Below are 53,152 nucleotides of genomic sequence, written 5' to 3'. Positions count from 1 at the left end.
CGAACCGCCGTAGGAGGCTTTGCAGGCCTCTGCCTGACCACTCGGCCACGTCACCAGGAAGTATTCCGATATTATGTAATGGAGAGACTCCCTGCTGAGTTCCTCTCCTGTGGCCAAGAAACGGCCCGGACAGCACGCCCGGCAGGATTCGAACCTGCGACCTGCGGATTAGCATACCACCACAGCTTTCGCTGCGCATCTCCCCTTGTGGCCTGGACTGTACCTTCGTCCCAGGACGACATCCGTCGGGACGCGGTGCGTGCAGTCTCTACGGAGCCTCAAGCCTGTTCTCTCGAGTTTCCACGGAGTTGCCATCTGACAGGGTCCTCCGTTACAGCACCGTGCATTCCGCACATCTCCGTGCGGAAGCTCCTATCGAAGTCCGCTGCTCTATCCAACTGAGCTACGGGCGCAGGTCGAGTTCCGATGGGCCAGTGCGCGGTGAGCGCCGACCACAGAAGTCAGAACACATTGGTCGGGGCGGCCGGATTTGAACCGGCGACCTCCTGCTCCCAAAGCAGGTGCGCTAACCGGACTGCGCCACGCCCCGCTCAGACTCGCGAGGCTCAGGTCAGCTCTTTCGCCTCTTCGAGCTCTTCCTCGACGTCGTCGAGAGGGACAATTTTCTGGCGAAAGCCGTAGTTGCCGTCTCCTCGTTCTTCGGCGACAATGAGCTTCGCCATCTTTCGTGAGGCCGTGTCTTGGGATCCGTTCGCCATGGCTTATTTCTTCTCTCGGTGAAGGGTATGCTTCTGAAGGACGGGATTGTACTTCATCAGTTCGAGGCGGTCGGAGGTGTTCTTCCGGTTCTTCGTCGTGTAGTAGCGTGACGTGCCCGGTTCCTCCGTGCACTCAAGGGTAATTTGGACGCGATCCCCACTGGCCATCGTTCTGCAGGTTTCTGTTCAAGAAAGTGACGAACCGAATCGGGAAGGAGAGAGACTTCCAGGCTCACACGTCGTAACCTTGCTTTCGGGCCTCCTTCAGAACCGCCTGAATGCCCTTCTTGTTGATTGTCTTGAGGGTCTTGGTGGAGACCTTCAGTTTGACGTGACGGTCCTGAGACGGGATGTAGAACCGCTTCTCGTGCAGGTTCCGCTTGAAGCGACGGTTCGTCTTCTGGTTGGAGTCCGACACGTTATTGCCAGTTACGGGGCCTTCGCCCGTGAGATCGTCTTTCCGAGCCATGCTGTACCTCCAGGGTCAGTGTGCTTCAAGAATGAGCAGTGAGCCGACAGGGAAAGAGCGTGACATTAACCAAATCGGCAATTCCTTTTAAGATGATGCTGGAACGCGTTGTTCGTGAAGACAGCGCAATTTCGCTTCTTTTCTTCTACGACAAACTCAAGTTCGTCGTCTACACCCCCGGAGCCGCTCAGGAGTGGCCATCTCCCGTTGGGGTTCCACCGGGTTGGCGTGGCGTGATTCCTGGCGTGAGGAATTCAAACAGCGTGTCTCCCCGAAGTCCCCGACGCAGAGTTTCGAGCGGAAGCACCTCCTCGGGATGGATGTTTCCAAGGTTGACGTTGGCCCCCTGCTGTTTGATCAGCCACGCCTGTTGCGTCTTGTTCGGCGCTTCGAAGATGATGTCCTGGGGATCCACGCGGGCCAGTATTTCCTCCACAAGTCCTGTGCGCACCTCTCCATTCGGACGGAAAAGCCCTGCGGTTCCGGTCTCCCGCGCCTCGGCGATCACCTTCCAGCTTCCCGCCTCCAGTTCCGACTGCATGGCCTCAACCCACCGGTACGGAGGCATGACATTGCTAGTGTCCTTCGATCCCACCTCGCTTAGAACCGTGAAGTCCTTGGCGAAGAGCTCGATGAATCCAAGCTTGTCCTCGTGAGCCATCGAGATAGAGCCGGCAGAAATCTCTACGTGATGCACATTCAGGTCGTCGAGCAGTTGCCGGTAGTCGTCGATCTGATCACGCAAGAAATACGCCTCGAAGAGCGTACCGCCGAAGAAGAAGGGGATGTTAGCGTCGCGGTAGAGATCTAACTTCTGTTCCAGATTAGGGGTGACGACCGCTGTCCCCCATCCAAGCTTGACGAGGTCGACGATCTCAGCCGCCACGTCGAGGATGTTCTCGATCTCCCGCGGCGGCAGGCCCTTGTCCAACATGTGCGTGAGGCCCCGCTCCCGGGGCTTCTCGGGCCGGTCCGGGAGGGCAATGAGGTTGAACGCATCGTTGATCACGGGAGGGAACTGTTTGGTGGAGGGGGCAGAACAGAACGCACGTTTGGGGGAGGAGTGGAGGCGAGCAGACGGGGACCGCCCCGCCTCATGCGTCCAGGTGAACCGCGCGAGCCGGCTCGATGTTGGCCGCCCGGGCAGCTGGATAGAGCGACGCCAGCACGCAGAGCCCAAACGCAACCCCCGCGACGAGGATTACATCTAGGGGACGAACCACCACCGGGTAGGCGTCAATGAGGAAGGACTCGGCCTGGGTCATCGGCACGATTTTGTAGTACTTCTGGAGGAATGCGAGACCAAGGCCGAGAACCAGACCCAATCCGGTTCCCAGAGCACCAATGAGGGCGCCTTCGAGGAGGAAGATGCGGCGCACATCCGTCTGAGACACTCCCATTGCCTGGAGTGCACCGATGTCGGGCCGCTTTTCGATGACGACCATCGTGAGGGAGCCCACGATGTTGAAGGCCGCGACGACGACGATGAGGCCGAGGATGGCCGAAGCGCCCCATTTCTCCAGCCGCATCACGTCGTAGAGCGACTGTTTGAGATCGTACCACGTCTGCACGGTGAAGCGATCAGAGTCCAGCTTCCGCTGGAGGGCCGCCTTCACGGCATCAGCGCGCTTCAGATTGTCGAGGCGAATGTCGATCCCGGTCACCTGCGATCCAGTCTGGAACAGTTGCTGAGCTTCTGTGAGGGACACAAAGACCTGTTTTTCATTCGAGGCTCCCTGCGCCTGGAAAAACCCGCGCGCCTCGAAGCGTTGCACTGGGGGACTGCCGAACACCTGGGTGAGCGTGCGTTCGATGGCTGGGGCCGACAGGAGCCCCACAGTGTTCACCGAGCGCGCTTTTTGACCTGGCACGAGCCCCACCCGCCGGCCCAGCCTGCGGTCTAGCACGATGCCCGGGGTCCCGCTCGCATCCTGGGCGAGGCCGAAGGTCCCTGTCGTCATCTTGGGGGCTGCCTCGACCATCGAAGGGTCGACGCCCCGGACTCGAACGACGCGATTCGCCGTGGTCGTGCCCTGGTGCAACAGGAGCGCTTTGCCTTCCACGTACGGCGCCGCCGCCGTCACGTGCTTGGTTTCGCGAGCAAGTCGGAGAAGCGAGTCGGCATTTGCTACACCTCGCCCCTCGGCACTCACGATCCGGACATGGGGATCGAACGACACGAGTAGGTCCCGCACGAAGTCGTAGAATCCGTTCATCACCGAGAGAACGACGATGAGGGCTGCGACCCCAAGCACTACTCCGGTCGTCGAGATGCCGGTGATGATGGAGATCAGCGAGACCTCCCGACGGCTCGCGAGGTAGCGCCGGGCGATCCGAAACCGGTAGTCCACGGCAGGCGTGGTCTGTGCGACAGAGGGTACAGGGCAGAGGAGGCCCGGCGCTCCGGCTCGCCGGGCCGGCTACTTGTTTCCATCGTCGAGCATGGGGGTCGGCGCCGAGAACGCCCCTTCCGGAAGCGAATCGGGAAGCGCTACCTGGTTTGTCAGGATGGCCTGGTTCCTACCGATGGCCTCCTTGCGCGTGGCGAGGCGGACCGTTCCGCCAGGGGCCTCCAGCGTCGTGTAGTTTGTCCAGTCGAACGACGGGGCTGGGGCCTTGTCGGGCATTCCCTGCAGGTGGAAGGCCCAACGGTCCAGTCGTCCCGTTTCCGTCGATATGTAGAGCCAGTAGCGGTCGTCCGGCGTCAGCCCGACGTCGCCGAAGGTCAGCCGGACCACGTCATGCTCGGTGGTCGAGGAGTCGGGCAGATAGGTGCGACGGACGCCTGGATCAAACGTCTTCAGCGGGGCGAGGAGCCAGTACGTGTCGTTGACGAACCGGCCATATGCTCGTTTGCGAGCCTCTTTTCCGGCCGATCCGGTAAGCTTCTCCCCGTTAAGATAAACGGTGCCGGTCGGCCGCTCGTTTTCGACCTCACGGACATTGACGAGGGCCACATACGACGAGTCGGGACTGCTCGACCACTCGACGCGGTAGTCACCGGTAGTCCGATCCCAGAGGTGACGAGCGACGATCTGCGTTCCGTTCGGGGTTTCGACGCCAAAGTTGAACCGGAGGTAGGGGGCCGTGGCCCACGCATCGGCCCCGTGGGCCCGAAGGAGGCGGTGCGCCACGGAGTCGGCGCGGGTATTGAGTTCAATCGTGTCGGTGGGCGCCGCGGTTCCCCCAGCCTGGGAGCCGGGCTCGGACGCGCACCCAGTTGTTAACACGCTTCCGGCAAGAAGCACAGCGAGCAGGGCAAGGCGGGAGCGAGACATGAGCCGTGACGTCTTTTCGGGCGAGGACTGACTTGCCCCCCAACATACGAGGCGCGGCGCAGAGGTGCAGATGGCCCGCCGCTTGTTTCACTGCCGCTACACGTTGAACCGAAACTCCATCACGTCGCCGTCCTCCACCACGTAGTCTTTGCCTTCGGTTCGGATGAGCCCCGCTTCCCGAGCCGCAGCCTCAGAGCCCGCCTCATCGAGGTCAGAGAAATGAATGGTCTCAGCCTTGATAAATCCCTCTTCGAAGTCGCTGTGGACCTGACCGGCAGCCTGGGGCGCTCGTGTGCCCCGCTCCACCGTCCAGGCGTACGCGCCCTTCTCGTCCGCCGTAAAAAAGGTAATGAGGTCGAGCACGTCGTAGGCGGCGTGGACGAGGCGCTCAAGCCCAGAGCGGCGCAGGCCAGCATCCTCCAGAAATAGCCGCCGCTCGTCCGGCTCAAGGTCGGCCATTTGAGCCTCAAGCTCCGCCGAAATGACGACAACTTGCGTCCCCTCCTCCCGGGCGATGGCGCGGAGCTGGTCGGCGTACTCGTTGCCGTCCGGAAGTGCTGTTTCGTCCACGTTAGCGACGTAGAGAACGGGCTTCTCGGTCAGTAGAAACAGCTCATCGACGAGCGAGCGGTTTGGCTCGCTGACCTCAAAGGAGCGCGCCCAATGGCCTTCGCTCAGGTGGTCGTGGAGGCGTTCGTAGAGGGAGAGCTCCTCAGCGGCCTCCTGGTCCCCCTTCTTCGCGGCAGCCCCGACCTTGTCGATCCGCTTTTCGACCGTCTCCAGATCTTTCAGAAGGAGCTCAGTATTGATAACCTCGACGTCGCGCGTCGGGTTGACCGATCCGGCCACGTGGGCCACCCCCTCATCTTCGAAGCACCGCACGACGTGGATGATTGCGTCCACCTCACGGATGTTCGCCAGGAACTGATTGCCCAGCCCCTCCCCTTCGGCGGCGCCCTCAACTAGACCGGCGATGTCTACGAACTCGATGGTCGTGGGAACCGTCTCGGGAGAGCCTGCAAGCTCCTTTACCTGGGGGAGCCGCTCATCCGGGACCGGGACGACGCCCACGTTGGGGTCGACCGTGCAGAACGGGTAGTTGTCGGCCTCGGCGCCGGCATTGCTGAGGGCATTGAAGATCGTGGACTTTCCGACGTTGGGGAGACCAACGAGACCGCACTGCACCGACATGGGGAGAACTGGGGGCTGGGAATGGAGAAACGCGACCGGGATGTACCGCGGGTTCGACGGGGCTGCTCGCCTGCTGTGGGCGGACCGGAGGCCGTCGGGATTTTACCCGTCGGCGTAGGGCACGTCGACGAATCGTCGCTCCGGGAGGTGCACCGCTGTGAGCCGCCCCATTCCGGGCTGCATGTGGTACACGCACCCCGTATCAATGAGGATGAGCTTTTCTCGGTTGATCGGCTCCGGGCGGGGGGTATGGCCACACACCACTGTCTTCTCCCATGCCACCTCCGACGCGTTCAGGTGCCCGCGCTCCCACAGGAGCACGTCTTCGCCGTGTCGTTCCAGGTTTGCCTCGACGGTGAGATTCGGCTTCAGCCCTGCGTGGACAAACAGGAAGTCGTCTGTCTCATGGTACAGCTTCGTGTCCCGGACGAACTCAACGTGGGCCTCCGGAATGGTGATCTCGGTCTTCCCGTTCCCCTGGTAGCTCTGAATCGTTGAGACCCCGCCGTTCATGCGCCAGAGGCTGAAGGCCCCCGAGTCGAGGTACTCGACCATCATCGATTCGTGGTTTCCCCGAAGGAACGTGCACTCGACCTCCTCCCGAAGGTCCAGGAGGCGGTCGATCACGCCCTTCGAGTCGGGCCCTCGGTCGATGTAGTCTCCGACGAACAGGAGGTGATCGTCCGACGAGGGAGCAATCTGCTCAAGGAGCACATCGAGCGACTCGGGACACCCGTGAATGTCACCAACTGCGATGAGACCCATGGTGCTTGACCTGCTCGGTGGACGCCGAACGAACGGTGCGAGGAGCTCGGATTGTTGGGGATCTACCTAATGTTGAGGACCCAAGCCGAAAATAACAACTCAGGAGGAGTCGGCGCGCTCACGGATGGTGTCCATCCCGATTAGCCCGCGTCCCGACTTGTTGAGCCGCCCCTGCTCGTGGAGGTCAAGGAGGATAGCATCGAGAACTCCGTTGACGAAAGTGTCGCTCCGAGGGGTACTGTATTTCTTTGCGATCTCGATGGCTTCATCGACCGAGACCTTCGGGGGAATCTTCTCGAACTCCAGAAACTCCGTCGTTGCCATTCGGAGGAGGGAGCGGTCGACGATCGTAATCCGGTGGACCTCCCAGTTCTCTGCGTGGCGTTCGATGAGCTCGTCGGCCTCCGGCATCGTGTCGAGGGTGGACCGGAAGAGGCGCTCTGCGAAGTCGAGCGTGGAGGAGTCGTCTTCGAGTGGGGGAGCGATGAGCGTGCGCACGGCGTGATCGGGAGCCTCATCGTCTGCCTGCTCGTGCGCATACAGCGCTTTCATGACGTGCTCGCGGGCCTCGCGCCGAGTGCTCATAGTAGCCAATTTTGGGTCTGTAACATCTCACTGTTCCCGCTTTTTGGCGGAGACGGCTCTTATTTCCGGCGAAGGGGGCAGGTTCGGACGCGGATCCGGATTTTCTCAATCTTGGATCTTGGAGGATAGGGCTGGGACTCGTCGGCGGACGTTAGACTTCGGGGCTGGAACGTGTCTTTAGGCCCCTGTGTCCTCGGTGCCGGAAGGTTTATGCCCATGCGCCCCGGCTCTTCGATCCACTGGTCTGCGTACCCAGCACTTCTCCTCGCTGGGGGATTTGCGTCGGGAATCATGGGGAGATTTCTGCTTGGACCGGGGACTCTGTTCTTGTGGATCGGCGAAGTGGGGGTTGGCCTCTTGCTGTTCGGGGGTGTTCAGTGGTGGGATCGGACGCGGCTCGTGACGCTCGCGCCCCTCGGGCGAATCGTCGCAGTCGTTCTCGTCGCAATGGGGGCAGGAGGGGTGCGCTATGCTATGTACCAGGCCCCCTCTCCTCGTGCCGTGGATGCAGTCGCCGAGACGAAGGAGACGCCGATTGTCCTCCGAGGTCTCGTGGAACGTGCTCCTGAGCAGTCCGGGGCGTCAGTCCGGTTTACCCTGGAGGCTGACTCTATCCTCGGATCCGAGGATACTCTCGCCGCGGAGGGCAAGGTGCGCGTTACCCTCCGGCCGCCCCCGTGGACCGACAATCCCGTCCCCTTTCCCCAAATTCTGCAGGGGGATGTTGTTCGGGTTCAGGGCGTACTCCGCCAGCCGCCGGGCCTCCGGAATCCGGGAGGGTTCGACTATCGTGCATACCTCGCCCGACGGGGAATCTGCTGCACGATGTACGTGGGTGAGCCGAGCCAGGTTGTTGTTCAGGGCAATCGGCGTGGGATACTGGGAACGAGTCTCGTGTCTGTCCGGCGTCACGTGCGCAGTCAGATTGACCGATACGTGGCGAGTGCCGGCGGCCGGGCGGTGCTCCGCGCTCTTCTTCTGGGCGACCGAGGTCAAATTACGGAGGACCAGCAAGTTCGCTTTTCCAAAACGGGCCTGATGCACCTGCTGGCTGTGTCTGGCCTCCACGTGTTCCTGATCGGGATGGTGCTCTACGCCCTGCTCCGTCCTCTCCTGATGCGCCTTCGTCTCCGGTGGCGGGTACTTGAGGGAAGTCGGGCGGTGCTTACGATTGGTGTCCTGGGGTTCTACATGCTCCTCACGGGGGCTCGTCCATCAGTTGTTCGGGCAGTGATCATGGCCGTCCTCTTCATTGGAGGGATTGTGTTCCAGCGGTCGGCGCACTCGCTGAATACGCTCGGCGTAGCGGCCCTCGTTCTGCTGGTAGTGCGCCCACCTGCGCTCTTCGACGTTGGGTTTCAGTTATCGATGGCGGCCGTCGCGGGCATTGTAACCCTCAATCCCCGGTTTTTGGAGGCGCTCCCGGAGTGGAGTCGGAGCTCCAGAGTGTTGAGTTGGCTTACATCGACGGGGACGGTGTCGGCCGCGGCCATCCTTGGTACGGCTCCCGTGCTACTTTACCACTTCGGCTGGGTGTCCGTCGCAGGCCTGCTCCTTAACGTGGTTGGCATTCCCTGCACGGGACTTGCGCTAGCCGCGGCAATTCCCATGGCAGCGGTGGGTGGGGGGTGGACGCTTGCAGGGGCGGCCTTTGGAAGCGCCGCGAACGCGTTCGTGCAGGGGCTTCTCGCGACCTCCCGCTACGGAGCAGCTTGGTTTTCGTGGGCTGGGGTCCGGATGGCGGTCCCTGATCCGTGGATCCTTGGAGCTCTCATTGCGGGACTCGTGGCTCTTGCGCAGTGGCCGCGGCCGCGCAATCGGTGGCGCTGCGTAGGCGTGGGACTTTTGCTTGCAACAGTGTCGGTTTGGGGGAACGTTGTGGACCGAGGCTCGGACCCCACTCTCGACATCCTGTTCTTCGATGTTGGCCAGGGGGATGCTGTCCTGATTACTACCCCTGGCGGTCGACATGTGCTCATCGACACCGGTCCTTGGTCTCCACAGGGAGGAGCGGGGGAATTTGTGATAGCTCCGTACCTGCGGCAGTGGGGAATTCAGCACCTGGAGACCGTCGTTGTCACCCATCCCGATGAGGACCATCTCGGCGGACTTCCTGCTCTTCTGAGGGAGGTGTCCGTCGGGCGGGTGGTCCATAACGGACAGGGGGCCGACACTGAGCTCTACGACAGAACGCAACGGTTGCTCGACCAGCAGAATGTAACTCAACAGACAGTCCGGCGGGGAGACACGCTTGCCGTGGAGCCGAGCGTCCGAATTCAGGTACTGGGCCCTCCCCCGCAGTGGGCCGAGCGGGGAATCGAGAGCAAGAATGGAGCCTCGGTAGTTCTCCATTTGTCGTATGGAACCGCCGACTTTCTATTCCCTGGAGACGTGGAGGCCAGGTCCGAGCAGGAACTTATCCACGCCTACGGAGAGCAGATTGCGAGTCGTGTCGTCAAGATTCCGCACCACGGATCGTCAACCAGCAGCACGCGGCCGTTCGTACGTGCCGCTGTCGATGAGTCGGAAGGGGGACGCGCCGTTGTGAGCGTAGGGCGAGACAACCAGTATGGGATGCCCAGCGAGCAGGTCTTGTCGAGATGGAGGGCGCAAGGGATGGAAGTGACCAGCACTGCTCGGGCTGGTGCCGTATGGATGCGAACTGGTGGAAGACGGGTATGGCAAGTCCATTGGAAGTGAGAGCAACACAGAGTCTACCATTCCTCATCGAGGAGTGCCCGACGAGGGTTTGAAAACGCCAGCACCAAGAATACGCTCCTGCTCCTCCGGTATACCTCGTTATACTGATTTTTTGGTGGTGCCGCTTCGGTATATCGATTTGGAAAGGGGATACTCCCCCGGTCGATGAAGTTTTCCACAGGACCAGTATGAATAAGGCACCCCGTGTTTTAAAAAATTTGTGGTTGTTATTGTTAGTCGTGTGGAAATGTTGACGACAGAGTTTCCCACACCGGACCGGCTCGGATGTGGAAAAAAGCCCGTTTCATTCACGAGGTTATCCACAAGTCTCGCCTGAATCCAAGTCCGTACACGGCGCTATGGGCCGATATAAGGCCAATTGTCCACGTTTCCACAGTAATCCACAGCATTACACCGGGGTTCTGGGGAAATTTATGAACAGTCGTCCACAGTGTGGAAAAAGCGGGGACGGCTGTGGATATCCGTCGTGGTTATGCACCGCCGCTTCCGGCCACACCCCGACGTTCAGATTATCAAGATGTTATGCCCCACTTATCCACGAGTTATCCACAATGTTGTGGATAAAGGGACCCTGCGGATTTCATGAGTGGACGAGTAGGAGAAGTGATACACATTCGACCCGATGACGCTCTCCTTTCGGACAGATAGACGAAGGAGGAGCGCCTGTGAGGCGGAGGCGTCCTGTATCCTCAGGGTGGCAGGCGAACGGGGACGTACCGCGTAGGAGCCGGAGCGGTGTGGAAGGCAGAGGCCGGACGACGGATATGCTCGATGAAGAGCGCCTCTCCAGGGAGGACTACTCTTTTTGGCCTGTAATTGGGAGGAGATGGTCTATGGCTGGGAGAAGACGGTAGACGCAAAACGCGGCGATGGCAGCCGGCCACAGCGCCAGCATCCAGGCTCCCTCCAGCAGTCGAATCACTGTGAGATACATCCCGAAAATCGCGATGAGCGCGTAGATAACCTGGAAAATCGTGGAGTCTGACATGCTGCGCGTCGGAGGTGAGGAATCGAAGGCCGAATGAGGAGGAATGCTGTTGAGAACGTCGAGCTTCCACGGTGAAGAAAACAGCTCAGCCGTGCGCCGAGGGCCGGTGGAACTCCGACGCGGGAACTGCGGCTATCTGCCGGGATCGAGGAGCTCCATGAGAAGAGGAGTGAGACGATCAGCCGCAATCTGAGTCAGCTTTTGCTCGGCCCCGTCGGGAAGCTCGATGGGGGTCTGCTCCACGAGTTCGAGGCCGTAGCCTCCCAGCCCGATACGCTTGCGGGGATTGTTCGTGAGCAGCCGCAATCGACGGATTCCGAGGTCCCGAAGAATCTGACAGCCGATGCCGTAGTCCCGGTGGTCCATGTCGAGGGACACGTCGACCGGTTCGCCGCCTTGAGCCTGCTGGCGCTCTAGGTCGTTCAGCTTCGACAGCAGTCCCTGCCCGTGGTTGCTCTGCATCATGTAGAGAACGGCGCCCTGCCCCTCGTGCTCTACTCGAAGAAGGGCCTCGGCCAGTTGCTCGCTGTACGTCTCGCGCCGTGCGGCCAACACGTCCCCGAGCACATTCTGCGAGTGCACACGAACCAGGACCGGCTCCTCCTCGGACCACGTTCCTTTGAGCAGGGCGAGATGCACGTCGCCAGTGAGAGTTTCCTGGTAGGCGACGACCCGAAACGTCCCGAATGCCGTATCGAGCTGCACCTCGGCCTCCCGGTCCACGAGCCGCTCGTTCTGCATTCGATAGGCGATCAGGTCCTGGATCGTAACGAGCGGCATGTCCAGGGCTTCAGCCCGCTGTGCGAGTTGCGGAACGCGGGCCATGGTTCCATCCTCGTCCATGATTTCAACAAGCGCCCCGACGGGCTCAAAACCCGCGAGGCGGGCCAGATCCACAGCGGCCTCGGTGTGACCGGCGCGGCGCAGGACGCCACCGGTGCGGGCACGGAGGGGAAAAATGTGGCCGGGGCGTGCAAAGTCGTGGGGAGAGGCCTCCGGGTCGGCCAGCGCACGGATGGTCTTCGCCCGATCGGCCGCGGAAATCCCAGTGCTCGTGCCCTGCCTGTAGTCGACCGAAACGGTAAAGGGCGTGTCGTAGAAGGCCGAGTTGGACTCAACCATTGGGTCGAGGTCGAGAGCGTCGGCCCGCTCGGGGGGGAGGGCCGTGCAGAGCAATCCTCGGCCCTGCTTCGTCATGAAGTTGACGAGATCAGGAGTGATCGCCCCAGCCGCCCCGATAAAGTCCCCCTCGTTTTCCCGGTCTTCGTCGTCTACAACGATGACGAGTTCACCCGCCTGGAGGGCATCGAGGGCGTCCTCGATCGGATCAAAAACCTCCTCGGAGAGAGGGGAGTCGTCGCTCATGACATGAGGAAGGACCGCTCACGCCGTCCGGCTTGAAAAGAGGGGCGAACGTGCAAAGTTCGTCGAGGGACGCTTCACGACTCCTCCTCGTTGGCGAGGCTGGAAATCGCGTCCTTGTTGAAGCGAAGTCTCGTTCCCTTGCTGTCGACCTGCGCCAGGACGCTGTCCTCGTCGATCTTCTGAATCGTGCCGTGAACGCCGCCGACGGTGATGATCTTGTCTCCCTGCTCCAGATTCTCGACCATCTCCTGGTGTTCCTCCTCGCGCTTCTGCTGGGGACGGTAGATGAAGAAGTAGAAGACCCCGATGATCAGTACGAGCGGGAGTAGGAGTCCGAAAACCCCTCCTCCTCCGCTTCCGGACTGCCCAACGAGGAGGATTGGTTCGAGGAGTGCGAGAAGTGGATTGACCATGGCAGGCAGAAGTCCAGAAAATCAGCAGTTTCGGGGAAGCACCGGGGGCGGTCCCGGTCGGAAAAAATGAAACACACGCGCTAAACGCGGCAGAGAACAGCCGGTTCGGGGAAGGAGGAAGCGGCTGTGGGGAGCGGAATCGGTCTGAACGTTGGCCAGACCCGCGTGGGTTAGCTGGCAGAGAGCCACTAAGCAGTATGGTAGAAAAGTCCTTCGGGACAGGGCCAAGAGCCCAGGCACGTTGAGTTCGATGGATCGATATCCCGTCCCGCCCGAGGCGGACACAGGCCGCACCCCTCTCCTCAGACGTTCCAAAAGAAAAAGGGCAAGCGACCCGCAGCGCGCCGCTGCGACCTCCTACCGCTGCTGCCTTCCGGCCCTGACGGGGTTCAGAGGGAGCTGGCCGTGCGGGACTTGCCCTTTTTTAGTGCGGGGAGTCCCCGCAAAATGACTGTATACGTATGACGACGCAGCGCCTCAACGGTTTCGTCGGCTGGCCCTGCAGCCCTGAAGATGACGTCAAGCACAGACGGAACAGATTTTGAGGCTTGACTCCAATGCGCGAGCTCTCGTCCGCAGCTGATGGGGGCCGCTTGTGCCCCATGACATGGCTCCTGCCCTCTGAAGTTTGGGGGAAAAGCAACCTGGACTTGAAGCCGACCTGCTTCGGACGCACCATTCTCTGCTTGCCCTGCACGGAGAGCGACGATCAGGAGCGTCGGGCCGTTCCCAAAACGGGCGGATGAGAACAAGGGACGATCTCCCAATAGCAAACTACTTCTGCTCACGATTCGTGCTTCACCGATGCACTCCCCCAAGACCTTTACCCGACTGCTCCAGTTCGTGGAAGTGGGGACCGCGGCTGTTCTCTTGGTTGCAGGAGGACTGGGGGGATCTTCCGCTGCGCCGACGCCCAGGATAGGACCTGTTCAACCAGGAGACAGGGCCCGGCCGGCGAAGCGCATGGAAGTAAGAACCGACAGCTTCCGCGTGCAACTGTTTGCGTCGACGAAGCGGGCCGGGGCCGAGTCTTTTCGCTCGGAGGTCCGCCGGTGGTGGTCGAGGGTGAAAGGTCAAGCCCCAATCGGCGTGTTCGGGACGGATCCCGTGCTCGCTATCAGGTATGATGGGACCTACCACCAGGTCCTGATGGGGGGCTTTGCGGTGCGCAGTGAAGCGCAACAGGGGCGGGCGTTCCTCCGTCGGCGGTACCCGGACGCGTTCATTGTCCGAACGGGAGGAGCGGGAGACACCCGGACCGCGGGAGGCATCGACGCTCAGCAGGCTGACTCGGCGAGGGCTCGATCTCAAGATCCATCCTCCCCGCGCGGGTCTTCCGATACAACCTCCCAGCAATCGGATCTCCCCGACAGCATGGGGATCGATCCGGAAGCAGCCTGGACCCGAATTCGGAAGGCAGCCGGACTCGTAGAGACGCTGAGCCGCGACTCGGTCTACAGCGCGGAAGATCTCCCGGAGATTTTTGACGTGAATTGCTCTCCGGTCCGTCCCGGACAGGCCCGATCCGAGGCGCTTGCCCGGGAAGCCTCCCACCTCAATCGAAATTTGGGAATTGACCTCGAAGCTCGGTACGGCCGAGAGACGAGGCCAACCACGGGCCCATTCGCGAGCAGCCTCTCGGGGACGTACGTAGGGGTAGACTGGGATCTTTTGAGCCGAGGGCTCTGGGGAAACCGACAGCGCAGCAATCTCCTTCGGGCCCGGGCGAAGGCCGAGCGGCTGTCAGGGACACTGGCCTACATCCAACGCACGGAAACATGCCGGGCTCGGCGGATTCAGGAGCGTCTTCGGGGAATGCTCCCCCGACTGCTGAAGACCGAAGTCAGACTGAGCACGCATCGGAAACGGCTTCTTCGGCGCGCATACCTGGAAGGCGACGCGCTACTGGATGACTTTGTGGAAGCGAAAGAAGAGACGGAGGAGGCGCGACAGCGGCTAAGATCCCTCCGGGAAGACCTCAAAGGAAAGCCCCGGCCCGATCCGCTGAAGGCCTTTCCCCCACTTCCGGGCCTTGAGTTCGACTCCCTGTCTCTTGCGTCTACGGGGGACTCTCTCCGCCGTCGGCTGGGAGAGGCGGAACGGAGGATGGTTTCGTTGCGCGACGACGCTGCGCTCGACACCCGGCTGAGCGTGTTTGGCCGATATACCACGACCCGCACCTTCAATGATCGGGACTTCGAGTTCGGCCTGCGTGTTAGCCAGCCGCTCTTCGGGGCCCTCTTTGGGAACGACGAGGTCGCAGAGGCTGAGCGCGCCGAGGTGCAACGCCGAGAAGAGGCGCTGGCCCTGACAGAACAGCGGGGACGCCTGAAGACGGTCCGTCGACGGTTCGAAGAGGATCGGGGGCGGGCCATCCGGGCCCACCACCGAGTCGTGCGTCGGCGGGAGCGCGTTCGCCGCCGGTTAAGCGCACGTGCTGTCCGGGGGAGCCAGCGTCTCGGTCCGGCCCTCAAGGAGATTGGAGACCTGCTCAGCGCCACCACCGAGAAGGTGCTGGCGTACGCAGAGGTGTATGAGGAGGTAGCCCGTGCCTTCAGCGCGGCCCGTGAGCCATTCGATCCGGCCTTCTTAACCCCCCGCCCGGTGATGTCCTACGAGCAGCGGGCGCGGGCGGGGCAGCGCAGCGTGTACGTGCGGTCACGACAGTTCCGACGCCAAAGCAATGACTTCCTGATCGAACTGGCACAGGCCCGAAAGATCGGACGGCTGATCGTGAGTGCTGAACCGGACACGCCGATGAAAAAGCTCCGGGCGTTGCAGGAGCAGACACGAGAGAACGACCTCAAGGTCGAACTGCTCCTTGCCCCCGATCACTGGGTTCGCTCCGGAGGAATTCAGCGGGCCGAGGCGCGACTCGACACCCTGGATCTGCGGGGCAGTGCCCTTCATCTCGACGTAGAGCCTCACGTGCTCGACACCTCCGGCCAGCGCCGGGATGAGTTGGTGCAGAGGTGCCTGGAGCTCCTCCGCACGGCCCGGCGCACCATCGACGGCGGCAGGCTCGTCGTTTCCGTCCCTCTCTCCTTGCCAGCTCGTGCGTACCGGGAAATGGCAAAGATTGTAGATCGAGCGTACCTGCGGGCGTACGGCGAAAGCCAGACGCACGAACGAGCGAAAGAGATTCTCAAGGCTGCTCGCCACTTCGACCCCAGGCAGCGAGTGATCGCTCTGCGCCCTGAGGACTTCGCGGGTGCCTGGGAACTGAACCAGGCCATCTCGGCCCTCCAGAAAACGACACGAACGGATCGGTTCGCGTTGCAGGACCTAGAGAGCTTCCTTCAGCTTGTTAACTACAACCCATGAGACTTCGGAGCCAAGCGTCTGGCGAGAGCGTCGTGAGTGACGCCCCCGAGGGCGAATCCCCACGGTCCCGCTGGGCCTACGTCACGAAATGGCTCTACGGGCTCTTTTTAGTGGGCATCGTAGGGCTAACCGCGTGGTATGGATTCTACACCTACTTCCACTACGACGGCTCCGGCCAGATTCGGGTACAGCGCACCCTCGTGGGCCCGGAACGAGCGGGCCGAATCCAGAAGATATGGCCGAGCGAGGGCGACGCTGTGCTTCGGGGCGATTCGCTGGTGATGATAGACCCAGAAGAGGCGTGTGAAGCCGAAGAAGGCATCACAGATGTAGAGCAGGATCGTCGAGAGAGTCGCCAGCGGGCCGAGGTGCTCGCCCTGCGCATTCAGGGTCTTCAGCGACAGCTGGCCCGGAAACGCCGCGAACTGAACCGATTGCGCGAACGAGAGGTGCTGGAGCTCGACAATACGGAACCGCGCCAAAACCGATTGGAGGAAGACACGTCCGAACTTAAGAGCACGATCACCCAGTTGCGGCTCCAGAAGCAACAGGCGAGGGCGACCACAGAACGCCTCGCAGATGTTCCGCGCGTCCCCCAGGATCCCGGGTGTGCTCCGTTTGTCGTATCAGCGCCGTACGACGGGCGGGTGCACCGCGTCCATGAAGACGAATTCGCCGTCGTCGATGCCGGAACACCGGTCCTGAGTCTCACCCGGTCCACCTCTTCGGTAGTCGTGCTCGGCTACTTGAACCAGGACCTCACCGGTCACGTCCAGCGGGGGGATACGGTGAGTGTATACCTCCCTGGAGGAACGACCACCCGGGGCGTAGTCCAGGAAACGTACTCCACGGCTCAGGACTTTGCCCGGGTGAAGTACGATATCTACGAGCCGTACCCCACGCAGTTGCTGACCGAGGTTGCTCCTGCGAACCAGAAGGTGAGGCAGCAGTGGCGGAAGCTAGACCGGACCGAAGTGGAAATCGAAGGCCGAATCAGCAGATAGGGACCCGCCACAGCCCAACCCCCCGAGATCCTGTACTCAGGAGCATCCTCGTTTTGCCAGTGGCTGATTTGTCTGGACGCTGCGGCACAGAGAGGTGGGCGCAACGGGACTACTCTACACCTCGGTCGAGTAGGGACATCGCAGTCGAAACGGGCGGTGGCCCACAGATCATTTTCCATCAGCCACAGCTCCTTACAGTGAACCGGTACTGCTCGGCCCGGTAGGGGCACCTGCTGTCTAGACCCTTCGACTTGGTAGGAGTTCGGGGGCATGGCAGGGCGCCTCCCGCCAACTCCACAAGCGATCTGTCCGGGGCAGAAAGTGAACATGACTGAGGGAGACTACGAAGTTTCTAGCGCTGAGCGGAGGTCCCGCGTGGTCTCGACTATAGTGCATTGGGGCGGGTCTGTGGCCTTCTGCCCGGAGGAGGGAAGGGGCCTTGCTGTACAACTGCGGGAAGAAAACCGGACCTGCGCCAAATTCCTTCATTGCTCTGCGCCTTTTCTACAAGAGAGAACAGGAACCGCATGATAGGTTTCATAGTCTGCTATACCCTCTTCTGACTTCCAAACGAGGCTCGGGTGGCGAAAAACCGGGAGAGGGTTGTCGCCGCTAGGTGGATGAACGCTGCGGACTCAGCCGGGGAGGAACGGCCCTACTGACATCAGAAGCCGTGGTGGTTTGATTCTTGCGAAGCTGTGTGATGCGTCCTGCGGGCGAAACAGGCTGCTGTAAGCCACGCCTGAAGGCCCGTTTGGGGTGCCTTCCTCCTCGGATGGAATTCGAAATGTAGCACGCCGGGAAAGAACAGAACCGTTCTGGGTGTCTCAGACCGACCCAACACAATGCGATCCTGAGATCATGGACAGCGGGTCCTCACATGACTCCGACGGAGCCCTGAACCGATTGAGGGACCTGGTTCAGTCGGACCCCTCGGACTTCTTAATTGAGACCGGTACTGCTGAATTTCCAAAAGCACCAGTACGACGAGACCATCAGCAGCCTCCGAACCAGGATCGGGGGGAAATAGGCCCGGATCAGAGCCGGCAGGAAAGCGAGCAGAGTAGAGGGGAACCGACGCGCACGGCTGACCGGACCCAGCAGCAGGGGGAGCCGGACTCGCAGGAGCCGAGTCAAACAGACGCGTCGGCCTCTCGCTCAGAGGAGAATGTATCCCGAGACGCAGAGACAGGACCGCGGTCTCCTGCCCAGAAGACAGCAACGGTTGAGAGCGCGATTTCTGCGTTTCGGGGAGCGCAGAACCGTGCACCGGACTCAGGGACAGGGCCTCGAGCAGACGCGGGCGAAGGTGGATCTCCCCCATCGGAGCGGAACGCCGAGGCCGGACGGTCCGAACGGGAGGAAGAGTCCTCTGAGGCAAAATCCCCCTTCGAAATTGAGGACTCCATCGAGGACTTCGCCTTTGCCTTCCGGAAGGCACTCAGGCAAAATGGGAATCGAGGGTTAAGTCCCGTCAGGGATGAGCCGTCCGGATCGGCACGAAGCAACGGGGCTTCAGACGGATCGCACCAGAAGAACCGGAAGACAGAGACATCCCCAACACCGGCAAAGTCGACCGTTCGAGCGGACAACGGCGCCCCCTCACTTAGGAATGACCGGGAGAATGGAATCCTCTTGGATCCATCGGAATCCAAGGTGGAGAGGCTCAACCGGACTGGCGATGGGGCCCCTACGTCCAGTGGACAAGAGACGGACGGCAGGCGTGTGGAAGGAGCGTCCGGGGACGTTTCTTCCGCACCGTCGGGACAGCCGGCCCAGCCCGACGTTCCTTTCCTCCGAGTCACCGACCAGTCCGAGCGTGGATCAGACTCCGTTTCCGTTGAGCACCTCGGTCGATCTCGCGCGCTGGAGGCAGAGGCATTTCTTTTGGAGGGGAAAGGGGACAAGCCCTACGAACTACTCACGCGAATCCGTCATCACTCCACCCCGAGCATCTACCTGAAGCCCGTGTTCTGGGTGCACACTGCCGAGGAGGAGTCGAAAGTAGCGGCGCATGTCGATGGGGAGTGCGTTCGGGGTGAGCGCTCCACAATGGATGCGCTCGAGGAGCGGGCGGCCTCGATCAACCGTCGGATCGGCAATGTTGCAGGAACGGAGGCGAAGAAGAACGGAGGAGTGGAGCTCCGGGTCCTGCGATTCATGGTGACCCGAGGTCACGAGTTCACCCCCCGTCGCACCGTTGAGAACAGCGATGGATTCGTGTATCCGAAACTGACCCCCCTACTCGGGCAGGGGGCGAAGAGTGAAGGGGGCGAACTCGTGCGGATTCTTTCCGTCCTGGAGGACCGGCGCCTGCTCTCTGGCGAGTTTGCAATGGCGCAGCACGCGTGCCAGAACTGTGGCAGTGGATTTCTAAATTTCGAGGAGGTGTGCTCCCACTGCGGATCGGCCAATCTTGACGCCGACGACCTCGTGCATCACTTTCGGTGCGGCTTCACTGGCGCCCTAGATGAGTTTGAAAGGGAGAAGGGACGCCTTGTCTGCCCCAAGTGTGACCGCTACCTCAAACAGATTGGGGTCGACTACGACAAGCCCAGTGTTGTGCACACGTGTCGGCGGTGCCACGAGGAGTTTCAGAATCCGGAGGTTCAAACGACCTGCCATCAGTGCGGACGCACCAGTCCTCCGGAGCAGCAGATTAGGCGGCGGATCAAGACGTATGACGTGACCGCCCTGGGTGAGGAAACCGCCATCTACGGCCTGAGCGATTCTCTGCTGTCGACCCTGGAGCGGGAAAGCCGCGTGCTCGACTACGCGACGTTCCAGCTGATTGTCGAGTCGGAGGCGGCGCGGATCGAGCGGTATCAGCGCTCCACCAGTTCCCTGCTACTGGTGCGGCTGACGAAGCTGAAGCAACTCCGGATGGAGCTGGGAGAGCGGAGCCAGGAGGTCGTTGAAGAAATCGCGACCGCCTTCGACAACACGCTTCGCTCCTCGGATTATCTTTCGGCCCGGAACGAATCGCTCTATCTATTCCTGCTGACGGAGACGGGCCAGGATGGCGCCCAGCGGGCCGGCGAGCGTCTCGAAGAGAACATCGAGGGGGTCCTCAGCCAGAACCTTGCCCATCCCCCGGAGCTGAACATTGCGGTGCAGCCGCTTCGGCCGGGCATCGATCTGGACCGTCTCACCGAGCAGTTCCTTGCACTCCAGTCGCAGGACCGATCCTCGTGAGCGCTACCGATCACCGGTCCCCGCCGACGCAAAGGAGGGCGGGACCCCTCTCGGAGATCGTAGGGAAACGGTGCCAGTTGAGATAGGGGCGCACGCACTGATGCCCATGCTGGCCTGGAGGCTGCATCCGCGCACGGCCAGGTCCCTGAAGTCGTATTCTGCGCCATCCGATGTCAGCCCCGATCATGGTAGAGACGGTCGATACCTTTCTTCAATTCCTGGCAGGATTGAGCGCCTGGGAGTTTCTCGCCTACTTCTGGCCGTTCCTTCTGATCGACTTCAATCGGTACATTGTCGTAGATGGGATCGGAATCGTCCAGTACCTCTACGGGCACGTCACGCAGAACGACGATCGGGAGGACGCTCGACGGCAACTCTACCGGGAATATCCGCTGGTCACCGTTATCATTCCGGGGAAGGACGAAGGCTCCACTCTGGAATCGCTCGTTGAGACGCTCCACCAGCAGACCTACGCGAACTTGGAGATCATCGTGGTCGACGACGGGTCGGAGGACCGAACCCCCGAGATTGGCCGCCGCCTCGAGGATGAAGGCCGGATCGACCGGTTCCTGCGGCAGCGCGTACGGGGAGGAAAAGCCAGCGCCGCAAACACCGGACTGCGGTTAGCCAACGGGCAGTTTGTCGTCCATATCGATGCTGACTCCTACCTCCGGGACGACGCCATCGAGAAGTCTCTTCTCCCGTTCTACGCCGAAGAAAATGTAGGAGCCGTAGGGGGGGACATTCGCGTGGCGAATGCGTCCCGAAATCTCACGACCCTGGTGCAGGCGCTCGAATACCTGAAGACCATCACCGTCGGGCGGACGGCGAGCACCGAGTACGGCATGCTCCGAATCGTAGCCGGTGCGTTTGGCACCTTCCGCACCGACACCCTCCGACGCCTCGGCGGCTGGGACGTGGGGCCAGGACTGGACGGGGACCTAACCCTCAAGGTGCGAAAGCTCGGACTGAAGGTTGTGCACGCTCCAGACGCAGTCTGCTACACGAACGTGCCGACCAGTCTGTCGGCACTGGCGAGGCAGCGCTACCGGTGGAGTCGCTCCCTCGTCCGCTTCCGGTTGCGGAAGCACAGCAACCTGCTCCGCCTGTTGGGGCCGTTCAGCTGGTCCGACATGGCCACGGTGGCCGACAATGTGCTGTTTATGATTATTTTGGACTTGAAATGGCTCGTCTACATCATACAGCTGATCGTCCTGGACGTCGGCCTGATTCCGTTCATACTGACCGTTAACTTGATTCTGTACACGGGGAGTAACGTCATAAAGTACGGCCTGATTAAGGCTGTGCTGGCCGTCACCGGAACGAAAGAGCCTTCTCGGGGAGTGGGGCTCGCAATTCCTCTCATGTCCTGGTATTTTGGATTCTACCTGCGCACTGTTCGTTCACTGGGGTATATCATGGAGGCCCTCTTCCGGGTCAGCTACTGGGACCCCTGGAACCCGTGGAAGGTAGGCAAGGAGGCCCTCAAGGAGGGCGTTTAGGGAAACGAACACACTCGAAGCTCTCTCGCCACGAGCGCCGACGATTGCATGGACCACTCTCCACAGATCTCAGCAGAGGATTCCCCTGTGGCCGAACATGAAGCGGCCCAGCAACTGCTACGTCGTCTTGAGGCACGAGAGGCAAACATCGGGGTAGTCGGGCTCGGGTACGTCGGGCTTCCTCTCGCCGTCGAATACGCCCGGGCTGGCTTCGACACGATCGGAATCGACAGGGAGACGGACCGCGTCGACCGCCTCAACACCGGGGAAAACTACATCGATGACGTGGACGATGAGGACCTGCGCCGTCTCACCGCCGACGGACGGCTCCGGGGGCAGACGACGTTCGACCAGGCGTCGGAAATCGATGTCTTCTTCGTCTGCGTGCCGACGCCGGTCAACGACACAAACGATCCGGATCTCTCTCACGTGGAGTCGGCCATCCGCTCGATCGCCGATCACCTGCGCCCGGGCCAACTCATCGTTCTGAGGAGCACAACCTACCCCGGCACGACGGAGGAAGAGGTGCTGCCCCTCTTGCAGGAGGCCACCGACGAGCAGGGGCTCACCCTGGGACAGGACTGCTTTCTCGCCTACAGCCCGGAGCGCGCCGATCCCGGCAACGAGACGCACACGGCGGGAACCATCCCGGTTGTCGTGGGAGGGATCACGGATCAGGACGCAGCGGTGGCGGAGCAGGCGCTTCGGGTGTTCAATGCGGACGTGCACGTCGTCTCCACCCCGAAGGCGGCGGAGATGGAAAAGCTCTTGGAGAATATCTTCCGGTCCGTGAACATCGCGCTCGTGAACGAGCTGGCCCGCCTGTGCGACCGGATTGGGGACGTCTCCATGTGGGAGGTCATCGACGCGGCCGCGACGAAGCCATTTGGCTTCATGCCCTTCTATCCGGGGCCAGGGCTTGGAGGGCACTGCATCCCGATCGACCCGCACTACCTGTCGTGGGTCGCCCAGAAATACGACTTCGAGACGAGCTTCATCACGCTGGCCGCCCGCGTAAATGAGAGCATGCCGCGCTACGCTGTGGAGGCGGTTGTAGAGGCTGTTGCCCAGCAGCCGGTACGGCTCGCAGACGCAGAGGTGCTCATCCTCGGGGTCGCCTATAAAGAGAACGTAAGCGACACGCGCAACGCTCCTGCCGGCAAGATCATCGAGCTGCTCCAGGAGAAGAACGTCGGTACCGTGTGCTACCACGACCCCCACGTTCCGTCCTACGAGGTCGACCTGCAGGACGGAGAGACGATTGACGTGCCCTCCGTCGACCTTACTCCAGAGGCCCTACAGGACTGCGACGTCGCTGTAGTCGTGACGGACCATGACGCGTTCGACCACGAGCGCATCGCGCGCCATGCGCCGCGCATCATCGACACGCGAAATGCCCTCGGCAAGGTTGAAGACGCAGACCTGCGGCGAAAGATCACTCTTCTGGGAAACAGGGAGCGCCAAACGGATCGTGTCGATGGATCCTCGCGGTCAGGAGCCCCGCGGGCCAGCCGTCGAAATGGAGCCTCTGGCGCCGGAGGCGCTTGAGCGGAACTGTGCTCGCCCCGGGCGCTGGGCGGGACGAAGGGATGCCCACGCGGCACGACTCGAAGCAGCTTCCGTCTGGTAGTGTGTTCTTCTTCGTCCCTGGGTCTTGCGTCTCGGCCCCGTTGCGTCTTGGCCACGTAGAGCACTGGGTCTGCGGCGATCGGCTAGCGTCTCCGGTGGCTGCACCCCTGACCGACCCTCCGATGATGGTGGAGCGTAGAAGGTCCGGCTCGTCAGTGACTGAAACTGGTCAGGGTACGACCGGCCTTTCATACCTCCTCCCCGTCGGTCAGAGGCCGCCGCCAATTGCCGGAATAAGATCCGAGACGGTATTTACCGCCGTTCCCCAAACGGAATGCCCTGTCGTGGCCGCGAGGAAGACGTCAAGCCCGAAGAAAACGAATAGTCCTGCTCCGGCGTAGTGAGCCTTCCGAAGGTCGACCCTATGCGCAAATCGATGGAAGAACAGCGCGTTCGCGAGGCTAACCGGGAGAATGGCGAGCATTTCTCCGACCCAGATCGCCGAGGTCGCCCCGTACTGAACGGCGAGGCTGATGGTAACCAGTTGCGTCTTGTCCCCCACCTCCCCAAAGGCCATCATCGAAAATATGCCCAGGAAGGTTGCGGTCGCGTCGGGAAGCTCGATGCCGAGCACCTCGGCGTTCCCCTCCCCCAGGAACCGTCCGGAGTCTTCGCCGGTCTCGGACGGATTCTCCCCGTCCTGGGGTGCCGAGCGGTACAACATGACCGCAAAAAGTAGGAAGAGCCCCGCGGTGAGGAGGTCCAGGTACACTCCAGGCAAGGCCTCCCGCAGAGCGCTTCCAAAGAGGATCTCCACGGCAGTCCAACCGGCGAACGCGCTTCCGGCAGCGGCAACGATGAGATAGGGATTGTAGCGGGCCGAGAGGCCGGCAATGATAAATTGCACCTTCTCCCCTGGAAGCACCGCGAGCTGAGCGCCCAGTGCGATCAGCATCACTTCGATCCAACTGGTCACGCAGTGCGCCTCCCCGGACCGAACGGACTAGTACGACTCATCCTTAAGTTTTATACACCTAACTCAAAGATTAGAGTATACTAATTTACCGGAGTCGGGGCCCATGGTTCCCATCCGTTTGGTCTCGGACCTTCGCCAAGGCAAGACTCGCACTGCAGAGGCGGGCACTGAAGAAGTGCTGAGATGGGGAACGGGCCTGGAGCCGCAGATCCACGTCCACCTCGGAGGTGACCCGTGGAAGGAGAACCTCTCGGGGCGTACTTCGACTGAGGGGAGGACTGTTCCTCCCCTTCGCCCTACATCGCAGCCCCACGTCCGGAAGTCCTTCAACCAGCACGGGGCATTCCTGACCGAATTTCTGCGGGCCCCGCGCACCGGATTCCGCCTCTTTTGTTTTGCTCCTCGCACTCCTACACTTGCTTGAGGGCCGCCACGACTGCAGCAGAGCGATGCCTTGACCGAACGGGCCCGCTCCGCCTCCCTTTCCCGCAGCCAATCCCCCGTGATGACTGGTCCCCTCCGCGTCTGGTTCTGCCGTTGTCGTTCGGGGTGCGGCAGATGGGAAGGTGTTCGCCTCCCTCGAGATCGCTCTCCCCGGGGTGGGCGTCCTCGTCCCACCAGCCCACATCGGCCCGGCAGGTCGATTCCGCCGCCCAGAACACGCTGGGGTCCCGCCGCACCGGGTACGACGATTGAGATCCCGCCAACGGGATCCGGTCCGGTCGGCACCGCGTTCTTCGGCCCGTTCTCAGAGGCGAACAGGGATATTCCAGGCCCCACTCAGCCGACAAGGGCTGTTCTCCACGGCGGTCCTCTTCCGGCCGTCGCCCCGACGACGGTGGAGGATGGACCTAATCTGCAGGGCGGTGTGTATCTCCTCTACGCCGAGGGCGAGTCATTCTCCGCTGTGCAGAGGCTCGTCCGAGACCGATGGCCCGTGAGCCCCGCTTTCTCCCCATCACCATATCCACTGCCCAATGCACGACTGTCCGATGCGGTGTCGTTTTTCGTTTTTCGTCCTTGCAAGTCTGGTGGGCTTTCTTGTGGGGGCAGTCTTCCCCGGGTCCACAGCGGCTCAGCAGCCGGCCGACAGCATCCGGGCTAAGGCCCTTCGGGATTTCCACGGTTCCGACATGGAGGGAAAGGATGGTCCGCTCGCAAAGGCGGGCTTAGATCTGCTTACGCTCTACCACCAGTACAAAGCCTTTCAGAAGCGCGGGGGGGACACGTTTGAGCCAAACTCACCAGGCCTGCGTGTCAGCAATGGGCGCGTCACCATCGACGCCATAGCGGCGGCGAGTACCGAGCAACTGCGTGTGGCCTTGGAGCGGCTCGGGCTTAAGGACGCGGCGACCGCCGGGCAACTCGTTTCGGGGCGGTTTCCGATCGCTCAGATCCCGGCGTTGGCGAATGTCGAGTCGTTGCGGGGCGTGATGCCGTCGCGGATGAAAACGCAGGACGAACAGCTTCGCCCGACCCCGCAGACGATACCTCCGGATTCGGTCTCACAGGATCGCCGTGAATCCGGTGAGAGCAAATCGTCCTCGAAAAACGGAGAGGGCACCGGCAGCGAATCCGGAACGGGGGGTGGCGTCCTGCTCCTCCTCGCCGGACTGATCGCCGCCCTCGCTCTCGCTGAGGCATAGGGGGCCGCGTCTGCGCTCGGGGTCAGGCCTGTTCCAATGTGCACCCAAGACCCCGGGCCTGTGTTGGTGCGGCCGGACCGAGTACCGGGCAGAGATGGGGATGTCACGTGGATTTCAGTGGGAGATGTCGGTAGGATCAGTAGGATCTACCCCTTTTGGGCAGGTTCGGGACGCCAAACGTTGCGACGTGAAAACGTTGATCATTATAGGTTTACGGCAATAGTGTGAAGTTGTTTTCGTAGAGGTGTCAGCCGCTCCATTTCCCAGTGGATTTGTCCTGCTTCGCCGTTTCGGCGAGCTTATCGCCACAGAACAGAAGCTTTCTTTCCCGCGAGGCGTCCATTTTGGCAGCCCCAAAATGGACGAAAAGGGCTTGGCTGGCAGAAAATGGCCTGAGGCCCGCTCTCGCTCCACTGAAATTTATCGAACTCGCCCTCCGTTCGTCGGGCTCAGCCCAGGACTACTTCCTCGCTTCGCTCAGGGCGCGGGCATGATAAATTTCGGTCGTTCCGCGATCGGGGGCCTCCGGGCGGCCATTTTCTGAAGGCCGGGGGTCGGCTATCGGGGGATCTCTTACACCCAGTCAGGGGAGGCTCCTTCGAGCAAACAACTTCACACTGTTGGGTTTACGGAAAATCTATCATTCCTCGCCTTCCGACTTCGATTCATTGCCGAGCCGACACGACGAAGTCAAAACGGTACCAGAGGACGGCCTCTACGCCAGAACGCCTACAGTCGGTACACGCAGTCCCTCTGATCGGGGGGACATCCGCCCGCCCAGTGCTGCGCGCTAGAGCTGGACCTTGGCCCCTACCAGCAGCGTGCGATCCGGCATCGGCGCGTCGAAGATCTCGGTGTACTCCTGGTTGAACAGGTTGCGCACCTCCAGCGAAACGGTGGCGCGCTGGCCTCCCAGCTGAAAGGTGTGGCCGATGCGGCCGTGCGCAACCCCGTAGGTTCCTGTGGCGGGGCCATCGTTGATCAGTCGGTCCTTCCAGAGGCCCTGAACGCCCACGGTCGTGCCTCCCGTCGTAATCGAGGCACTTCCCTGCAGAAGATGTTGCGTGCTGGTGCTGGCGTACTTGTAATCTGTTACGGGTTGGACATCGAAGTCGGGGTCGAGGTACGTGTAGCTTGACCGCAGGTGCACCCGTCCCTCACCGAGAGACCACTCAGCCCGTGCTTCCGCCTCGATACCGCGGGTAGCACCGTTCAAGTTGCGGGCCCGGAAGACTCCGTCTCGCCGGATATAGTCAATGAGATCCTCTGTGTTGCGGGCAAATCCGGTGAGGTGCAGGCCCACCGGGCCGGGCGGCCGCAGGTCAAGCCCGATCTCTCCGGACCACGCTTTCTCGCTATCAAGGCTCGGATTTCCCTTGTTGACGCGGCTGTCGATGAAACGCTCCACGTAGTTCGGCGCTCGCACAGCCCGCCCGCCACCGGCCCGCAGCGTCGCAGGGCCGAGACTATAGGCCAGATACAACTGAGGCGTCGGCTCCACCCCGTAGAGCGGATCGTAGTCGACACGTAGGCTCTGGTTAACGGTCAGGCGGGACGTAGCAGTCCACCGCAGGCGGACGAACGCTCCGCCGAAAACGTCGCTGTGGAGGCCGTAGCTGTTGCTGTCGATCCCGCGAAGCTGCCCGGACGCGCCGCCCGTAACCCGCACTGCCCCGACGGTGCGGGAGGCCTGCGCCTGCAGGTTCAGCATGCGGCTCGTGTGTCGACTCGGGGTGGCGCTGGCATTGTACACGTAGCGGTCGCGATGCTGCTTCGCCGAGGCCTGTGCGCGCCATCTTGTCGATGCGTTCCGGTCACTAACCGCCCGTACCTGCGTCCAGAACGTCGAGGTCGACTCCCGGGCCCTGTCACCCGAAAAGTCTGTGTAGTAGTGCCAGGCACTAAAGTCGCGGTCGTCGACCCCCACCCGCGCGTACAAGGTAGCACCGAGTAGTAGAGCCACCGTTGCGGGTCGACAAGGCCCCCACCCGCGCGTACAAGGTAGCACCCCCGAGATTGCGCGCGAGGGCGGCGGTGCCGACCCGGCGCCGGAAATCGGTGCGGACGGGGTCACCGTCCCTGTAGGTAACCGGCTGTCCGCCCATCCGGATGACCTGCCCATCGCTACTCTGCAGGGCAGTCGCGGCGCTCACCGCCGTGGTTGTGCCCACATGGCGCACCGCACCACCGGCGTCGTACAAATCATTCTCTCCGTATCGGCCATCGATCTGCGCTGCAAGCCCAGTGTCCACCATCTGTCCGCTCCGCAGTGCTGTCTTCGTGATAAGGTGGACCACGCCGCCGAGCGCATCCGGGCCGTAGAGGGCAGTGGCTGGGCCCCGAAGCACTTCTATCCGGGCAATCTCAGAGAGCGGCACTGGCAGGTCCATCAGGAAGTGTCCCGTCATCGGGTCGTTGATGCGGGCCCCATCCAGCAGAAGCAGTACGCCGTTGAACGTGGAACCGCGCATTCGAAGGTCACTCTGCACCCCGAATCCTCCCCGGCTCTGCACGTCGACCCCCGCCGCTACGTTGAGCAGCTGGTCGATAGTGTTCACGGAAAGCGACTGGATGTCCCGCTGCGTGTAGACGGTGACGCGACGTCCTGTCTGCTGGACCGTGGAGGCTACACGAGAGGCGGTCACGACAACGCTATCGGGCATCTGGACGCGAAATGCCACGTCGGTCGTGTCCTGCGCCCGCACTGGTCCAGCGAGTACGACGAGCAGCGCCCAGGCCGCAAGTGATCGGGGATGAATCATGGGAGTAGTTGGTAGCGCAGAGGATGATCGATGTCGCCCAACGGCTCCTGTGCGGGACAGATTCTTCTTCTCATCGGCAAAATTCTGGGAGTCGCGTAACACCTTCGGGACGCGCGCCCGGAAGAGGGATCTCGTTACTGGAATGCACGTTTCGAAAAACTAGGACGACAGACTCCCACCGCATCTTGTGCATTCAACCCATCCTGACGACTATGCCTGACACCCTGACGACCATCACAGCCGACGACCTGAAAGAGGAACTTGAAAGTGACCAACCCCCCGTCCTGATCAACACGCTGCCGCGGGATGCCTATGAGGCGAAGCACATCCCGGGCTCCGTCAGCGTGCCCACCGGCGACATCGACCAGGTTGAAGCGCTCGTTCCAGACAAGGACGAGCAGATCGTGGTGTACTGCGCCAACTCCGACTGTGACGCCTCGCCAGAGGCCGCGCAGAAGCTCGAGGAGAAGGGATACACGAACGTAGCCGACTTCGAAGCGGGCTACGCGGGCTGGCGGCAGTCCGGATACCCGCTGGCCGGAGAAGAAGCCTAGGTGACGCGCCGGACGTCTTGGCAGTACCTCTGAAGGGGGGGCGACCAGCCAACGGTCGCCCCTTCTTTGTTGTAGTGGACGATTGGTTCATCACCGCCGGAGCAGGACCTCCGCGTGCGGGTGCCATCGTCTTCCTCCTATGGCCGCGGTGCCGTCGAGTCCTGGGTGCCTGCGGCGGCGATCGGGGCGACCTCGTAGCTGGCCACCGTCCAGGCGTCGTCAGTCCTCGCAGTGAGAATCGTCTCAACGTAGAGGCCCGCCCTGAACGTCGACCGGTACCGTAGAAGGACAAAGGGGCCGGACCTGGAGGCCTGCCGGACTGAATCACGCTGCTGTGCGCGAATGAGCCGCCGCGAGCGAAGAGGACCGAGGATCCTTCGGGCTTGAGCGCCCCGACTCTCCCACTGCTCTGCCGTCATGTCCTCCCGCAGCAGGGGGGCTGCGTCGTTCCAGGCGGTAGACCACGCCCCGGAATCGACATGCTGAAGCCACTGCTGAGCTGCCGCCCGTGCGGCCTCCTCAACCGTGTTGGCCTCGGTCGTATCTGCCATCTCTCTCATTTGGGCGTGCCCTGGCAGAGCAAGAGGAAAAAGGAAGCCGACAAGGAGGAGAAGGGCAACCAAACGATGGGAGACCATGGCCAAGGCCGATCCGGAGCGGCAGCGTTTAACGGGCTCGATGTGTGCACGCCCCCTACGACCCGAACGCTCGCTCGATCCGAACAGGCGAGCGAAAAATGCACCGGATAAGGTAGACACTCGTCATTTTATACGGGCGTTTCGTCGAATAATACGGATGCTCGTCAAAAGGCGAGCATCATACGTCTATTCGGGCCGTTGAGAAGGCATGCAAGATTGATTTGGCCCCGCTCGTCGCTCCTCAAGACTACTAACACTTTCTTCAGCGTAGCTTCCATGAGCCGTATCAGCCAGCCCGTTCTGCTTGCGGGTCTCTACGTACTCTGCATCGCCTTCATGGGCCCACCCGCGGCAGCTCAGGAGAGCGCTAGCCTCAACGGGTACGTGCGCGACGCCAAGACCGGCGAGACGCTACTGCAGGCCAACGTGGTCGTGAAGGATACGCGTCGTGGTGCCGCCACTAACAACTCGGGCTACTACACAATTCAGGACCTGGCGCCCGGCACCTACACGATCGTCTTCTCCTATCTCGGCTACAGAACACGCACAGAAAAGGTCACGCTGGAAGCGGGAGAAACCCGTCGTCTCGACGTGGAGCTTCCCCGGAAAGACCTGCAGACGGACGAGGTCGTGGTGACGGGCACGCGGGGGACAACTGACCAGGAAGTCGGGGTGGACAAACTGCAAACAGCCTCTATCACACAGCTCCCTTCGGTGTTGGAGCCCGATGTCTTCCGGTCGCTCGCGCTGCTCCCCGGCATCACGACGGCATCCGACTACTCCAGCAGCTTGTACATCCGGGGCGGTAGTCCGGCCCAGACCCTCATCCAACTCGACCGCACGACGGTCTACAACCCGACGCACTTCTTCGGCTTCTACTCGTCCTTCAATCCCGACGCCATCAAAGACGTGAAGGTCTACAAAGGGGGGTACCCCGCCGAGTATGGAGGGCGGCTCGGGAGCGTGATCGACATCTATAACAAGGACGGAAACCGTCAGGAAACCACTGGGGGCCTCCATCTTGGTCTCCTTGCGTCGCGCTCCTACATCGAAGGCCCGTACGGCACGGGAGCGGACGGCGACCCAGCCGGCTCCTACATGATTGCCGTGCGGCGGTCGACGCTCGAACCGGTGCTCGCGGCACTAAATGACATAGAGGGCGTGCCCGAAAGCTTTCATTTCTACGACATCAATGGAAAGATCAGTTACGACGCAGGGCCCAACGACAAACTCTCCCTTTCCGGCTACGGCGGACGGGACCAGCTCAATCTCGACCTGGGCAACGGGGGGCAATCGGACGTTCAATACGGAAACCGCACGCTCAGTGCCGAGTGGTCCCACATCTTTTCCGACCAAGTATTCTCGACCGTTTCGGTCGCAGGCTCACGCTACGAAAGCACGCCGGAGTTCGAATTTGGGGGCACGCGCTTCACGCAGACGAACGAGGTGACCGACGTGTCGCTGAAGGCCGATCTCGACTACACGCCCGGCGAGCAGCACTCCATCGAGGCCGGCCTGCGCGCGAGCACCCTCACGTTTAGACTGCGAAACACATTTGACGGTGAGGAAACCTTCGAGCAAAACCTCCGGGGCCAGAAGGCCGCGCTGTACCTGAAAGATACCTACGAGCCGCTGGAGTCCTTGACGCTGCGGGGAGGCCTCCGGGCGGCGTACTTTTCGGAGGGCTCGTTCTGGCGGCTCTCGCCCCGCTTCTCGGTGAAGTACGATGTCATGCCGTCCGTTCGACTCGAGGCTGCGTACGGCCGGTATCATCAGTTCCTGACGCTGGAGACGAGCCAGCTCTTCACGGCGTTCGACACGTGGCTGATGGCCGACAAGGGCGTGCCCCCGTCCTACGGTGACCAGTTCATCCTTGGTGCCAACGCCGACCTTGGGGGTAACTGGCAGCTGGAAGTAGAGGGATACGCACGCACGATGCGCGATCTGTTCGAGCGGGACCCGTTTCTTTCCGATCAGGCCGGCGTTCCGTACGCCGAGCAGTTCCACTTCGGCGAAGGGCGAGCCTACGGGGGCGAGCTTCTGCTCCGTCGTCCCGAAGGACGGCTGAACGGGTTCCTGAGCTACACGCTCGGCCGCACTGAACGGAAATTTCCGAATATCAACCTCTCCGAAACGGGAAGACCGCAGTACTATCCCCCCAACTACGACCGCACTCACACTCTGACGCTTGCCGCCAACTATCACCTCACTAAGAAGTGGCGGCTGTCGAGCACGTTCGAATACGCGACCGGACAGGCGTACACGCGGCCGAAGCTGCGCTACAGAGTCGTTGACAGCCCATTTCCCTTCAGCCCCGGCACCTCGGAATCGGGCAGCAACGTGTTCGTGAGTCCCTTCAACAACGCTCGCCTTCCGGCGTACCACCGGCTCGATCTCGGCATTGCCCGCACAGGGCGTTTCTTCGGCATCGCCGACTACGAGCTACAGTTCCAGGTCGTGAATGCCTATGCCCGGCGCAATATCTGGTTTTACCAGTACGACACGCAGGGCGAGGAGCCCGTCACGCGCACTGTAGTGCCACAGATTCCAGTTCCCATTCCGAATATTTCGTTCTCGCTAACGTTCTGATCGACCGGCCCCCCCACTCCAAACCTCAACCCACGGACCATTTCTCTCGAACGAGCCCACCCCCTTCAATGTCTCCGGTCCCCGCTCGGATCGCTGTTCTGTTCGCCGCCGTCTTGCTCGCCATGGGCTGCGATACGACCTCGACGAGGCCTGAGTCCCAGGTCGTCGTAGAGGCGTACCTGCAGGCCGGAGCGCCGATGGAAACCATCCGGCTTACGCGCAGCGTGCCGACGGATGCGGCATACGACCCGACCGACAATGCCGTGCGCAACGCAGACGTCTCGGTTCGTCGCCTCGGGGCGGAAGGAACCCCGGTAGAAACGTACAATTTCGAGGAGAAACAGCCCGGCGTGTACACTCCGGTCGGCCCCGCCCACGTTCGTCCCCAAGCGACATACAAACTGGTGGCGACGACCGCGGGGGGAACCGAGGTTACGGCGACGACAACTGTGCCCGACACCATTGGGGTGGTACGCGTCGAGAACCAGCAGGCCGTGTATCAGGGGGCCAACCAACCCGCCCTTACCGTCACTCCCCCTCGGAGCGCGCGGGAGGGACAGAGCATTCTAGTCCTGACGACGACCTCGCTCCTCGACTTCGAAGACACGCCTGCCAAGGAGCTGCGCGCACAGCTAACGCCCCCGTACGCCAGCAACTACGACGCCGAGGAAGACACCCTCACGGCGCTCCGTGTCACATCCTCCGGCCTGCTCAACGAAGAGAACTTCGAACGTGTCCAGAATGACGGCATCAGGGTTCAACTCCCCTGGCTGTCCGTCGCCTTCTTCGGCCCGAACGAGGTGGCCGTTCACGTCGTCGACGACAACCTTTACGACTTCATTCGGAGCCAGCAGCTGCAGCAGGGTGGATTCGGCAGTGGTGGGTTCGGCCCCGGAACCATCCCGAACGTCATCGAGCACGTGAACGGGGGGACGGGAATCTTTGGTGGCTACGCACGGGCCCACCGCCGCGTGGAGATCCAGCGGCCCGGTGAGTAGGACCGCAATCTCCAGGTCTCAGGCAGGCGACGGAGGGCCTAAGTCCACCGGTTTTGAGGGCACCACTCAGCGGGCGCCTTCCGCCTGTGCCTGCACGCGCTCCCCGATATAGCCTCCCACGAGGGACGCAATGATGCCGATGATGAGCACGAGAACCATCCGGCCGTAGGTCAGAATTCTCGTCTCTCCTTGAAGCGAGAGGACAAACACATCGATCAGGAGAACGAGCGTGATGAGGCCTGCAATGGCCGCCTCGTACGAGGTGTCGCCCGGAGATCGGAAGGCGCACACGTACCCGGTCGCTTGCAAACCAAGGAAGACGATAAAGAGCATGATCCAGGCGTTGCCCGGCTTCAGTGCCGCAAAGGGCCCTGCCAGAAGCCCGAGGAGCCAGATCACAGCGTTGATCAGGAACAGGCTGATGGCAAACCCAAGAATCGTTCCGGTCATAATCCACCCCCAGGCCAGGGTCGGCTCTCCGGATCCGGCGTACGTCCGTTGGAGGGTTTCTCCGGCCCAGGCGCCTCCGAAGGTCAGAATGAGGCCGTTCAGGAAAGAGATCACCATGACGTACGTGAAGCTCCCATCATTTACGAGAGGGTCGAACGCCTTGAGGCCGAGGGCATCGATGATGAAGTAGGCCGCAACGGCTACCAAGACAGCCGCCAGGGCGGGCTCCATTACTGTTTCTCCTTCGCTGAGGTACCCGTACCCGATCCCAGCGAGAATAAAGCCGGATACCATCGCAAGGAGGGGGAAGACGGGCGCGCCCAGTGTTCCTCCGTTCATCCACGTGAAGAGGACGACGAATACCACACCGATGGCGAAGGACCCGACGATGGCCTTGGGGTCGAAGCGAAAAGCGGAGCGAGTAGGCATTGCTGTTCGAAGATCGGCTCGTGAAGAGTCAGAGCGATGAGGGACGCGGTGCTTCGTCTGCAAGGAGGGAACGGCGGCTCGATTCGGGCATCCCCGTCGTCCGGCTCGTAGCCCTGTTGAGGGGAGGCCAGGAGCGTGCCGCACCCGGTTGGCTTGTAAGCGACCGGGTCGCTGAGTCCACGCGTCTCAAGGTTCTGTCCGAGTGAGGAGTGCACCACTGTCGAGTATACGTGTCCCCAATATAAGAAGGCAAATCGTAGAAGAAAGTCCCTGAACGAAGAACATGCGTTACGCTGTCGTTCGGACGCCGTGAGCTCGCCCTGCATGGGCGGTGGCGGAAACCCTCGAGAACTCCTGACGATCTGCTGCGAGGGTGGTCGCCCGGCAGCGCCCCTGGCTTGTGCCAGCGCCCACTGTGAGACCGATGGAGAGCAGCGCTCGGAAAAGACGCCGCTCTTTTCACTTGGTTAAATCCGCGTGACCACGGCGGAACCCCTTGTTTCGGAGCGGGCGGGACGCTACACTGCATGGGTCCAACCTCACTGGTGACGCCGCGGACACCGTGCCCTGGCGGAGACATAGGTTCGTCCGGGGCGTGCAACGAGGGGACGCGTTCCCCGTTCGATGCCGCTCCGAGCATGCACTGAACTGGTCGAAGAGCTCGGACCTCGTCCTGTGCTAGCACCATCTGCGGATCAGTTTCCTCGTCTTCATGGCTTCCACCGCTCCTGACCGCCGCGTTGTTGTCACTGGTCTTGGCGCCCTGACGCCGCTCGGTCACTCCGTCGCCGAGTTCTGGGACCGCCTTCTGAACGGCGAGAGTGGGGCCGGGCCGATCACGAAGTTCGACGCGTCCGATGTCCGGACCAAGATCGCCTGCGAAGTCTCTGGGTTCGACCCGACCGACTACATGGACGAGAAGCTAGCCCGGCACCAGGATCCGTTCAGCCAGTACGCCCTCGCCGTGGCTCAGCAGGCCTTCGACGACGCGGAGCTCGACACCGACGAGCTCGACCCGGAAACTCGGGACGAGATCGGTGTCATCTTCGGCACGGGCGTCGGTGGGAGCAACCTATTCGTCGACTCTGTCCTGGACCTCGAGGAGAACGGCGCGCGTCACATCTCCCCCTTCTTTGTGCCCATGATGATCAGCAACATGGCCGCTGGCCTCGTGGCCATGGAGCACACGCTGCGAGGACCGAATCACTGTGTCGTGAGCGCGTGCGCGACCGGCAACGACGCCATTACCGACGGGCTTCTTCTCCTGCGGCAGGGCCATGCCCGAGCCATACTTGCGGGCGGGACGGAGGCCTCGATCAACGAGCTGTGCGTCGGGGGCTTTGCCTCGATGCGGGCCCTCTCCACGCGGAACGACGAGCCGACGCGGGCCAGCCGCCCGTTCGACGTGGATCGGGATGGGTTCGTCCCGGCGGAAGGGGCCGGTGCCCTGATGCTGGAAACGCTGGAGCATGCTCGGGAGCGAGACGCTCCCATCTACGCTGAGGTGGCTGGGGTTGGCAAGTCGAACGACGCGCACCACTACACCGCCCCCGACCCGGACGGCCGAGGCGCCGCCCTCGCCATGGAGAAGGCCCTCGACGACGCCGGCCTGGCCCCGACGGACGTACAACACATCAACATGCACGCGACCTCCACCCCCGTCGGCGACGTCATCGAGTCCGACGCCGTGAAGCAGGTGTTCGGGGATCACGCCTACGATCTCAACATATCCGCGACGAAAAGCATGACGGGGCACATGCTCGGGGCGGCCGGGACGGCCGAGGCCATCGCCACCATCCTCGCCATCCGGGACGGTCGCGTTCCGCCAACCATCAACCACGAGACGCCCGACGAAGACTGCGATCTCAACTACACGCCGAACGAGCCCGCAGAGCGGGAGGTCACGGCGGCCCTCACCAACGCCTTCGGCTTCGGGGGGCACAACACGACGATTGCCCTCACGGCCTTCGAAGAGTGATCAGGGCGTACGGTAGTCCCCTACAATCTTCCCATGCCCCCCTCCTCTTCGCACGACGATGATTCGGACGGGGCACCACTGCCTGAGGACCTGGGGGGTGTGGCTCAGCTCCTGGGCATCGAGGTTCAGGAAGCTGGGCCCGAGCGCGTGGTGGCTACCATGCCGGTAACCTCTGACCACCATCAGCCGTTCGGCGTGCTGCACGGAGGCGTGAGCGTCGTCCTTGCCGAAAGCGCGGCCAGCATCGGGGGACACCTGGCGACGCCGCCGGACCGCACCGCCGTTGGGGTAGAGGTGAACGCCAATCACGTGCGTCCAGTGCGCGACGGGCGGCTTGCGGCCACGGCCACGTCCCTCCACACCGGCCGCACCACGCAGGTGTGGGCCGTCAAGATCCGGGACGAGGCCGACCACCTCGTGTGCGCCAGCCGTTGTACACTCGCCGTCGTCGAGCGTACCGACGACCCCCCCTCCGCCGCGTAGATGCGTGTCCGTTCGGTGATGCCTCCGTCCCATGCCTGACGCTACCCTTCCTGGAGTCCACCACGTTACGGCCCTCTCCGGAGACGCCCAGGACAATCTCGACTTCTACGCCGGAGTCCTTGGTCTGCACCGGGTCAAAACGACTGTCAACTTCGACGATCCGACCACGCACCATCTCTACTACGGTGACGCCACTGGCCGACCGGGCACGGTTCTGACGTTCTTCCCCTGGCCTCAGGCCGCGAATGGGCGGCCCGGAGCCGGCATGGCTCAAGCCGTCGCGTTTGCCGTTCCCAACGGATCGCTCGCGGACTGGCGGGTCCGTCTCGCCGACCGAGGCATCGACGTCGAGGCTGGGGAGCGGCTGGGCGATCCGTTCCTCCACGTTTCTGGTCCGGACGGGCTCAAAATTGAGCTGGTGCCCACTCCCGACTCGGCCGACGCTGCGCCCTGGACCGACGGACCCGTCCCGCCGAATCTGGCAATCCGGGGCTTTCACGCCCCCACACTGCCGGTCTTCGCCGATGATCGGACCGTCGAGCTCTTTACGGATGTGTTCGGCTGGTCGCGGAGCGGCACGGACGGGGATCGCCTGCGCGTACAGGGGCCAGGCACGGGAGTCGGGACCGCGGTTGACCTGCTCGTGCGAGACCGCCATCCGTCCGGACGGATGGGGCAGGGCACGGTGCATCACGTTGCCTTTCGGGCGCCGGACGCCGACGCACAGGCCACCTGGCAGGCTGCTCTGCGTGAACGGGGGCTCCAGGTGTCCGACGTCAAGGATCGGCAGTACTTCCAAGCCATCTACTTCCGCGATCCAGACTGGACGTCGGGCCTGCTCTTCGAAATCGCGACGGAGGGGCCGGGCGTTCTCATCGACGAGCCCGAGGCAGACCTCGGGGCAAACCTCCAGTTGCCATCCTGGCTCGAAGACCGCAGGGACGAGCTGGAGCGGATCCTGCCTTCCCTCACCCCACCCACGTAGCGCAGCGTCAGCGTCCTCGAACACACCCCCGAATCTCCGGTTACGGCCCATCATTCCAGGCGGAGACGAGATTGCTCTCCTCCGAGGCCGTTCTCGGAATATGTCTCGGTGCCGCTCGAAGGAGCCGGCCGGAGAGCTGACGGGGCGTGCGCCCCGAAATTGCGAATGCTCCAACACCGAGACCCCCGTGCTCTACGACTGATTTCGCTTCCGCTCCCATGTCTTCCTCCGCGGACGACCCACACCGAGGCCAGCCAGTGCTCGAAGAAGGCGTAGCGCTTGAGGACGCGCAGGTCGCTGTGGTCCTTCTGCACGGCCGTGGGGCGTCGGCCCAGGGCATGCTGGATCTTGCCGACGAACTATCGGTGCCGGGTGTAGCGTATCGCGCCCCCCAGGCTGCCATGCGCTCATGGTACCCCCAGTCCTTCATGGCCCCTGCCGAGCAGAACGAACCGGAACTCACCTCTGCCCTCCAGACCGTTGCCGACGTAGTCGAGACCATCGAGGCGGCCGGCCCTGGGCCGGAGCGGACGGTCCTACTCGGCTTTTCCCAGGGGGCCTGTCTGGCAACCGAGTACGCAGCCCGCAACCCTCAGCGCTACGGGGGAGTGGTCGGCCTCAGCGGAGGCCTCATCGGCCCCGAAGAGGCGCCTCTCAGCTACGAAGGCTTCCTGGACGGCACGCCCGTCTTCCTCGGATGCAGCCATCAGGACCCGTACATCCCCCTGGAGCGGGTGCGCGAAACGGCCGAGGTGTTCCGGGGAATGGGGGCTGCGGTCACCATGCGAGCCTACGAAGGCCTGGGCCACACGACGAACGACGATGAGCTTCAGCACATCCGGGCTTTGCTTCGGCGGTGCGCCGATGATGAGGCTTCGCCCTCTGGGTCCCCAATGTGATACGCCTCGCCCCCAGTTCGCTCCTCTTCCCGCCATAATCCGCTACCGCCCCGTATCCCCGGTCTCGTGCAGGCGCGGTTCCAAGTGGCGCATCCCGTTGAGTCTGTCCCTCATTCGCACCAGCCGATCCACGGCTCGGAGAAGGTCGGCTCGTAGGAACGGATGCCGGAGCGCCCGGTCGGCCCACTCCGCCGGAAAGCGCCTCTCCCGTAGCTTTAGAACTGGGGGGGACTTCGCATCCTGGAGAGCGAGCCTCAATGTCTCATTCCCCTGGGCCGTCACCTGCCCGATGACCAGTCCCTGTGGGGGACAATGCTTGAGGTGCTGTACGGCACTACTCCCGTCAGACACTACGGCGACCTGATACGCCCTCTGCAGACTTGTCCGGAGAAAGGACTGAAGGTCGGGGGTGCGCTCCACGACGAGGAGTGACGGTGAGGAGGGTGACTGACGTTCCCCATCTCCCTGGCCATGAACGGGATGCTTCGTTCTCGTCACGGGGCGGTTCGTGCTCAGGTTTCGGGGCAGTGCCGCTTTCCTTACTCCAGCGTCTCGCTGTCGGGCCGTGCCCGGCGGCGGGAGTACAAAAGAGGCTAAAATCTACTGATCCCGCCCGATCGTCGCTTGCAGAAAAGACGTGATCTGGTGCAGAAAACCGTCGCGTACGGGATAGGCCGCCTGCACCTGTTCGCGACGTGGAGAACAGCGTCCCTCAGCGCGTCCCGTCGGACCGTCCTCCGGAGAGGCCCGGTTCGGCGCCCGCCTTGCGAGACAGGGGCCGACGAAGGTGAAGCTGTGAGAAGGCCTCGGTAGGAGCGGTTCGTTCGGGGGCAGTGGGGACCAGCAGCTGCCGGGGAAAATCGAGGGGACTTCCCACGAGGGCGTGTGCCGACTCTTCTCTGGGTACCAGCCTTGGGCCCGTATCACACGGTGCCTCGTAACATGTCCAGCGTGCGCCCCGTCTTCATGTCCGAGTTTTTTCCCACACTTCTCCCGTCCCATGGACATTTGGAATCGCTGCCTTCTCGTCACCTGCATCGTAGGGCTCATGTTTCCGTTGACGGGAGCGGCGCAGAACGTCCCTCTCGGGTCGTGGTCGGGCACCCTGAAGGCTGGCGGCACCGAACTTCGTCTCGTCTTCCACATCAAGCGTGGCGACGATGGGGGGCTGACGGCGACGATGGACAGTCCCGACCAGGGAGCGACCGGCATCCCGGTGTCGGACGTAACGGCGACAGCGGACCGTGTCGTGCTCACCGTCGCCCAAATCGGTGGGACGTACGAGGGAACGCTCACGTCCGATGGCTCAAAGATTGAGGGGACGTGGACACAGAACGGACGGTCGTTTCCGCTCACGCTCACACCCGCCGACGAGACGAGCGCGAAATCCCCGTCCCGTCCACAGCACCCAGAGCCGCCATACCCGTACATACAGGACACCGTCGCTTTCCAGAACGAATCGGCCGGCATCACGCTGGCGGGCACCCTCACGCGCCCCCAGGGCGAGGGGCCCCACCCCGCTGTGGTGCTCATCTCCGGCTCCGGCCCGCAGAACCGGAACTCCAGGGTGTTCAACCACAAGCTCTTCCTCGTGCTGGCCGACCACCTGACGCGCCAGGGCATCGCTGTTCTCCGCTATGATGAGCGTGGGGTTGGCGACTCGGAGGGCACCTACGAGGGGGCCACGTCCGAGGACCTTGCCCGGGATGTGGCGGCCGCCGCCCGCTTCCTAGAGGCCCGTCCCATGATCGATTCCAGCGAGGTGGGACTGCTAGGCATGAGTGAGGGGGGACTCCTCGCTCCTATGGTGCACACCCGGCTGGAAGCGGTGGACTTTCTTGTGCTGATGGCCGGACCTAGCGTGCCTGGGAGTAAGATCCTGGTCGAACAGAGAGCGAAAATCGCTGCGGCGAAGGGGGCGCCCTCCGCCACCGTCGACTCCCTCCGCCGCGTACAGCGCCGCGTGATGAAGATCATTCGCACGGCTCCCGACTCCGCCGCCGTCGCGGAGAAGCTCCGACCGATTCTCAGGAAGCAGGGAGCGACCGCCAAACAAATCCAGTCGCAGATTGAGGAGGTGACAAGTCCCTGGCTTCGGTACTTCGTCCAGCACGATCCGGCCCCTGCGCTGCGCCAGGTCAACGTGCCCGTACTAGCCCTCTACGGGAGCAAGGACCTGCAGGTCCCGCCCGGGCAGAACGCGGGTCCGATGCGCGAAGCCCTCCGGCAGAGTCCGAGCGACGACGCGACAGTGCGCGTGCTCGAGGGGCTCAACCATCTCTTTCAGCCCGCCGAGACTGGCCTGCCAAGTCAGTACGCGCAGATCGACACGACGATGGCCCCCAGGGCTCTGAACACCGTTTCGGAATGGATCCGGGAACAGGCGCCTGTGCGGTAGACATCCCCAGCCGATCCTACGGGAGCGGCAAGGGGCTTCCCGTGGCGCGCGATCATCCAGGGAACAGAGCATGAAGACTACAGCCGCACCACTACGTGACAGGGGTGGCCTCCCGCTCCTCTTTCTCCTGTTCTTTCAGTTGCTGATTGAGCTCGTACATCTCCCGGCGGCCCGAGTAGTAGTCGCCGTCGTAGCGGGCGAGCACCCGGTCGCTCGGCGGTGTGCCAAACGCGATGCCGACGAAGATGCCGATGATGGACAGCGCCAGCCCGATCACCCCGTAGGCCAGGCCCGAGTTGGTGAGCCATGCCGGCAGCCAGCCCAGCATCTCGTACTTGCCGAGGGCAAAGAACAGGAAGATCCCGACCGTGCCGAAGATAATGGCCAGGTACGCCGAGAGGGTCGTCGGCTTCTTGGAGAAGGCGCTGAACGTGGCCACGGCCGTCGTCGCCGAGATGAGCGCGCTCGACAGAAAGTACATGTCGAACAGCCCCGGAAACGCGAACGCCCACAGCAGCGAGATGCCGATGAAGCCGGCCGTCACGGCCCGGCCGGTATTGAGGCGGACCTGTCCGCTCACATCGTACCGCTCAAAGACGAGCGGCTCCAGCACGTCCTTCGTCAGGTTCATGGCGCACACGTTCACGTACGTGTCGACCGACGAGAGCGCCATCCCCATCAGCGCCACGATAAGCGCCCCGGCGATGATTGGGTTGCTGAACAGCTCCGTGATCATCGACGAGAAGATGAAGTAGCCGAAGCTGCCGACCTCGCTGGGAATTTCGCCGCCGACGGGCGGAAAGATGACCAGCGCCGCCACGGCGATGAGGGTGGGCATGAGGACGACGATGACGACGTTGAACGTCACGTTCCACCACATGCCTTTCTGCGCCTCCGTCTCGCTGGAGGTCGCCATCACGCGCTGCCACGCCCCCTGCAGGGTGATGAAGCCCGGCGTGTAGATGAGGACCGCCGCAAACATGTAGGAGTAGCCCGGCGAGTCCCAGTCCCAGAAGTGATCAGCGTAAATGGGTGGCGTCTCGTTGATCTGAGAGACGATCTGGCCGAACCCGCCCGAGATGGAAGCCGCCTCCACGATGCCAAATACTGAGAGGACGACCAGCATGATGGCCGCGCAGATGAACTGAATCAGGTCTGTGCGCAGGACGGAGCGGAAGCCCCCCATGGTCACGTAGATGCCGAACGTGATACTCACAATGATCGCCATTGTGACGATGCCCACCTCCAGCGGCTTTGACAGGACGGCACTCAGCACGTAGATCTCGGCCGCCAGCCACGTCAGGTACGCGAAGCTCTGGACAGGCCCGAGGAGCGTCTGCGTCACGCGGTCGAATCGGAAGCGCAGGATCTCGGGAATCGAGACGCCCGGAAACCGCCGGAACAGCTTGGGCACAAACAGGAGCCCGATGGTGCAGAGGATCCAGGGGATCGTGAAGATCCAGATGGCGCCCAGCCCGTAGACGTACCACAGGTACATCTGCCACGTCATCCAGCCCAGCAGAAGCCACCCGGCCGCCAGGGAGGCAGCAGTCCACCAGCCCGGAACGGTGCCCTCTCCGATCCAGAAGTCGAACGCCCGCTCGCCCCGGTCGTCCACGCCCCGTAGCCCGATAAACTGATAGGCCCCGATGGCTACCATGCCCGCCAAGAATGCCCCCGCGAAGATCCAGTAGATGACCAGTTCGCTCATCCGTCGGAAGATCGATGTCGTTACAGAGAACTCGTGTTCATCCCAGTTGCGGACAATTGATGCGCGTGCTTCATCCACACAGGCCGAGCGAGGAGCAGATCCTCTCGACCTCCGGTTCTCGGCCGCAGAATTTCGCGAAGAGCCAGCCGGCTCCAGTCAAGATCCCGGCGTCCTTTGCTCATCAGAAGTATGTGCGCAGTACATTGTCACAACTGGCGTCCGGTTGTGGTTTTCGGTCGCACGTGCACGTTCCTACAGAGGCAGTGAAGCCTCCACGGCTACACGGTAACATTTAAGCATATGGGTTCTTTCGATGAGTGGCTACCGCCGAACCCGGACTGAGCGCATGTAATTCCGGGTTTGTTGTTATTCGTAGGTAATTGTGTCGCAACTGCCGCCCAGCCCGTAGACTGCCGTGAAGACCCCGGAAAGCCAGTGGGAGTCCATCACGTCCTTTCGCCGCCCGTCGTCGCATGGACGCGCGATCATTCGAACCAGCCGTACATCGATTCATGGAGACGCTTCAGACCGACACTGCTCCGACCAACAACGACGACCGCTCAGCCGAGGCCGGGTCGACGCCTCGGCTCGCCCCCATCGAGAATCCGGACTCCTGGCGGGTCTGGCTCGCCTACAAAATCATGGAGTGGACGGAGGGCACAGTCATCACCCCGACGATGGTGATGCAGGCTCGCCTCCCCGAGAGCCTTCGGCAGGCCTACGAGACCCAAAAGCTGGAGGAGAACCTGTCGCTGTCACCGGCCCTGCGTCTCCTCCTGAAGCGATACGTGGCGTTCCTGAACGGGTGTGCGTTCTGTATCGACATGGCGGAGGCGGATGCGGAGGACCGCGGCGTAGACGTCGACAAACTGCGCAAGGTCGCCGACTACGAGGCCAGCGATCGGTTTTCGGCGGCCGAACGGGCGGCCCTCGCCCACGCGGAGGCGGTCACCGAAGACGTACACGTCGACGACGCTACGTTCGAGACTTTGCGGGACCCCTTCTCAGAGCGAGAAATCGTGGAGGTCACGTGGCTGTGCGCCGCGGAGAACTACTGGAACCGCATCAGCGCCCCCCTCAACATCGGCTCGGACGGCCTCTGTTCGGTGTGATGCGTTCCCTCCGCCAAATGTCCAAACGGTCTCCGTTCGTGAAAGCCACTCGTCATGGAAGTCGCGTTGAATGGTGGAGCGTCAAACGTTGTAGATAAGACGGAGCTTCGAAATGGGACGCCCTTTTAAAACACGTTCCAGTTAGAGGCAGAATCGCCGCCTTCCCTGGAGTTATGTCCGTACCCGTGCCTGATGCCTCGACGTTCGAAGCGCACCGGGAGCGCCTCCAGCGGCTGGCGTATGGCATGCTCGGTCGCGTCTCCGCGGCGGAGGACGTGGTGCAGGACGCCTACCTGCGCTGGCGCGACGTCGACGCCGAGACGGTAGACGACCCCGAGGCCTACCTGTCGACGATCGTCACGCGGCTGTGTCTCGACGAGCTCACGTCGGCCCGGGCCGAGCGGGAGCAGTACACCGGGCCCTGGCTCCCGGAGCCCGTCGTGACGCCGGAGGACCGTCCCGACGCGAACGTGGAACGGGAGCACGACCTCTCTTTCGCTCTGCTGGTGCTGTTGGAGCGACTCCGCCCCATCGAGCGGGCCGTGTACGTGCTCCGGGAGGCCTTTGGCCGCCCCTACGCCGAAATTGCGCGCCGCGTGGATCGGACCGAGGCGCACTGCCGCAAGATTGCGCAGCGGGCCCGGGCTCGGATCGAGGAAGACGCGTCTTCCGTCGATGCCCCGCCGGAGGCTCATGCTTCGCTTCGGAATCGCTTCGTGGAGGCCTTCCGGCAGCGCGATCCGGAGGCACTGGCGGAGGTGTTGGCCGGCGATGTCACGCACGTCACCGACGGCGGCGACATCCCTGAGGCCGCCAAGTGCCCCATCGAAGGGCTCGATCGGGTGACGCGCTTCTACCGCAAGATCGCCCCGGACGCGGACGAAGACATCGAGGTACGCCCGGTCCGCGTCAACGGGCGCCCCGGCCTGCTCGCCCTACAGGACGACCGCGTCCACAGCGTCTGGGGGTTCCGCGTCGCCAACGGACAGATTCAGGAGGTCTACACCGTCATGAATCCCGAGAAGCTCCGGGCGCTTGCGGACCCGCTCGTATCGGGAAACGGGACCGAGGAGCGATGAATCGGGGGGGCATCGTCGCTCGCCGCCGCTGAATTGCTGGAAAGCTACTCCCAAATGTAACAAAACTGTGTGTAGCAGAAACTCTGTACCATGCTACAGCCCATAGAGGTCTTCGCCGTTGAACCGTGGGTATCGCCTCCTGCCGCCTTCATGCCGAGAACCGAGACCCAGCACGGCCGCCAGCGCGGGACTCCTCATACGTACAGGCGATTCATTTCGAGCATTATGTGCCGTGACGCACGTGGTCCCGGATAAGACCGGGCCATTGATCAAAAGGACCCCCACCGTCCGGGACCACGTGTCGATCGGCGATGCTAAGACGACGCTCCCGTTCGGGCCGCCATGGCGAACTCTTCACCGACACGATCCGCAGCGTCGGCCCACCGCTGCGTGGAGCACCGGACGTTGCCTGACCGTCGACTACTCACATTCACGCACTCGCTCCTCCCATGACTGTCCGACTGCCGACCGCTGTCTTCGTCGCTCTCCTCCTCGCCGGAACGACGCTCGCGCCCATGGCGCAGGCCCAGGATCGAGGCGACGGGGTCAACAATCCCGACGCTGAGGTCTACGTCGACGGCCTGGCCTGCCCCTTCTGCGCCTACGGGCTGGAGAAGAAGTTGAAAGACCTCGACGCCATCCGGAAGATGGAGGTCCAGCTCGAGAAGGGGCGCGTCCTTCTTGCCTTCAAGGAGGAGAAGACTCTCACGAAGGACGAAATCCAGCAGGCGGTGAAGAAAGCGGGCTTCACGGCGCGAAAGATTGAGTTTCCGGACGGGGCATCCTCCGAGCGTCCGTCTTCGTAGTATCCCGGCCCCTCGCCACTGTGAGAATATCCTGATTTGCCCCCGTGCCCCTGCCTCGACGGCTGTTGTACAGCGTCTTCGGAGGACTGCTGACCGTCCTGCTCACGGCCGCCCCGGCCGCCGCGCAGATCACGACGAACACGGCCCTGCCTGTCACCGACGACCGCGGGCGGCTCCGCGTGCAGTCGAAGGTGCTTCGGTCCACTGGCAGCGGCCCAGCGGATCGTGATGTGGTTGCCTATGCCTTCCCAGTGGTGGGCGCCTACGGGCTGACGTCGGAGTGGGCCGTCTTCGGCGTCCTACCGATCCTGGACAAGAACCTCGACGCCACGGTCCCGCAGGGTCCCCGGAAGGGAGAGCGGGTCGAGCGCGGCCCGACGGGGATCGGGGACGCGCGCCTCTTTGCCCGCTACACGGTGTGGGCCCGCGACCGGGCCGGGCAGACCCAGCGCCTCGCGCCGCTGGCGGGCGTCGAGATGCCGACCGGCCCCGACGATGCGACCGACGAGCTGGGCCGCCTGCCCCCACCCCTCCAGCTTGGCTCCGGCTCGTGGGACCCGTTTGCCGGGCTCGTGTTCACCTGGCAGACGCTCCGGTGGCAGGTCGACGTGTCGCCGGTCTATCAGGCCAACACCGAGTCGAACAATTTCGAGTTTGGCGACGAGGCGCGCCTGGACGTGGCGTCGAAGTATCGGCTGTGGACGAACGAGGGCGACGGGGGCCTCGGCTTCCTCTACGGGAACCTGGAGACGAATCTGATCTGGCAGGGAAAAAACGAGATTCAGGGGCAGGACGACCCCGACTCGGGGGGGACGACGTGGCTCCTCGCGCCGGGCCTGCAGTACGTGACCCGCCAGTTCGTCGTCGAAGGGGCCGTCCAGCTTCCCGCCCTGCAGGACCGAAATGGGACGGCCCTCGAACGCGAGTTCATCGCCACGTTGAGCCTTCGCATCAACCTTTGACGCCGTGTCCGATCCTTACGCATCTAGAATCGTCCTGGGACTCGCCGTCGCGGCCCTCCTGGGGGTCGGCTGTCAGTCCTCGCCCCAGACTGGCCCCGCGTACTCGTTTGTCCGGGCCTGGGGCGAGTCGGGGAGCGAGCTCGGCCAGCTGCAGGAGCCAATCGGGGTTGCGATTGCGGGCGGAGAGGTCTTCGTGAGCGAGGCCGGGAATCGTCGCGTTCAGGTCTTCGATCCTGCAGGGACGGCCACACGGCAGATCGGCCCGTCGCTCGCAGGTGGCGACACGCTGCGCCGCCCGATGCACATCGCCGCCACGGACTCGGCCCTCTACGTGCCAGACTTCAACACCGACCGCGTTCACGTCCTTTCGCTGGAGGGCAACCCGAAGCGCTCGCTCGATGCGTCCGGGCTTGAGAACGGCGTCGATGCACCCGCTGGCGTCGGCGTCGACGCGGCGGGACGCCTTTACGTCGCCGACTTCTACCACCATCGCGTGCTCCGCGTCCAGCCGGATGGCCCGCTGGACCGGCAGTGGGGAGTGACCGACTCGACCGGCACGGGGCCGAAACGCTTCACCTATCCGACCGACGTGGCCCCGCTATCGGATGGTGGCTTCGTCGTAGCGGACGCCTACAACCACCGGATCAAACGCTACGACGCGGGTGGCTCGCTCGCCTGGATGCGCCCGACGGATCAGACCTGGGCCGACTCGACGAAAGGTACTTTCAACGTGGCGACGGCGGTCGCGACGGGCCCCGACGGACACATTTTCGTGGCCGACTTCTACAACCACCGCGTCCAGGAATTCACGCCGGACGGACAGTTCGTGCGAGCGTTCGGGGAGAAGGGAGCCGGGGAGGGACAGTTCGAGCGCCCGGTCGACGTGGCCGTCGACACGGAGGGCCGCCTGTACGTCGTCGACCTCGGCAACGACCGGATCCAGGTATTCACCCCCGACTCGTGATCGGTGCATCAGTCCCATTCCCGAACGACTCCACGGACCATATCTGGGCTCCCTCTTTCACCCATTCCCCCTTCCCTCCTACCCTTCCCCATTCCCCAAACCCATGGACGGCATGACCCGCGGTGAGATCGCCGAGAAGGCCGACGTCAACCCCGAAACCCTCCGCTACTACGAGCGGAAGGAGCTCATTCCGAAGCCGCCCCGGTCGGACGGCGGCTTCCGCCTCTACGACGAGAGCTACGTCGACCGGCTCCGCTTCATCCAGCGGGCACAGGACCTTGGCTTCACGCTCGCCGAGATCAAGGACCTCCTGGACCTGCGAGTCGACGACGAGGCGACGTGCCGGGACGTGAAGGCGCAGGCCGAGGACAAGCTCGCGGACGTGGAGGAAAAGATTCGGGACCTGAAGCGAATCCGCAACGCCCTGTCGCGGCTGGCCGACGCGTGCGAGGGACGCGGAGGCCCCACGAGCACATGCCCCATCCTCGACGCGATGGAAGGCGAAGCCGTGCGCGGAACCGTCCTGGACCGCCCTACGGCGACCGGGGAGTAAACCCCCAATGCCTGTCGGCGGCTGCTTCGTTTGTCTCGACGCCAATCAGACCCCAATGTCCATATGAGTAGGCAAGATCCCTCAAACGCAGGAACGAACTGGAGTATCGGGGCGGCGCTCGGGGCCGCCCTCGGCGCGTCGGCCTGCTGTACCGTTCCGCTGGCGCTGGTGAGCCTGGGCGTCGGCGGGGCGTGGATCGGCAGCCTCACGGCGCTGGCGCCCTACCGATGGTTCTTTGTCGCCGGGGCGGTCGGCGCGCTCGGCTACGCGGGGTACAACGAGTGGCGACTCAGCCGGCAGCCGGACTGCGACTGCGAGACGGTCTTTTCCTCCGGCCCCCGCCGCACACTCCTGAGTGTGGGGGCGCTGGCGGTCGTGGCACTCGTCGTGAGCCCGTGGCTCGTGGCCCCGTCGCCGACCGCCGCTACGCAGACGGCCCGCACCGCAGCGATGAAGGCAACCCCGCCCGCGGCCGAAACGTCCTCGTCGACGCCCGCGTCCTACCGACAGGTTGTGCTCAGGGTCGACGGCATGACGTGCAAGACGTGCCCGATCACCGTGCGGAAGGCCCTCGAAGAAGTGCGCGGCGTCTATGGCGCAGAGGCAACCCTTGAGCCTCCGCAGGCCGTCGTTCGCTTCGACCCGGGAAAGACCTCCGTGGAGGCGCTCACGGCGGCCACAAAGACTGTCGGGTTCCCCTCTCAGCTCAACACCGATTCTTGATCCATGCCGGACCCCGTTCTTACCTCGACCGTCACGTGTCCGGAGTGTGGGGCGCGAACCGAGGCGGAGATGCCCACAGACGGCTGCCAGTTCTTTTGGGAGTGCCCGGCCTGCGAATCGACCCTTCGCCCCGAAGAGGGGGACTGTTGTGTCTTCTGTTCGTACGGAAGCGTGCCGTGCCCCCCTGTCCAGAAAGCCTCCGGCGCCGAGTCCGCCCGCTGTAGCGACTAGCATCGATCCACTCGGTCGGTGATCCCCGAACCCCGGAGACGCTCTCGGGGAGACCTCCATCCCCAGTGGCTGAGAATTCCTCCGTTGACCTCAACGCTCCGAGTCGCTACTTTGCGGGAGCAGCGCACTCTCTCAACCATGCCAACCGTTCCGACCCATGCCCACCGTAGCCATTACCGGCGCCGCGGGCGCCATCGGATCCGTCACCGCCGAGGTCTTCGACGACGCCGGCTGGGATCTCGCTCTCATCGATGTCGGCGACGAAAACTGCGCCACCCTGGAGGCCTCGTTCCCCGACGCCCAGGTGCTTGACACTGACCTGACCGACGAGGACGCCACGATGGAGACGTTCGCGACCCTCTGGGACGAGGCAGAGGCGCTCGACGCTGTCCTTGCCCTCGCGGGCGGGTTCGCGATGCAGCAGGCCGTCGAGTCGACGACGGACGACTACCAGCACATGATGGACCTCAACGTCCGCACCCTCTTTAACACGGCCCGGGCCGCCGTGCCGCTCCTCACGCGGGCGGACCACAGCTTTCTGCTCGGGGTCTCTGCCCCGGCGGCGCTGGAGGGCCAGGCCAACGCGGGCCTCTACGGGGCGTCGAAGGGGGCAGTAGCGGCCTACGTCAAGTCGCTGGGGAAGGAGGAGCAGAATGCCGGCCTGCGCACGACGGTGCTCTACCCGATGGGCGTGGTCGACACGCCCGACAACCGCGACGCCATGCCTGACGCCGATCCCTCGGGCTGGGTAGCGCCCCGCCAACTGGCCGATCACATGCTCCACGCGGCCACCCGGAGTCCCCGGGGCCACGTGCCGGAGCTGAAGGTACATGCGACGAGTGCAGGGTAAATCGGGGGGCCCGCCGTCTCTGTGCCGGGCGGCTATCTGAGGATGGGTCCATGAGCCTCCGATCAACGGCTGTGGACGGACCCCGTCGGCATCGGGAGTGGGGAGGAGTGCACGGGCGTCCTTGGGAATTGCGGCGAGTCCGACCTCCCAAGACGACACGTCCCCGGATGGGTCGCACGATTCCATGTCAGACCCACGGTCCTCCTCCTGTCCAGCCGATCCGGAGAGAGGTGAATTTGCCCCTCACCCATTTTGCATGATGCGCCCGGATCGTGATCCCCGTCGGGGCGTTTTCCAGGCCGTGCGGTCTGCACGAAGCCTCGTTTTCTGGAAGAGGCTGCGGCGGGTACATCCGCGGACGCTGTGGGCCGTCGTCGGTTTCTCATCGGTATGTCTGACTGCTCTCTCCTTCTATGTCGTCCAACGGATTAACCACCCGCGACAAGCTCGAATCGCTCGGCATCAACCTGTGGTGGAGCTGGAACCCGGAGGCACGATCGCTCTTCCGCCGCCTCAACCCGACGGTCTACCGGGCGTCCGGAAACAATCCGCGTGCAGCCCTCGCGATGGCCGACGACGACGTGCTCGGCGATCCGGGCTATCAGGACGACGTGGACGCCGTTTACGGGCGCTACCGGGACTACATGGAGCAACCCCTGGTTCAGGACGCCCCTGAGACCGCGTACTTCTGCATGGAGTATGGGCTCCACGAGAGCATTCAGCTCTACTCGGGCGGGCTCGGCGTGCTTGCGGGCGACCACGCAAAGGCTGCGTCCGACCTCCGGCTTCCTTTCACGGCCGTCGGGCTTTTTCTGCGAGAGGGATACTTCGAGCAGTCCTTCGACGCCAACGGCTGGCAGCAGGCCACGTACCCGGTCCTCGATCCGGCCAAGCACCCCGTTTCGCTCGTCTCTGACTCGGACAACGATCCGGTAACCGTGACGGTCCGAGTTGGGACACAGCCCCTCCAGGTTCGGGCCTGGAAGCTGGCGCTCGGCCACACCGACCTGTACCTGCTCGACACCGACTTCGAGGCCAATCCGGAGCCGTACCGCCCGCTCACGCGGCGCCTCTATCAGGGCGGCGATCGGGAGCGCATCCGGCAGGAGATCGTCCTCGGCATCGGGGGGCTTCGCATGCTCCGGGCCCTCGACGTGGCCCCCGACGTGTACCACGCGAACGAAGGCCACTGCGCGTTCCTCATGCTAGAGCTGCTGCGCGAGCGTCTGGCGAACGGAAACGATCGCGCCAGGGCCGAAAACTGGGTGCAGAACCGCTGCGTCTTCACGACGCACACGCCGGTGATGGCCGGCCACGATCACTTCGAACCTGCCCTTTTCACGGAGGCCATGGCGGGCTTCCGGGACGGGATCGGGCTGTCCGACGGGGACCTGCTCCGCTACGGGCGGGTGCACCCGGACGATCCCGATGAGGCATTCACGATGACCATTCTCGGCCTCAAGCTGTCGCGGGCGGCCAACGGGGTTTCTGAGCTCAACGGTCACGTGGCCCGCCAGCAGTGGGCAGATCTCTACCCGGATCGGCCGGTCGACGAGGTGCCGATCGGGGCCATCACCAACGGCGTGCACCTGCCCACCTGGACCGCCGGGCCGGCCCGCGACTTCCTGTCCGACCATCTCGACGACAGCTTCACGGAGCGCCACGACCCGGAGACTTGGGCAGGGCTCGCGGACGTGAACGACGAAACCCTCTGGGCCTACCGGTGCTCGCTCCGTGAGCGTCTGCTCCACTTCATCGAGATGAAGGTGCAGGAGCAGAGTCTGCCGATGCACCCCGATCTCGATCCCGAGGCCCTCACCATCGGCTTTGCTCGCCGGTTTGCTACCTACAAGCGGGCCCCACTCCTTTTTCGGGACCAAGAGCGAGCCCGGGCCCTCTTTACCGATGAGGACCGGCCCCTGCAGCTCATCTACGCGGGCAAAGCCCATCCCGCCGACGACGCCGGCAAACGGTTCATCCAACAAATCTACGAGATCAGCCAGCAGGAGGGCTTCGAGGGAAAGGTGATTTTCCTGGAGGAGTACGACATGGAGATCGGTCGCATGCTCGTCTCCGGCTGCGACGTATGGCTCAACAACCCACGTCGCCCTCTGGAGGCTTCCGGCACGAGCGGGCAGAAGGTGGCCGTCCACGGGGGGCTCAACCTAAGTGTGCTCGACGGCTGGTGGCCTGAGGGCTACAGCGGCAGCAACGGCTGGGCCATTGGGCCGGAGCCGACGGGCGATTATGGCGAAGCCGACCCCGAGGTGCAGGACCAACAGGATGCCGCCGCGCTCTACGGGCAACTGGAGGACGAGGTCATCCCCACCTTTTACGACCGCAACGCAGAGGGCCTCCCCACTGAGTGGATCGCTATGATGCGGGAGGCCATGACGGGGATTCCCGCTCCGTTTAGCGCGAAGCGGATGGTGCTCGACTACGTGGAAGAAATGTACCGAAACGAGACTGAATGAAGAACGCATCGCTTCAGGAGATGAAGAGCCCCCAAGCTGTGAATGCTACCGCAGGTCATCGGAACGAGGGCCGCAGGTGAGACCCTCTGGCGGTGCAGAATGGCGGCGCGGGGGTCCTCATATTCTTCCGCAGTCCCCTCTACTCCCTCATGACGCTTGCCAGCACTGTGATCCTGACCGAGCGGATCGGACGACTCGTCGACTTCTATACCACGCTCCTTCAGCAGGAGCCTACCTGGTATCGTGACGACTACGTAGCCTTCAACTCCTCAGGCTGCACGCTCGCGTTCTTCACCGTGGCGGGCCACGACGAGTACATCCAGCCGGGCGCTGCCGTCGGGGGCGAGAATCGGAGCATGAAGATTGAATTTGAGACCGATGACGTCAACGCCGTCCACGAGCGGTTGCGGGCCAACGATGAGACGTACGACTGGGTGCGAGAACCCCCGGCCGATATGCCGTGGGGCACGCGAATCGTGGTGCTGCGCGATCCAGATGGACACCTCGTAGAGCTCTACACGCCGATCGGCGACGAGGCCTAGGCCGTCTCCCTGGTGAGCCGGCACCTGCGTCCCGCGGTCGTCGAACGAAGCCATCCACTCGGGGAGAGGTCCCGGCCGGACACACGCCAGCGACGCAGCCAGAACAGCGCTCGATGGGAAGCGCCGCTGCTCAGGGCGGGTACGTCTCCGGGGGCAGTGGCACGTACGACGCACACCCAGCCGCACAACCCAGCCGCACAACCCAGCCACCGGGGGAATACGGATGCTTCGCTTCGGGTGCGGGTCCCTGGTTGAGGTCCTCAGCCGTGACC

General features: G+C 63.1%; 45 protein-coding genes, 1 tRNA gene and 1 other RNA gene. 26 read left to right on the top strand and 21 right to left on the bottom strand.

What is annotated here, in order from left to right; all coding sequences use genetic code 11:
* Positions 1-472: 472 nt before the first annotated feature.
* From ABEL04_RS03800 to nusB, 10 genes are all read right to left on the bottom strand, one after another.
* Positions 473-550: transfer RNA gene (locus ABEL04_RS03800), tRNA-Pro, on the bottom strand.
* A gap of 16 nt (positions 551-566) precedes the next feature.
* On the bottom strand, positions 567-719 hold the full coding sequence (locus ABEL04_RS03795) for a hypothetical protein (protein WP_375801056.1): 153 nt from the start codon (positions 717-719) through the stop codon (positions 567-569).
* A 3-nt stretch (positions 720-722) separates the two neighbouring features.
* Positions 723-887 (bottom strand): 50S ribosomal protein L33, encoded by a 165-nt coding sequence (gene rpmG, locus ABEL04_RS03790; RefSeq protein WP_375801055.1) that lies wholly within the window; start codon positions 885-887, stop codon positions 723-725.
* A 64-nt stretch (positions 888-951) separates the two neighbouring features.
* A complete protein-coding gene (gene rpmB / locus ABEL04_RS03785; protein WP_375801054.1) occupies positions 952-1,188 on the bottom strand; it encodes a 50S ribosomal protein L28 in 237 nt (78 codons plus the stop codon).
* Between the two features lie 187 nt (positions 1,189-1,375).
* Complete coding sequence (locus ABEL04_RS03780; protein ID WP_375801053.1) at positions 1,376-2,197, bottom strand: phosphosulfolactate synthase; 822 nt, start codon at positions 2,195-2,197, stop codon at positions 1,376-1,378.
* An 85-nt stretch (positions 2,198-2,282) separates the two neighbouring features.
* The gene (locus tag ABEL04_RS03775; RefSeq protein ID WP_375801052.1) at positions 2,283-3,539 is read right to left on the bottom strand and encodes an FtsX-like permease family protein; all 1,257 of its coding nucleotides are present in this window, start codon (positions 3,537-3,539) and stop codon (positions 2,283-2,285) included.
* Positions 3,540-3,608: 69 nt separating this feature from the next.
* Positions 3,609-4,466 (bottom strand): hypothetical protein, encoded by an 858-nt coding sequence (locus ABEL04_RS03770; RefSeq protein WP_375801051.1) that lies wholly within the window; start codon positions 4,464-4,466, stop codon positions 3,609-3,611.
* Positions 4,467-4,562: 96 nt separating this feature from the next.
* A complete protein-coding gene (gene ychF / locus ABEL04_RS03765) occupies positions 4,563-5,657 on the bottom strand; it encodes a redox-regulated ATPase YchF (protein ID WP_375801050.1) in 1,095 nt (364 codons plus the stop codon).
* Positions 5,658-5,759: 102 nt separating this feature from the next.
* Positions 5,760-6,422 (bottom strand): metallophosphoesterase family protein, encoded by a 663-nt coding sequence (locus ABEL04_RS03760; RefSeq protein ID WP_375801049.1) that lies wholly within the window; start codon positions 6,420-6,422, stop codon positions 5,760-5,762.
* Positions 6,423-6,521: 99 nt separating this feature from the next.
* Positions 6,522-7,007, bottom strand: a complete 486-nt coding sequence (nusB, locus tag ABEL04_RS03755; RefSeq protein WP_375801048.1) for a transcription antitermination factor NusB — start codon at positions 7,005-7,007, stop codon at positions 6,522-6,524.
* Between the two features lie 210 nt (positions 7,008-7,217).
* Here nusB and ABEL04_RS03750 point away from each other — a divergent pair, with 210 nt between their 5' ends.
* On the top strand, positions 7,218-9,707 hold the full coding sequence (locus tag ABEL04_RS03750; RefSeq protein ID WP_375801047.1) for a DNA internalization-related competence protein ComEC/Rec2: 2,490 nt from the start codon (positions 7,218-7,220) through the stop codon (positions 9,705-9,707).
* An 817-nt stretch (positions 9,708-10,524) separates the two neighbouring features.
* On the opposite strand, the gene ABEL04_RS03745 is transcribed toward ABEL04_RS03750, so the two are convergent.
* The 4 genes from ABEL04_RS03745 to ffs all read right to left on the bottom strand — a co-directional run bounded on the left by ABEL04_RS03745 (position 10,525) and on the right by ffs (position 12,914).
* Positions 10,525-10,716, bottom strand: coding sequence for a hypothetical protein (locus tag ABEL04_RS03745; RefSeq protein WP_375801046.1), 192 nt, complete (start codon positions 10,714-10,716; stop codon positions 10,525-10,527).
* A gap of 132 nt (positions 10,717-10,848) precedes the next feature.
* The gene (gene ribB / locus ABEL04_RS03740) at positions 10,849-12,081 is read right to left on the bottom strand and encodes a 3,4-dihydroxy-2-butanone-4-phosphate synthase (RefSeq protein ID WP_375801045.1); all 1,233 of its coding nucleotides are present in this window, start codon (positions 12,079-12,081) and stop codon (positions 10,849-10,851) included.
* Between the two features lie 74 nt (positions 12,082-12,155).
* Positions 12,156-12,494, bottom strand: a complete 339-nt coding sequence (yajC, locus tag ABEL04_RS03735) for a preprotein translocase subunit YajC (protein ID WP_375801044.1) — start codon at positions 12,492-12,494, stop codon at positions 12,156-12,158.
* A gap of 320 nt (positions 12,495-12,814) precedes the next feature.
* Positions 12,815-12,914: signal recognition particle sRNA small type (gene ffs / locus ABEL04_RS03730), an RNA gene on the bottom strand.
* Positions 12,915-13,457: 543 nt separating this feature from the next.
* Between ffs and ABEL04_RS03725 the strand changes: the two genes are divergently transcribed.
* From ABEL04_RS03725 to ABEL04_RS03705, 5 genes are all read left to right on the top strand, one after another.
* Positions 13,458-15,818 carry an SPOR domain-containing protein gene (locus tag ABEL04_RS03725; RefSeq protein ID WP_375801043.1) on the top strand — a complete coding sequence of 787 codons (2,361 nt, stop codon included), beginning with the start codon at positions 13,458-13,460 and terminating at the stop codon, positions 15,816-15,818.
* Positions 15,819-15,850: 32 nt separating this feature from the next.
* Positions 15,851-16,822, top strand: coding sequence for an HlyD family efflux transporter periplasmic adaptor subunit (locus ABEL04_RS03720; RefSeq protein WP_375801042.1), 972 nt, complete (start codon positions 15,851-15,853; stop codon positions 16,820-16,822).
* Positions 16,823-18,547: 1,725 nt separating this feature from the next.
* Positions 18,548-20,017 (top strand): hypothetical protein, encoded by a 1,470-nt coding sequence (locus ABEL04_RS03715; RefSeq protein ID WP_375801041.1) that lies wholly within the window; start codon positions 18,548-18,550, stop codon positions 20,015-20,017.
* Between the two features lie 170 nt (positions 20,018-20,187).
* Positions 20,188-21,519 (top strand): glycosyltransferase, encoded by a 1,332-nt coding sequence (locus tag ABEL04_RS03710; RefSeq protein ID WP_375801040.1) that lies wholly within the window; start codon positions 20,188-20,190, stop codon positions 21,517-21,519.
* 48 nt (positions 21,520-21,567) lie between these two features.
* On the top strand, positions 21,568-23,067 hold the full coding sequence (locus ABEL04_RS03705) for a nucleotide sugar dehydrogenase (protein WP_375801039.1): 1,500 nt from the start codon (positions 21,568-21,570) through the stop codon (positions 23,065-23,067).
* Positions 23,068-23,356: 289 nt separating this feature from the next.
* Here ABEL04_RS03705 and ABEL04_RS03700 read toward each other — a convergent pair whose 3' ends face one another.
* Positions 23,357-24,043, bottom strand: a complete 687-nt coding sequence (locus ABEL04_RS03700; protein ID WP_375801038.1) for a TMEM165/GDT1 family protein — start codon at positions 24,041-24,043, stop codon at positions 23,357-23,359.
* A gap of 1,013 nt (positions 24,044-25,056) precedes the next feature.
* On the opposite strand from ABEL04_RS03700, the gene ABEL04_RS03695 reads away from it, so the two are divergent.
* Complete coding sequence (locus tag ABEL04_RS03695) at positions 25,057-25,710, top strand: hypothetical protein (protein WP_375801037.1); 654 nt, start codon at positions 25,057-25,059, stop codon at positions 25,708-25,710.
* A 790-nt stretch (positions 25,711-26,500) separates the two neighbouring features.
* On the opposite strand, the gene ABEL04_RS03690 is transcribed toward ABEL04_RS03695, so the two are convergent.
* Positions 26,501-27,673 carry a TonB-dependent receptor plug domain-containing protein gene (locus ABEL04_RS03690; RefSeq protein ID WP_375801036.1) on the bottom strand — a complete coding sequence of 391 codons (1,173 nt, stop codon included), beginning with the start codon at positions 27,671-27,673 and terminating at the stop codon, positions 26,501-26,503.
* Positions 27,612-28,472 (bottom strand): TonB-dependent receptor, encoded by an 861-nt coding sequence (locus ABEL04_RS03685; RefSeq protein WP_375801035.1) that lies wholly within the window; start codon positions 28,470-28,472, stop codon positions 27,612-27,614. The genes ABEL04_RS03690 and ABEL04_RS03685 overlap by 62 nt, the downstream gene beginning before the upstream one ends.
* Before the next feature lie 212 nt (positions 28,473-28,684).
* Between ABEL04_RS03685 and ABEL04_RS03680 the strand changes: the two genes are divergently transcribed.
* On the top strand, positions 28,685-29,026 hold the full coding sequence (locus ABEL04_RS03680) for a rhodanese-like domain-containing protein (RefSeq protein ID WP_375801034.1): 342 nt from the start codon (positions 28,685-28,687) through the stop codon (positions 29,024-29,026).
* Positions 29,027-29,163: 137 nt separating this feature from the next.
* Here the strand turns inward: ABEL04_RS03680 and ABEL04_RS03675 are convergent, their stop codons facing one another.
* Positions 29,164-29,577: a DUF4019 domain-containing protein gene (locus ABEL04_RS03675; RefSeq protein ID WP_375801033.1), complete on the bottom strand. Its 414-nt coding sequence runs from the start codon at positions 29,575-29,577 to the stop codon at positions 29,164-29,166.
* A 363-nt stretch (positions 29,578-29,940) separates the two neighbouring features.
* Here ABEL04_RS03675 and ABEL04_RS03670 point away from each other — a divergent pair, with 363 nt between their 5' ends.
* Positions 29,941-32,253, top strand: a complete 2,313-nt coding sequence (locus tag ABEL04_RS03670) for a TonB-dependent receptor domain-containing protein (protein ID WP_375801032.1) — start codon at positions 29,941-29,943, stop codon at positions 32,251-32,253.
* Between the two features lie 68 nt (positions 32,254-32,321).
* The gene (locus tag ABEL04_RS03665) at positions 32,322-33,251 is read left to right on the top strand and encodes a DUF4249 family protein (RefSeq protein ID WP_375801031.1); all 930 of its coding nucleotides are present in this window, start codon (positions 32,322-32,324) and stop codon (positions 33,249-33,251) included.
* 66 nt (positions 33,252-33,317) lie between these two features.
* Here ABEL04_RS03665 and ABEL04_RS03660 read toward each other — a convergent pair whose 3' ends face one another.
* Positions 33,318-34,130, bottom strand: coding sequence for a hypothetical protein (locus ABEL04_RS03660; protein WP_375801030.1), 813 nt, complete (start codon positions 34,128-34,130; stop codon positions 33,318-33,320).
* A gap of 712 nt (positions 34,131-34,842) precedes the next feature.
* Between ABEL04_RS03660 and fabF the strand changes: the two genes are divergently transcribed.
* The 4 genes from fabF (at position 34,843) to ABEL04_RS03640 (ending at position 38,475) form a co-directional block, all read left to right on the top strand.
* Complete coding sequence (gene fabF, locus ABEL04_RS03655; protein WP_375801029.1) at positions 34,843-36,108, top strand: beta-ketoacyl-ACP synthase II; 1,266 nt, start codon at positions 34,843-34,845, stop codon at positions 36,106-36,108.
* A gap of 33 nt (positions 36,109-36,141) precedes the next feature.
* Positions 36,142-36,591, top strand: a complete 450-nt coding sequence (locus ABEL04_RS03650) for a hotdog fold thioesterase (RefSeq protein ID WP_375801028.1) — start codon at positions 36,142-36,144, stop codon at positions 36,589-36,591.
* A gap of 31 nt (positions 36,592-36,622) precedes the next feature.
* Positions 36,623-37,576, top strand: coding sequence for a ring-cleaving dioxygenase (locus tag ABEL04_RS03645; protein ID WP_375801027.1), 954 nt, complete (start codon positions 36,623-36,625; stop codon positions 37,574-37,576).
* Between the two features lie 218 nt (positions 37,577-37,794).
* Complete coding sequence (locus tag ABEL04_RS03640) at positions 37,795-38,475, top strand: alpha/beta hydrolase (RefSeq protein ID WP_375801026.1); 681 nt, start codon at positions 37,795-37,797, stop codon at positions 38,473-38,475.
* Between the two features lie 42 nt (positions 38,476-38,517).
* Here ABEL04_RS03640 and ABEL04_RS03635 read toward each other — a convergent pair whose 3' ends face one another.
* Complete coding sequence (locus ABEL04_RS03635) at positions 38,518-38,895, bottom strand: hypothetical protein (protein ID WP_375801025.1); 378 nt, start codon at positions 38,893-38,895, stop codon at positions 38,518-38,520.
* A 580-nt stretch (positions 38,896-39,475) separates the two neighbouring features.
* On the opposite strand from ABEL04_RS03635, the gene ABEL04_RS03630 reads away from it, so the two are divergent.
* Positions 39,476-40,873 (top strand): alpha/beta hydrolase family protein, encoded by a 1,398-nt coding sequence (locus ABEL04_RS03630; protein ID WP_375801024.1) that lies wholly within the window; start codon positions 39,476-39,478, stop codon positions 40,871-40,873.
* A 91-nt stretch (positions 40,874-40,964) separates the two neighbouring features.
* On the opposite strand, the gene ABEL04_RS03625 is transcribed toward ABEL04_RS03630, so the two are convergent.
* Positions 40,965-42,584 (bottom strand): sodium:solute symporter, encoded by a 1,620-nt coding sequence (locus ABEL04_RS03625; RefSeq protein ID WP_375801023.1) that lies wholly within the window; start codon positions 42,582-42,584, stop codon positions 40,965-40,967.
* A 512-nt stretch (positions 42,585-43,096) separates the two neighbouring features.
* On the opposite strand from ABEL04_RS03625, the gene ABEL04_RS03620 reads away from it, so the two are divergent.
* The 11 genes from ABEL04_RS03620 (at position 43,097) to ABEL04_RS03570 (ending at position 52,880) form a co-directional block, all read left to right on the top strand.
* Positions 43,097-43,696: a carboxymuconolactone decarboxylase family protein gene (locus tag ABEL04_RS03620; RefSeq protein WP_375801022.1), complete on the top strand. Its 600-nt coding sequence runs from the start codon at positions 43,097-43,099 to the stop codon at positions 43,694-43,696.
* Positions 43,697-43,869: 173 nt separating this feature from the next.
* The gene (locus tag ABEL04_RS03615; RefSeq protein WP_375801021.1) at positions 43,870-44,775 is read left to right on the top strand and encodes an RNA polymerase sigma-70 factor; all 906 of its coding nucleotides are present in this window, start codon (positions 43,870-43,872) and stop codon (positions 44,773-44,775) included.
* A gap of 449 nt (positions 44,776-45,224) precedes the next feature.
* Entirely contained in the window at positions 45,225-45,581 is a 357-nt protein-coding gene (locus ABEL04_RS03610; RefSeq protein ID WP_375801020.1) for a heavy-metal-associated domain-containing protein, read from the top strand.
* Between the two features lie 44 nt (positions 45,582-45,625).
* Complete coding sequence (locus tag ABEL04_RS03605) at positions 45,626-46,543, top strand: transporter (protein ID WP_375801019.1); 918 nt, start codon at positions 45,626-45,628, stop codon at positions 46,541-46,543.
* Positions 46,544-46,547: 4 nt separating this feature from the next.
* Entirely contained in the window at positions 46,548-47,507 is a 960-nt protein-coding gene (locus ABEL04_RS03600) for a 6-bladed beta-propeller (protein WP_375801018.1), read from the top strand.
* Positions 47,508-47,619: 112 nt separating this feature from the next.
* Positions 47,620-48,060 (top strand): Zn(2+)-responsive transcriptional regulator, encoded by a 441-nt coding sequence (gene zntR, locus ABEL04_RS03595; protein ID WP_375801017.1) that lies wholly within the window; start codon positions 47,620-47,622, stop codon positions 48,058-48,060.
* A 63-nt stretch (positions 48,061-48,123) separates the two neighbouring features.
* Complete coding sequence (locus tag ABEL04_RS03590) at positions 48,124-48,783, top strand: mercuric transporter MerT family protein (protein WP_375801016.1); 660 nt, start codon at positions 48,124-48,126, stop codon at positions 48,781-48,783.
* A 3-nt stretch (positions 48,784-48,786) separates the two neighbouring features.
* Positions 48,787-49,014, top strand: coding sequence for a GDCCVxC domain-containing (seleno)protein (locus tag ABEL04_RS03585; RefSeq protein ID WP_375801015.1), 228 nt, complete (start codon positions 48,787-48,789; stop codon positions 49,012-49,014).
* Between the two features lie 157 nt (positions 49,015-49,171).
* On the top strand, positions 49,172-49,864 hold the full coding sequence (locus tag ABEL04_RS03580; protein WP_375801014.1) for an SDR family oxidoreductase: 693 nt from the start codon (positions 49,172-49,174) through the stop codon (positions 49,862-49,864).
* Between the two features lie 413 nt (positions 49,865-50,277).
* Positions 50,278-52,338, top strand: coding sequence for an alpha-glucan family phosphorylase (glgP, locus tag ABEL04_RS03575; protein WP_375801013.1), 2,061 nt, complete (start codon positions 50,278-50,280; stop codon positions 52,336-52,338).
* Positions 52,339-52,487: 149 nt separating this feature from the next.
* On the top strand, positions 52,488-52,880 hold the full coding sequence (locus tag ABEL04_RS03570) for a VOC family protein (protein ID WP_375801012.1): 393 nt from the start codon (positions 52,488-52,490) through the stop codon (positions 52,878-52,880).
* Positions 52,881-53,152: the final 272 nt, after the last annotated feature.

The sequence above is a fragment of the Salinibacter sp. genome, assembly GCF_042218895.1.
Classification (GTDB): Bacteria; Bacteroidota; Rhodothermia; order Rhodothermales; family Salinibacteraceae; genus Salinibacter.
The sequence above is the reverse complement of the archived record's forward strand: the minus strand, read 5'-3'. Positions and strand labels throughout refer to the sequence as shown.

What these genes read in the sequence shown, in the direction of transcription:
- fabF (WP_375801029.1), top strand. Translation starts at nt 34,843, where the DNA reads ATGGCTTCCACCGCTCCTGACCGCCGCGTTGTTGTCACTGGTCTTGGC.
- ABEL04_RS03695 (WP_375801037.1), top strand. Translation starts at nt 25,057, where the DNA reads ATGCGGTGTCGTTTTTCGTTTTTCGTCCTTGCAAGTCTGGTGGGCTTT.
- ABEL04_RS03620 (WP_375801022.1), top strand. Translation starts at nt 43,097, where the DNA reads ATGGAGACGCTTCAGACCGACACTGCTCCGACCAACAACGACGACCGC.
- zntR (WP_375801017.1), top strand. Translation starts at nt 47,620, where the DNA reads ATGACCCGCGGTGAGATCGCCGAGAAGGCCGACGTCAACCCCGAAACC.
- ychF (WP_375801050.1), bottom strand. Translation starts at nt 5,657, where the DNA reads ATGTCGGTGCAGTGCGGTCTCGTTGGTCTCCCCAACGTCGGAAAGTCC.
- ABEL04_RS03580 (WP_375801014.1), top strand. Translation starts at nt 49,172, where the DNA reads ATGCCCACCGTAGCCATTACCGGCGCCGCGGGCGCCATCGGATCCGTC.
- glgP (WP_375801013.1), top strand. Translation starts at nt 50,278, where the DNA reads ATGTCGTCCAACGGATTAACCACCCGCGACAAGCTCGAATCGCTCGGC.
- rpmB (WP_375801054.1), bottom strand. Translation starts at nt 1,188, where the DNA reads ATGGCTCGGAAAGACGATCTCACGGGCGAAGGCCCCGTAACTGGCAAT.
- ABEL04_RS03710 (WP_375801040.1), top strand. Translation starts at nt 20,188, where the DNA reads ATGTCAGCCCCGATCATGGTAGAGACGGTCGATACCTTTCTTCAATTC.
- ABEL04_RS03670 (WP_375801032.1), top strand. Translation starts at nt 29,941, where the DNA reads ATGAGCCGTATCAGCCAGCCCGTTCTGCTTGCGGGTCTCTACGTACTC.
- ABEL04_RS03615 (WP_375801021.1), top strand. Translation starts at nt 43,870, where the DNA reads ATGTCCGTACCCGTGCCTGATGCCTCGACGTTCGAAGCGCACCGGGAG.
- ABEL04_RS03585 (WP_375801015.1), top strand. Translation starts at nt 48,787, where the DNA reads ATGCCGGACCCCGTTCTTACCTCGACCGTCACGTGTCCGGAGTGTGGG.
- ABEL04_RS03700 (WP_375801038.1), bottom strand. Translation starts at nt 24,043, where the DNA reads ATGCTGATCGCACTGGGCGCTCAGCTCGCGGTGCTTCCAGGGGAGAAG.
- ABEL04_RS03610 (WP_375801020.1), top strand. Translation starts at nt 45,225, where the DNA reads ATGACTGTCCGACTGCCGACCGCTGTCTTCGTCGCTCTCCTCCTCGCC.
- rpmG (WP_375801055.1), bottom strand. Translation starts at nt 887, where the DNA reads ATGGCCAGTGGGGATCGCGTCCAAATTACCCTTGAGTGCACGGAGGAA.
- ABEL04_RS03795 (WP_375801056.1), bottom strand. Translation starts at nt 719, where the DNA reads ATGGCGAACGGATCCCAAGACACGGCCTCACGAAAGATGGCGAAGCTC.
- ABEL04_RS03745 (WP_375801046.1), bottom strand. Translation starts at nt 10,716, where the DNA reads ATGTCAGACTCCACGATTTTCCAGGTTATCTACGCGCTCATCGCGATT.
- ABEL04_RS03650 (WP_375801028.1), top strand. Translation starts at nt 36,142, where the DNA reads ATGCCCCCCTCCTCTTCGCACGACGATGATTCGGACGGGGCACCACTG.
- ABEL04_RS03675 (WP_375801033.1), bottom strand. Translation starts at nt 29,577, where the DNA reads ATGGCAGATACGACCGAGGCCAACACGGTTGAGGAGGCCGCACGGGCG.
- ABEL04_RS03645 (WP_375801027.1), top strand. Translation starts at nt 36,623, where the DNA reads ATGCCTGACGCTACCCTTCCTGGAGTCCACCACGTTACGGCCCTCTCC.
- yajC (WP_375801044.1), bottom strand. Translation starts at nt 12,494, where the DNA reads ATGGTCAATCCACTTCTCGCACTCCTCGAACCAATCCTCCTCGTTGGG.
- ABEL04_RS03665 (WP_375801031.1), top strand. Translation starts at nt 32,322, where the DNA reads ATGTCTCCGGTCCCCGCTCGGATCGCTGTTCTGTTCGCCGCCGTCTTG.
- ABEL04_RS03725 (WP_375801043.1), top strand. Translation starts at nt 13,458, where the DNA reads ATGGAAGTAAGAACCGACAGCTTCCGCGTGCAACTGTTTGCGTCGACG.
- ABEL04_RS03760 (WP_375801049.1), bottom strand. Translation starts at nt 6,422, where the DNA reads ATGGGTCTCATCGCAGTTGGTGACATTCACGGGTGTCCCGAGTCGCTC.
- ribB (WP_375801045.1), bottom strand. Translation starts at nt 12,081, where the DNA reads ATGAGCGACGACTCCCCTCTCTCCGAGGAGGTTTTTGATCCGATCGAG.
- ABEL04_RS03625 (WP_375801023.1), bottom strand. Translation starts at nt 42,584, where the DNA reads ATGAGCGAACTGGTCATCTACTGGATCTTCGCGGGGGCATTCTTGGCG.
- ABEL04_RS03570 (WP_375801012.1), top strand. Translation starts at nt 52,488, where the DNA reads ATGACGCTTGCCAGCACTGTGATCCTGACCGAGCGGATCGGACGACTC.
- ABEL04_RS03680 (WP_375801034.1), top strand. Translation starts at nt 28,685, where the DNA reads ATGCCTGACACCCTGACGACCATCACAGCCGACGACCTGAAAGAGGAA.
- ABEL04_RS03660 (WP_375801030.1), bottom strand. Translation starts at nt 34,130, where the DNA reads ATGCCTACTCGCTCCGCTTTTCGCTTCGACCCCAAGGCCATCGTCGGG.
- ABEL04_RS03640 (WP_375801026.1), top strand. Translation starts at nt 37,795, where the DNA reads ATGTCTTCCTCCGCGGACGACCCACACCGAGGCCAGCCAGTGCTCGAA.
- ABEL04_RS03705 (WP_375801039.1), top strand. Translation starts at nt 21,568, where the DNA reads ATGGACCACTCTCCACAGATCTCAGCAGAGGATTCCCCTGTGGCCGAA.
- ABEL04_RS03630 (WP_375801024.1), top strand. Translation starts at nt 39,476, where the DNA reads ATGGACATTTGGAATCGCTGCCTTCTCGTCACCTGCATCGTAGGGCTC.
- nusB (WP_375801048.1), bottom strand. Translation starts at nt 7,007, where the DNA reads ATGAGCACTCGGCGCGAGGCCCGCGAGCACGTCATGAAAGCGCTGTAT.
- ABEL04_RS03685 (WP_375801035.1), bottom strand. Translation starts at nt 28,472, where the DNA reads ATGATTCATCCCCGATCACTTGCGGCCTGGGCGCTGCTCGTCGTACTC.
- ABEL04_RS03770 (WP_375801051.1), bottom strand. Translation starts at nt 4,466, where the DNA reads ATGTCTCGCTCCCGCCTTGCCCTGCTCGCTGTGCTTCTTGCCGGAAGC.
- ABEL04_RS03590 (WP_375801016.1), top strand. Translation starts at nt 48,124, where the DNA reads ATGAGTAGGCAAGATCCCTCAAACGCAGGAACGAACTGGAGTATCGGG.
- ABEL04_RS03750 (WP_375801047.1), top strand. Translation starts at nt 7,218, where the DNA reads ATGCCCATGCGCCCCGGCTCTTCGATCCACTGGTCTGCGTACCCAGCA.